Below are 55,878 nucleotides of genomic sequence, written 5' to 3'. Positions count from 1 at the left end.
TGCATCCCCGGCGGACACCCCCGTCGACGCGGACGCGCCAGACAGCACGGTCGCTGCGCCAGACAGTCCTGTCCGGCACTCGACCCCGACTTCAACCTCGAACCAGAATAGCCGCCCTGCCGTGAAGCCCGATCCCAAACTCGCCTCTGCCTGGAAGACCAAGCCTGGTGCCGAACTCACCGATGCCGAAGTGCTGGCCATGCCGGACGGCGAGTACATGAATGACAAGCAAGTGGAGTTCTTCCGCGCCAAGCTGACGCAGCTCAAGGAAGACATCCTGTCCAACGCGGGCGAGACCACCGAACATCTGCGCGAGGACACGTCCATCGTCCCCGATCCGGCCGACCGCGCCACGATCGAGGAAGAACACGCGCTGGAGCTGCGCACCCGCGACCGCGAGCGCAAGCTGCTGAAGAAGATCATGCAGTCGCTGTCCCGCCTGGACAACGGCGAGTACGGTTACTGCGACGAGACCGGCGAGCCGATCGGCCTGGGTCGCCTGATCGCCCGTCCGACCGCCACGCTGTCGCTGGAAGCCCAGCAGCGTCGCGAGTTGAAACAGAAGATGTTCGGCGACTGAGTCGCCGTTCCTTCTTTCGCGTCCTTCCGCGATGAGCGAGGTGCCCGCAAGCATGTCCGACCCCAAAGACGTCAGCAAAGACGGCGAGAGCTTCTTCCGGAAGGTGGCGCGTTTCGTCGCCAATCCGACGACCGACTGGGCAGAGATCAATTCGCGCCAGGACGACCCCGAGGCTGATGCCGCCAAGGCGGAGTTGCGGGCGATGGTGGAGCGCAAGCGGCGCAACGACTTCGTGCGCAAGCGCGAGCTCGACATGCTGCGCAAGATCCGCCGCGAGGGCCTGACGCCCGAGCAGCTCGCCGCGCTGGGTGGCCACGCCACGTCGGGCATCGACGAACTGGGCCGCATCAGCGAGATCCAGGGCGCCCGCCGCGACGACGTCAGCGTCAAATCCAAGATCGACCAGATCGAACAGCAGATGGTCGGCGAGGGGTTCGCGCCGACGCAGGTGCAGGGCCAGCACCCGCCCGGTTTCTTCGAGACCAGCACACGGCCGGTCAATTTCGCGATGACGCAGCCGGCCGACCAGGTCGGCGCGCGGGTCTCCGACTACGCGCCGCCAGGCGAGATGGAACGGCTGGACCTGTCCCCCGCGCCCGCCGCGGCGACGATGGGCGGCGGCATGTCGCCGTTGTCGTCGGCCGCCGCCGCGCCGATCCCCGAGCTCAAGCACGCGATCCCGACGCTGAGCTTCCGTGTCGCCGACCCGCAGGTCGAGGTCAGCGAGGTCGTGCACGATGCCGAGCTGGACGAGGCCGTCATCGCCTTCGCCAACGCCGACTACGAACACTGCGAACGCAGCCTGGCCGACCTGACCCGTGCCGGCGCCGCGCGCCACGAGCACGCGGACACCTGGCTGGTGCTGTTCGACCTGTACCGGGCGACCGGCCAGCAGGGCAAGTTCGAACACCTGGCCAACGACTACGCGCAGCAGTTCGGCCTGTCCTCGCCGCAATGGTTCTCGCTGCCCAAGCTGGTGGCCGAGGCGGTGCAGCAGGAGCGCACGCCGCGCGGTCGCGCCAGCAGCGTGTCGTGGACCAGCCCGGAGTATCTGGATGTCGAGGCGGTCAGCCAGATGCGCGCCCGCTGCGAGAACATGCCCATGCCATGGGTGCTGGACTGGGCGCCGCTCAAGCAGATCGACGCCGAGGCCTGCGCGCGGCTGCGCGAGCTGTTCCGCGCCTGGGCGCAGCAGGCGCTGGACCTGCGCTGGCTGTCCGGCGACCATTTCTTCCAGGTGCTGAAGGACCAGGCGCCGGTGGGCAGCCGCGACGCGGATCCGGTCATCTGGATGCTGCGGCTGGAAGCGCTGCGGCTGGCGAATCGCCCCGACCAGTTCGACGAGGTCGCGATCGACTATTGCGTCACCTACGAGGTGTCGCCGCCGAGCTGGGAAAAGGCGCAGTGCCACCTGCGCATCAGCGGCAACGCGCTGTCGACCAGCTCGCCGCAATCAACGGTGCAACCCTCGACGCTGGACACCGGCATCGCGTTCCTCGAATCGACGATGACCGACGCGCTCAATACCGCCGCGTTGATGGAGTTGTCCGGCCAGTTGAGCGGCGACATCAGCGAGACCCTGCAGCTGATGACGGATCAGCTCGGCGGCGCGTCGCTGGTAACGATCGCCTGCCCGAAGCTGATCCGGCTGGACTTCATGGCCGCCGGCGACCTGCTCAACTGGGTGCTGGCGCGTCGCAGCGAGAACCGGGCGGTGGTGTTCACGGACGCGCATCGGCTGGTGGCGCTGTTCTTCGGTGCGATGGGCATCAACGAACACGCGCGGGTCAAGGTGCGGCACGTCTGAGAACAGCCTCACAACCATCGCGTCGACGGGGCCTCGGGCCCCGTTGGTCTTTCAAATGCCGGATCATGACGGACCGGGCCGGGCCGGGCATGGCCGCGGAAGCCGGGCCCCCTCCTCCCAGGTCCCAGGGCCGTCAGGGTGCCCCCGGCTTCCGCGGCCCGCCAACGCTCGCTGACAGGCGCTTTCGGTCGTGGCGGCGATGGGCCGGGGCGGCTCGTCAATCGGGATTCGCACACTCGGCGTGCCAGGCTTTTTCTCACCTTGTGAATCCCTCGTCGGGACCCACGTGGTGACTTCATGACGTTCAGGACGACCATGTCTCAAGATCATTCCTCCCCGCTTCCGCCGTATCACGGCACCACCATCGTCAGCGTGCGCCGCGGCAATCAGGTCGCCATCGGCGGCGACGGCCAGGTGACGCTGGGGACCATCGTGGTCAAGTCGACCGCGCGCAAGGTGCGCAAGCTTTACAAGAACCAGGTGCTGGCCGGCTTCGCGGGCGCGACGGCCGATGCCTTCACGCTGTTCGAGCGCTTCGAGTCCAAGCTGGAGAAGCACCAGGGCCACCTGGTGCGCGCCGCCGTCGACCTGACGCGGGACTGGCGTACCGACCGCGTGCTGCGGCGCCTGGAGGCGATGCTGGCGGTGGCGGACCGCACCGCCTCGTTGATCATCACCGGCAACGGCGACGTGCTGGAGCCCGAGCAGGGCATCGTCGCCATCGGCAGCGGCGGCGCATACGCGCAGGCGGCCGCGAAGGCGCTGCTGAACCACAGCGAGCTGGGCGCGGTGGACATCGTGAAGCAGTCGCTGGTCATCGCCGGCGAGATCTGCATCTACACCAACGGCAATCACACGATCGAGACGCTGGACTGACCGGCGCACGGAGCACACGAATGAGCAGCAGCATGACCCCGCAGGAAATCGTCTCCGAACTCGACCGCCACATCGTCGGCCAGGCCGACGCCAAGCGCGCCGTCGCGATCGCGTTGCGCAACCGCTGGCGCCGCCAGCAGGTGGACGAGAAGATGCGCGGCGAGATCACGCCGAAGAACATCCTCATGATCGGCCCGACCGGCGTCGGCAAGACCGAGATCGCGCGCCGCCTGGCCAAGCTGGCCGACGCGCCCTTCATCAAGGTCGAGGCCACCAAGTTCACCGAGGTCGGTTACGTGGGCAAGGACGTCGACAGCATCGTGCGCGATCTGGTCGACATCGCCGTCAAGCAGGAGCGCGAGCGCCAGGTCCGCCTGCAGCGCGCCCGCGCCGAGGACGCCGCCGAGGATCGCATCCTGGACGCGTTGGTCCCGCCGCCCCGCGCCGCGGCCGGTTTCACGCCCGCCGCCGACGCCGCGCCCGCCGCCGACAACACCGCGCGGCAGGTGATGCGCAAGCGCCTGCGCGAGGGTTCGATGGACGACAAGGAGATCGAGATCGAGCTGGCCGAGGCCAAGACGTCGATGGAGATCCTCGGCCCGCAGGGCATGGAAGAGATGGCGGAGCAGCTCAAGGGCCTGTTCTCGCAGATGGGCCAGAGCCGCAAGAAGGCGCGCAAGGTCAAGATCGGCGAGGCGATGAAGCTGCTGATCGAGGAAGAGGCCGAGAAGCTCGTCAACGAGGACGAGATCAAGGCCGCCGCGCTGGCGCACGCGCAGGAGAACGGCATCGTCTTCATCGACGAGATCGACAAGGTCGCCACCCGCTCCGAGCACTCGGGCGGCGCCGACGTGTCGCGCCAGGGCGTGCAGCGCGACCTGCTGCCGCTGGTGGAGGGCACGACGGTCAACACCAAGTACGGCATGGTGAAGACGGACCACATCCTCTTCATCGCCTCCGGCGCGTTCCACCTGAGCAAGCCCAGCGACCTGATCCCCGAGCTGCAGGGCCGCTTCCCGATCCGCGTCGAGTTGAAGTCGCTGTCCGTCGAGGACTTCGAGGCCATCCTGTCGAGCACGCACGCCAGCCTGGTCAAGCAGTACCAGGCGCTGCTGGCGACGGAAGGCCTGGCGCTGGAGCTCGGCGCCGACGGCATCCGCCGACTGGCGCAGATCGCCTTCGAGGTCAACGAGCGGACCGAGAACATCGGCGCCCGGCGCCTGTCGACGGTGCTGGAGCGCCTGCTCGACGACATCAGCTTCGACGCCCACAAGTACGCCGGCCAGACCGTCACCATCGACGGCCCGCAGGTCGACGAGAAGCTGGGCGCGCTGGCCCAGAACGAGGACCTGAGCCGCTTCATCCTCTGACGATGGAGACCGCGCGGGCGTGGGACGGGACGGCCCCGCCCTCGCCGCTCACTTCAGCTTGTGATCCTCGCGCTTGGCTTCCCGCATCGCCTCGGGCTCCAGTTCCTCGGCGTAGCGGTTCAGGCGGATGAAGACACCCCAGCCGGCGAGCAGCACGCCCACCGCCAGCACCATCGCCGCCGCGTGCAGCAGCTCGGTCGAATCGTCGTGAGCGGCGCGGAAAGTCGCCACCAGCGCCTCGATCGCCAGCGCCACGACGATCACCACCATGAAGCGTGACAGGAAACGCCGCACGCGCGTCGGCGCGCTGATGTGGGCGCTGCGGATGACTTCCTCCTCGGTGATGGTCTGCGCGATCTGCAGCGCCACCACCGCGGCGGCCAGCACGCCGACGGCCTCGATGACCAGTTGAGCCGCTTCGCGACCCAACTGCATGCCCACCACCTGCCAGGCCTCGCGCGCGGCGATCGCCATCAGCACCAGTGCCATGCAGGCGAAGAGCAACGCCAGCGCCCCGTGCACGACGGCGAAGCCGCGCAGCAGCAGCGGCGTCGCGTCGCGCGGCGATGCGTCGGCGTCGGGCACATCGGCCTCGGCGGGCCGACGCGAGGGGGACGGAGAGGGGCTCATGGTGCCCAAGCGTAGCCACGCGCCGCCGCGCGCCCTGTAGGACCGGACCGCGTCGCGGGCCCGGACGCGGCCGACGCGAGCGCGGATCAGCGCCGCGTCAGCGCGGGCGTCACAACGCCAGCCGATGCGCCTGCACGGCCAGCAGCCCGTCGAAGATCAGCGAGTCGATCAGCTCGTGCGGAATGTCCAGTGACGGCGACACCTTCCAGCCCGCGCCGCCGGTCATCAGCGTGACGGGCTCCTGGCCGCAGCGCTTGACGATGTGGCGATGCATGCGCTCGATGGCGCCGGTGATGGCGAAGTTGCCGCCGCTGGTCAATGCGTCCGAGGTGTTGGTGGGGAACTCGCGCACCTCGCCGGTCGGCACGCGCAGGCCGGCGGTGCCGCCCTCCAGCGCGCGCAGCATGATGCCGTGGCCCGGCAGGATCAGGCCGCCGAGGAAACGGCCGTCGGCGTCCAGCGCGTCCACCGTCACCGCCGTGCCGACCATCACCACCAGCGCCGGTTTCGGCGCCTGGCCGCGCCCGCGCGACAGCACGTGATGGCGGGCGCCGATCAGCGCGACGAAACGATCCGCGCCCAGCCGGCTGGGGTGGTCATACCCGTTGACGATGCCGCCGGCCTGGGCCGACGAGGCCACCCAGCGCGGCTCCAGGTCCCAGCGTTCGAGCTGTTCCAGCTGCTCCTCGACGCGGCGCCGCATGCCGTCCCCGGCCACGTTGCAGCCCAACAGGCTGGTGGGCACGGGCAGCGCGGCCCAGTCGTGCTCGGCGAGCTTCTCGACGTTCTCGAGGAATTGCGCGCCGTGGGCGAGCATCGGGCTGCCCGGTTGGGGGCCGGCATAAAGCGCCCACTTCAAGCGGGTGTTGCCGATGTCGATCGCCAAAAAGCTCATGATTCAAGCGGGCTGCGCTGGGACAGGGCGGCAGGTTAGCAGTGTTTGTCCTCAAGGCGGTGCGCCCAGTTGCCGATTTAGGATGGGAGAAGGCTCGCCGCACCATCCCGGGGCGGCGCCTTCGCGCAGGAAGGCCACGGCCCCCGATGAAGTTCTCGATCGCCACACGTCTCTGGATCCCCGTCGCCGTCATGGCGGTCATGACGCTCGTGATGTCGCTGGGCGCGGCATCCCGCACCAGCGCGCTGCTGGCCGTCGCGCAGGTGACGCAGGAGAAGCAGCAGCAGCGCTTCGAGCTGGCGCTGCGCTGGCGCGGGCTCACCGAGGCCAACGCCAGCCGCGTGCAGGCCGGGCTGGCCGCCAACGACAACGCGGTCGCGGACGCGATGAAGGCCGACATCGGCCGCACCACCGACACGATCAACGAGATCCAGAAGCAGCTGGAAGCCCTGGCCGACGGCGACGACGACAAGGCCGCCATGGCCCGGATCGCCGAGCGCCGCCAGGCCTACATCGCCGCGCGCAACGACGCCAACAAGCTCAAGGCCGGCGGCGACGTCGACGGCGCGCATCGGGCGCTGACCTCGAAGGTGGTGCCCGCGATCGAGCAGTACCTGACGGCGCAGCAGGACTTCGTCACGCTGCAGCAGAAGCGTTCCGCCGCGCTGCGCGAGGCCGCCGGCGCCGAGCGCATGCGCACCGTGTGGGGCGTGGCGGCGCTGATGGCGGCCATCGTCGGCCTGCTGGCGCTGGCGACGGCCTATTTCGTGCGGACCATCTCGGCGCCGCTGAAATCGCTGATGGCCGAGGCCGAGCGCATCGGCGAGGGCGACCTGTTCCACGTCGAGCGCGACTACCGCGCCGACGAGATCGGCGACGTGCAGCGGGCGCTGGCCGCGATGAAGAGCTCGCTGCGCAAGGTCATCCGCGAGGTGCGGGCCAGCGCCGACGGCATGCAGACCGCCAGCCAGGAGATCGCCAGCGGCAACCAGGACCTGAGCCAGCGCACCGAGCAGACGGCGTCCAACCTGCAGCAGGCGGCCTCGTCGCTGTCGCAGCTGACTGGCACCGTGCAGCAGAGCGCCGACAGCGCGCGCACCGCCAACCAGCTGGCCGGCAGCGCGGCGGAAGTCGCCCAGCGCGGCGGCACGGCGGTGGGCGACGTGGTGGGCACGATGGCGCAGATCGACGCCTCGGCCAAGAAGATCAACGACATCATCGGCACCATCGACGGCATCGCGTTCCAGACCAACATCCTGGCGCTGAACGCGGCGGTCGAGGCCGCGCGTGCCGGCGAGCACGGCAAGGGCTTCGCGGTGGTGGCCTCCGAGGTGCGCGCGCTGGCGCAGCGCAGCGCCGCGGCCGCGCGCGAGATCAAGGCGCTGATCGGCGACAGCGTGACCAAGGTGGAGGCCGGCTCGCAGCAGGTGCGGGACGCCGGCGCCACGATGACCGAGATCGTGGCGAGCGTGCAGCGCGTGTCGGACATCATCGGCGAGATCAGCGCCAGCACGGTGGAGCAGAGCGAGGGCATCGGCAGCGTCAACGGCTCGGTCGCGCAACTGGACCAGATGACGCAACAGAACGCCGCGCTGGTGGAGGAATCCGCCGCCGCCGCCGAATCGCTCAGCGAGCAGGCCCGCCGGCTGACCGCGCTGGTGGGGCACTTCAAGGTCAGCGACGCCACGCAGAAGCCGGGCGATGCGCCGGCCGGCGCGCCGTCGATCGCGCCGCGCGCGCCGGCCCCGGTGGCCAAACCAGCCGCCGCGTCCCGGCCCGCCGCGAAGCCGGCCAGCGCCAAGCTGGGCGGCGCCAAGCCACCCGTGTCGAAAGGTCCCGCGCCGAAGGCGGCCCCGAAACCCGTCGCCAAGGCCCCCGCGGTGGTGAGGTCCGCTCCCGCCGTGGCGAAGCCTTCCCCCCCACCCGCGCCGAAGGCTTCCGCCCCGGCACCGGCGGGCCCCAGCGCCACATCCGCCCCTGGCGACGATTGGGAGACTTTTTGATCTCGCGCAAGGCGCCCGCGATCGGGCGCTGATTCGTGGCCCGGCTCAGACAGGTGTCAAATGACCCGGGCTTAGGCTGATCGCCCTCTTCACTTCGAGGGCCAGGTCATGCCATACAGCCATCACTCCTCCATCCATGCGTCGCGACCGGGCGATGCCGAGCCGCTTTCGATGCCATTCGAGACCATCCTGTTCACGGACGAACAGATCGCCGATCTGTCGGCGATGGCGCGACAGGATGGTTTCGATTCGACCGCCGACTTGATCGTCGAACTGATCGCCTACGAGCGTGATCGCATCGAGTTTCGCGACCGCATCATGGAAGGATTTCGATCCACGGAGTTCGCCGACGTCGACGAGCGTTTCTTCTCGGATCTGGACGAATACATCTCGCGCAAATGCGGCGTTCCGTCGGATGAGGAGCATCAACGATGAATGCGAAGGCTCTCCGGTACAACACCCGCGCGAAAAACGACGTACGAGAAGTCCTCGACTACTACATCGAGACCACCGGCGAGCTCGCGCTGGTCAGGAAGCTCCTCGGCGAAATGAGCAAGGCTTTCCGGCACATTGCCATGGCGCCGGGTACCGGGTCTCCCCGACATCAGGAGGGGTTGGGAGCTCCGGGGGTCAGGTTCTGGAAGCTCACACGCTTTCCCCATTTGATCTTCTATGTCGAACTCGCCCAGAGCATTCGCGTGCTGCGGATCATGCACGGCAAGCAGGACATTTCGCGTCGATTCCACACGCCCTGATCGAGGCGAGGAAAGAGTGATCTCATGACACCCATCACCATCCAATACTCCGCGAACCTTGCGGCGTTCGTCGATGAACGTACGTTCATGGAGGACTTCCCCGATCGATCGGCCTATCTCTTGCACCTCGTCGATCGGTTGCTGGTCATGCACAAGAAGAGCACCACATCCGCCAGACACGGCGACATGACTCCGGAGCCGCCGCCGGATGAGGCCTACCTGTCCCGGATGCGCGAGCAACTGCTGTCCGAAGACGCCAAGCGCGCAGCGTACGTGCGCATGAAGCAGCAGCAAGACAGGTGAGCCGACATGGAGGAGCCCCGCATCAACGTCACGCCGTCGTCCTCCGCATCGCAGAAGCGTCTCCTCCACCCCTGGCAAGTCTCCGCCGGCGGCATCGCCGGCCTGATCCTGAGCATCGGCCTGGCGCGTTTCGCCTACACGCCGTTGCTGCCGTTGATGCAGCAGCAGGCGGGTCTCGGCGACGCAATGGGCGGGACGCTGGCCGCCGTGAACTACGCCGGCTACATGAGCGGCGCCTTGCTCGCCGCCTGGATCGACGATCCGCGTTGGCGTGCCCGGCTCTACTTCTGGGGAATGCTGCTCGGCCTCGTCGCGACCGCGCTGATGCCGCTCGCGCCCAACCTCGCGTTGTGGGCGCTGTCGCGTTACCTCGGCGGCCTGAGCGGTGCCGCGGGCATGCTGCTCGGCTCCGGGCTGGTGCTCGGCTTCCTGATGCGATCGGGCAAGCGGCCTGAACTGGGCGTGCATTTCATGGGGCTGGGCCTGGGCATCGTCGTGTCCGCCGTCGGCGCGATGGCGATGGACCGGATGGGGTTGGACTGGGCCTGCCATTGGTGGGGATTCGTCGCCGTCGGCGTGCCGCTGCTGGCCATCACCTGGTGGTGGCGGCCGCCCGCGCCGCCGCCCGCCACGACCGCCCTCGGCGCCGGTGCCCCCAGCGCGACGTGGATGCGCTGGATGCTGGCCTGCTATTTCTGCGCCGGCTGGGGTTTCGTCATCAGCGCCACCTTCACCGTCGCGATCGTCGAGCGCCAGCCGCTGCTCAAGGGGCAAGGGCCGTGGGCCTGGCTGCTGGTCGGGCTGGCCGCCACGCCGGCCGTGTTCCTGTGGGACCGCGTCGCACGCCGCATCGGCGATCTGAACGCGCTGCTGGCGGCCTTCGCGCTGCAGATCGCGTCGGTGGTGCTGCCGGCGCTGTCGGGCAGCCTGGCCGCCGCGCTGACGGGCGCCCTGCTCTACGGCGCGACCTTCATCGGGCTGGTCAGCCTCACGCTCGCCCTGGTCGGGCGGCGCTCGCCGGGCAACCCGGGCAAGGCGATGGCGCGCCTCACGCTGAGCTACGGCGTCGCACAGATCAGCGCGCCCGCCCTGGCGGGCGCGATGGCCCAGGCCAGCGGCAACTACCAGGCGGCGTTGTGGATCACCGCCCTCGTGCTGACCGTGGGCATGGGCATCCTGTTGCGTCTACGCGGCCTGGAACGTCGCGGCGAGGCGTGACGGCGCCGTCGCGTCGGGCGCCTCCATGCGATCGGCTTGATCGGCTTGATCGGCTTGATCGGCGCGGTCGGCGCGGTCGGCGTGACCCGCATGATCGACGCGGCCACCACGATCGCCCCGACGCCCAAGCTCGCACCGGTCCTCGGCCAGCACCGACAGCCCGACGTCCTCGCGCCAGCGGGGCGACAACGCCACCACCTCGCCGATCACCAGCAACGCCGGACTCGGCAACGCATCGCGCCCGATGGTCGCGGCCAGATCGGCCAGCGTCGTGAAGCTCTCGCGCTGACGCGGCGTGTGGGCGGCGCTGACGACGACCGCCGGCGTCGCCCCGATCAAGCCGCCGGCCCGCAACGCCCGCGCGATCGATGCCGCGCGCGCGAGCCCCATGTAGACGACCAGCGTCAGCCGGCTCCGCGCCAGCGCCGCCCAGTCGGGCGCGATGCCGTGCTCGCCGTTGTGTCCTGTCACGAAGGCCACGCCCGGCGTGCAGCGCCGGTCCGTCACGGGCACGCCGACCGCCGCGGGCGCCGCCAGCCCGGCGGACAGGCCGTTGATCACCTCGACCTCGATGCCGGCCTCGCGCAACGCGTCGACCTCCTCGCCGCCGCGGCCGAAGACGAACGGGTCGCCGCCCTTCAGGCGCACCACGCGCGCGCCGGCCCGCGCCTCGCGGATCATGAGGTCGTGAATGAATCGCTGCTCCGTCGACACGCAGCCGCCGCGTTTGCCGACGCGCAGCACGCGCGCCGACCTCGGCAGGCACGCCAGCAGGCGCGCGTCGACGAGGTCGTCGGTCAACACGACCTCCGCCTGTTGAAGGCGCTTCAGCGCCTTGACCGTGAGCAACTCCGGATCGCCCGGACCTGCCCCGACCAGGGACACCGTCGGCGCGGCCCTGTCCGACGGCACGTCGCCATGGCCACTGCCGTGGTCGTTGTCGTTGTCGTTGCTGTGGCCGCGACTCGCGCCAGTGCTGCCGGTGACGCAGCCGCAGCCGCGGGCGCCGCCACGGATACCTGCGATGCCGGTGCCGGTGCCAACGTCGATGCTGTTCATGTCGCTTCCTTCACTTCGTTCTGGACCAGGCGCCGCAACGCGGGCAGGCAGGAGCCGCACTGCGTCCCGCAGCGCAACGCCTCCTGCAGGGCTCCCAGACGCGCTTCGCTCCCCCCGTCCGGCACGCGCCGCAGGCAGGCCACGATCGCGTCCTCCCGGACGTTGAAGCAGTTGCAAACCTGCGGGCTGGGCGCCGGGGCGGGTTGCTCGGCGTCGGGCGCCAGCAGGCGCCGGCCGAAGGGCATCACCGGCGCGCGCTCGCGCCACAGCGCGTCCAGCCACTCGCCCTCGTTGCCTTCGCCGACGCGCAACAGCGCCTGCAACCGCGCCTGCGCGCCTTCGCCGGCCAACCGCAGGGACCGGCTGCGGCCCCGTCGCCCGTCGGCATACCGCAGCACGCCGACACCGCCCAGGCCCAGCACCATCGCCAGGGCCTGCACCACCGGCGCGGGCGGTGGCGCGGCGAAGGCGAGTTCCAGGCACCAGCCCTCCAGCTCGTCCTGCGCCGGTCCGGGCAGGCAGCAGGCGTATTCGGCCTGATCCATCAGCGCCCGCAGTTGGCCGCGCAGCGCCGCGCCCTCCCCCGGCGCCACCCACGCCGCCCCGACGACCCGCCACGGCAGGTCGACGGCCTCCACCGCGACCGCCGCGAACTTCAGTTCCGGCTGCCGCGCGTCGGGACAGAACGCCGACTGCGTCAACGCATTGATGCCGCACTGACCGCGCCCGCCGAGGAACTCGCTGCCCCAATGCATCGGCAGCCAGGCGCGTTGCGGCCCGACGCTGTCGTCGGCGCGCAGTGGCACGATCAGCGGCCCGCGCCGCGACTGCACACGCACCAGCGATCCCGGCGTCAACAGGCGCCGCGCGATGTCCGCCGGATGCATGGACAAGGCCGGCGCCGGCTCGCCGGCAAAGAGGCGCGCCACGGTACCGCTGCGGCTCATGCCGTGCCACTGGTCGCGCAGGCGACCGGTGCTCAGCGCCAGCGGGAAGGCCGCGTCCTGCACCTCCGCCGTCGGCGCGAACGGCTTGGCGATGAAACGCGCCCGGCCGTCCGCATGCGCGTAGCGGCCGTCCTCGTAGAGCCGCTCCTTCGCGGCGCTCGCCCCTTCCGGCCACGGCCACTGGCGCGGCGCCGCCTCCAGCATCGCGTAGCTCAGGCCGCCGATGTCCAGGTCGCGTCCACGCGTCGACTCGCGGTGCTCGATCCACGGCTGCTCCACGCGATCCCACGCGAAGAGACTCGGTCGCCCCGGCCGCAGCACCGTCTCCATGCGTCGCGCGACGTCGCGCACGATGCGCCAGTCGGCGCGCGCCTCGCCCGCCGGCGGCAAGGCCGCGCGGACGCGACTGATGCGCCGCTCGCTGTTGGTGACGGTGCCCTCCTTCTCCGCCCAGGTCGTCGCGGGCAGCACGACATCGGCGAAGTCCGCCGTCGCCGTGCCCGCGAAAGCCTCCTGCAGGATCACCAGCTCGCACCGCGCCAGCGCGGCGCGGACCAGTGCCTGATCGGGCATCGACTGCGCCGGGTTCGTGCAGGCGATCCACAGCGCCTTGATCTCCCCGTCGGCCGCGGCCTGGAACAGCTCCACCGCCGTCTTGCCCGGTGCCGCCGGCAGCGCGTCCACGCCCCACAACGCCGCCACCTCGGCCCGATGCGCCGCGTTGCCCGGATCGCGGTGACCGGGCAGCAGCGAGGCCATACCGCCCGTCTCGCGGCCCCCCATCGCGTTGGGCTGGCCGGTCAGCGAAAACGGCCCCGCGCCCGCGCGCCCGATCTGCCCGGTGGCCAGGTGCAGGTTGATCAGCGCGGTGTTCTTCGCCGCGCCGCTGCTGCTCTGGTTCAGGCCCATGCAGTACAGCGACAGCGTCGACGGCGATTGCGCGAACCACTGCGCCGCCTGCAGGATCTGCGTCTCCCCGAGACCCGTCAGCCGGGCCGCTTCCGTCGGCGTCATCGTCCGCACCAACGCCTTCAGCGCGGCGAAGCCGGCGGTGTGCCGCTCGATGAAGTCCGGAGCGATCCAGCCTTCCCAGATGCACGCGTTCAGCATGCCGTGGAACAGCGCCACGTCGCTGCCCGGCTTGAGCGCCAGGTGCAGATCGGCGAACTCGGCCGTCTCGGTGCGGCGCGGGTCGACGACGATGATCTTCATGTCCGGCCGCGCCGCGTGCGCCGCCTCGATGCGGCGGAACAGGATGGGATGTGCCCACGCGGTGTTGGAGCCGGCGATGAACAGGCAGTCGGTGCGCTCCAGGTCCTCGTAGCAGGCCGGCGGCGCGTCGGCGCCGAGCGACTGCTTGTAGCCCACCACCGCAGCGCTCATGCACAGCCGCGAGTTGCTGTCGATGTTGTTGGTCCCGACCAGCCCGCGGGCCAGCTTGTTGAACGCGTGATAGTCCTCGGTCAGCAACTGCCCGGAGACATAGAAGCCGATCGCGTCCGGCCCGTGCCGCGCGCGGATCGCCAGCAGTTGCCCGGCGATGTGGCGCTCCGTCGCCTCCCAGTCCCGCGGCTGCAGCGGCGCGCCGCGCGTCGGTCGCCACGCGGGCCGCAGCAAGCGCTGCTGCCGGCGCACCAGCGGCGTCGCGGTGAGGTGCAGCGTCGCGCCCTTCGTGCACAGCCGGCCGTGGTTGGCGGGATGGTCCGGATCGCCGCGCACGCCGACGATACGGGGACCGACCTCACCAGCACCAGCACCAGCACCAGCATCGCCGTCGCCGACGCTGTCGATCAGCACCCCGCAGCCGACGCCACAGTACGGGCACGTCGAGCGCGTGGTGCGGACCGCGGCGCCAGCGCCGCTCGCGGCGACGACATCGGACTCGGGCGAGCGCGCGTTCATCGCGTCGCGCTCAGCAGGCGACCCGTGTGCAGGGACCGGCCTGCGCCAACGGCAGATCGGTGCCGAGGGTCGCCAGCTCGTCGCCGTCCAGCTGCACCTGGCCGTCCACGATCCTGACGCGAAACACCGGCGTCCGTCCCTCGTCAGGCTCACGCGCGCAGCCGCTGTCCAGCGCGATGGTCCAGTTGTGCAGCGGGCAGGCGACCGCGTTGCCGAAGACGATGCCCTGGCTCAACGGCCCGGCCTTGTGGGGGCAACGATCGAGCAGCGCATGCACCTGGTCGTCGGCGGTGCGGAAGAGCGCGACCTGCGGCCCCTGCCGACGCGCCACGCGGCGCGATCCCAGCACGGGGATGTCCTCGACGGCGCAGATGGAAATCCAGTTCGACATGGCGGGCCTCCGCAGGTCAGAAGGTGTCGCCGACGGGGGCGGCGGGAATGCTTCGCGCGTCGGCGCCGGCGGCCGTGGCGGCGAGCGTCGACGCGACGGCCGCGGTGGCGGTCGTGGCGGCGCTCGCGGTCATGCCGGCGACCGGCTCGAACTGGCGCAGGTCGACCTGCGCCTTCGCGAACTCGAACCACGGATCGGGCTCGCCGTCGAGCGCGTGCTGCAGCTCGGCCCACAGCGCCTGGCGACCCGCGGCGTCGTCGAGGATGCGCCGCTTCACATGGTCCAGGCCCACGCGCGACACGTAGTGCACGGTCCGCTCCAGGTACCAGCCCTCCTTGCGGTAGAGCTGCATGAAGGCACCGGTGTACTCCAGCACCTCCCGCGCGGTCTTGAGCTTGACGAGGAAATGCGCGACCTCGGTCTTGATGCCCCCGTTGCCGGCGACGTACATCTCCCAGCCCGAGTCCACGCCGATGATGCCGACGTCCTTGATGCCGGCCTCGGCGCAGTTGCGCGGGCAGCCGCTGACGGCGAACTTGACCTTGTGCGGCGCATACATGCGCCACATCGCGCGCTCCAGGTCCTTGCCCATCTGCGTGCTGTCCTGCGTGCCCATGCGGCACCACTCGGACCCGACGCAGGTCTTCACCGTGCGCAGCGCCTTGGCGTAGGCATGGCCGCTGGGCATGCCGATGTCCTTCCAGACGTGGACCAGGTCTTCCTTCCTCACCCCGAGCAGGTCGATGCGCTGCCCGCCGGTGACCTTGACCGTGGGGATCTTGTATTTGTCGACGGCGTCGGCGATGCGGCGCAACTCGTCGGCGGTCGTTTCGCCGCCCCACATGCGCGGGATCACCGAGTAGGTGCCGTCCTTCTGGATGTTGGCGTGGCTGCGCTCGTTGATGAAGCGGGACTGCGGATCGTCCACCGCCTCCTTGGGCCACGACGAGATCAGGTAGTAGTTCAGCGCCGGCCGGCAGGTCGCGCAGCCGTCGGGCGTCCGCCAGTCCAGCCGCTTGAAGACGTCGGCCATGCGGACCAGGCGCTGCGCGACGATGGCGTCGCGCACGTCCTGATGGCTGTGCTCGGTGCAGGCGCAGATCGCCTTCTTCTTCGGCGTCGACGAGTAGTCGCCGCCCGCGGTGAACATCAGCAACTGCTCGACCAGCCCGGTGCAGGAGCCGCAGCTGGCGCTGGCCTTGGTGTGCTTGCGGACTTCCTCCAGCGTGAACAGGCCTTTGTCCTTGATGGCCTTGCAGATGGCGCCCTTGGTCACGCCGTTGCAGCCACAGACCTCGTCGCCGTCGGCCATCGCCGCGGCCCGGCTCTGGCCCTGATGGCCGACGTCGCCGATGTTGCTCTCGCCGAACATCAACTTGTCGCGGATGTCGGCGATGCGGCGGCCCTCGCGCAGCAGCTTGAAGTACCACCCGCCGTCGACGGTGTCGCCGTACAGGCAGGCGCCGACAAGCCGGTCGTCCTGGATCACGAGCTTCTTGTAGACCCCGGCGAAGGGGTCGCTCATGACGATCTCCTCGGTGCCGTCGCCGCCCATGAAGTCGCCGGCCGAGAACAGGTCGATGCCGGTCACCTTCAGCTTGGTGCTGGTCTGGCTGCCGAGGTAACGGCCGATGCCGAACTGCGCCAGGTGATTGGCGCAGACCTTGCCCTGCTCGAACAGCGGCGCCACCAGGCCGTAGGCGATGCCGCGATGCGCGGCGCACTCGCCGACGGCGTAGACGCGGGGATCGGTGACGGTCTGCAGCGTGTCGGTGACGACGATGCCGCGCTGGCAATGCAGGCCGGCGCTTTCCGCCAGCGCGGTGGCGGGCCGAATGCCGGCGGCCATGACGACGAGGTCGGCGGGGATCTCCTCGCCGCCCTTGAAGCGCACGGCCATGACGCGGCCGTCGCGGTCGCCGATCAGCGCCTCGGTCTGCGCGCCCATGCGGAAGCGCAGGCCGCGGTCCTGCAGCGACTTGCGCAGCAGGTCGCCGGCCTGGTCGTCGAGCTGGCGCTCCATCAGCCAGTCGCCGATGTGGACGACGGTCACCCGCATGCCGCGCAGCATCAGGCCGTTGGCGGCCTCCAGGCCCAGCAGGCCGCCGCCGATGACGACGGCATGGCGGTACCGCGTCGCCGCCTCGATCATGGTGTTGGTATCGGTGATGTCGCGGTAGCCGATCACGCCGTCCAGGTCCTTGCCCGGCACCGGCAGGATGAAGGGCGTGGAGCCGGTGGCGATCAGCAGCCGGTCGTAGCCGGCCTCGGTGCCGTCCGCGGCGACCACCACGCGCCGGACGCGGTCGATGCGCGTGACCGCGTTGCCCAGGTGCAGGCGGATGCCGTGTCCCTCGTACCAGGACAGCGGATTGAGGACGATCTCGTCCAGGGTCTGCTCGCCGGCCAGCACCGGGCTGAGCAGGATGCGGTTGTAGTTGGGGTGCGGCTCGGCACCGAACACGGTGATGTCGTAGAGGTCCGGGGCGATCTTCAACAGCTCTTCCAGCGTGCGGACGCCGGCCATGCCGTTGCCCACCATCACCAGCTTCATTCTTGTCGGGCTCATGGGGTCGTCTCCTTGAGGCAGCGCTCCGCCGCGCCGTCGCGCGTTGCGTCGGCGTCATGGGGGCGGTGGGGATCAGGCGGCCTGCGCGTCCGCGTGCCGATGGCGGGTGTAGAGGAAGTCGATCACCGCCTTGCGGGCGTGAACGTAACCGGCGTCCTCGGCCAGCGCGACGCGATCGCGCGGGCGCGGCAGGTCGACGGCCAGGACCTCGCCGATCGTCGCGGCCGGTCCGTTGGTCATCATGACGATGCGGTCGGACAGCAGCACCGCCTCGTCGACATCGTGCGTGACCATCACCACGGTGCTGTGCGTGGCGGCGACGATCCGGATCAGCTCGTCCTGCAGGTAAGCGCGGGTCAGCGCGTCCAGCGCGCCGAAGGGCTCGTCCATCAGCAGCACCTTGGGTTCCATCGCCAGGGCGCGGGCGATGCCCACGCGCTGCTTCATGCCGCCGGAGATCTCGTGCGGTCGCTTGAACAGCGCATGGTTCATGCCGACCAGGCGCAGGGCCTCCTCGGCACGCGCCATCAGGCGCGGGCGCGGCTCGCGGCCGCCGAAGACGGACTCGACCGCCAGCAGCACGTTGTCGAGGCAGGTCAGCCAGGGCAGCAGCGAGTGGTTCTGGAACACCACCGCGCGTTCCGGCCCGGGGCCGGCGATCTCGCGACCGTCGCACAGCAGCCCGCCGCCGGTGGGCCGCAACAGGCCGGCGACCAGGTTCAGCAGCGTGGACTTGCCGCAGCCCGAATGGCCGATCAGCGTCACGAACTCGCCCTTGGCGATGTCCAGGTCGATGTCGCGCAGCGCGTGGAAGCGGCCCTTGCGGGAGGTGAAGACCATCTCGGCCTGCTGCACGCGGATGAAGGGAGTGCTCATCGGGATCTCCTCGATGTCCGTGATCTCGTTGGATCGGTGAATCGGCGGACGATCGGACGCGCGGTCGATCGCCGGATCGATGGTGGGTTCAGTCGTCGAAGGAGAAGCGCCGGGCCAGGGCCATCAGCGCCCACTCCAGCAGCAGGCCCACGATCCCGATCACGAAGATCGCGATGATGATGTGCTGCACGTTGAGGTTGTTCCACTCGTCCCAGACCCAGAAGCCGATGCCCACGCCGCCGGTCAGCATCTCCGCCGCGACGATCACCAGCCACGCGGTGCCCACCGAGAGCCGCACGCCGGTCAGCATGTAAGGCAGCACCGCCGGCAGCAGGATGCGCGTCATGAGCTTCCACTCGGACAGGCGCAGCACGCGGGCGACGTTGAGGTAGTCCCCCGGCACGCGCTGCACGCCGACCGCGGTGTTGACGACCATCGGCCAGATCGAGCAGATGAAGATCGTCCAGATCGCCGCCGGATTGGCGCTCTTGAAGACCAGCAGGCCGATCGGCAGCCACGCCAGCGGCGACACCGGCTTGAGCAGGCTGATCAGCGGCGACAGCATGCGGCTCGCGAATTCGAAGCGGCCGATGATGAACCCCAGCGGGATGCCCACCGCCGCGGCAAGACCGAACCCCACGCCCACGCGCTGCAGCGAATACAGCACGTTCCAGCCGATGCCCTGGTCATTGGGGCCGTTGCGATAGAACGGGTCGGCGAAGAGCTTGGCCGCGGCGTCCCAGGTGGCCGCGGGCGTGGGGAAGGCGCCGCCCTTGAACGTGGCGAGCTGCCACACCAGCCACAGCAGGCCCAGGCCCGCCAGCGGCGGCAGCACGCGCATCCAGAAGGCGCGTCCATCGATGCCGGGGCGCCGCCCGGCGGCCGGCGCGGGCACGGGCTTGACGGGCTCGTTGGCCGCGTCGCGGGACAGCGGCAACGGCGTGGCGACCGAGACGGTCACCGGCTCCGCGGAGGCGTCACCGGGGGAATGGAAGACGGCACTGACCATGGCGAGACTCCTGCGCTGATCGGGATCGGACGGGTCGGGGCGATCGAGGGATCGACGGACTCAAGAAGGGGGACGGAGCGCCGCTCAGGCGCGGACCTTGAAGCTGTCGGCGTACCTGGCGGGGTCCTTGCCGTCCCAGACGACGCCGTCGAAGAGCTTGCTCGATCGCATCACGTCCTTGGGCACGGCGACGCCGAGGGCGCCCGCCGCCTGCTTGTAGAGCTCGACCTGGTTGATCTGCCGCGCGGTGCCCAGGTAGTCCGGATGCTCCTTGATCAGGCCCCAGCGCTTGTGCTGGGTCAGGAACCACATGCCGTCGGACAGCCAGGGGAAGTTGACCTGGCCGTCGTTGAAGAACTTCATGTGGTTGGGGTCGTCCCAGGTCTTGCCCAGGCCGTTCTGGTAGCGGCCCAGGATGCGCTGGTTGATGGCGTCGACGCTGGTGTTGACGTAGGCCTTGTCGGCGATGGTCTCGGCCATCTTCTGCTTGTTGGACAGGCTGGCGTCGATCCAGCGGCCCGCCTCCAGCACCGCCATGATCACGGCGCGCGCGGTGTTGGGATACTTCTTGACGAAGTCGCCGGTGGTGCCGAGCACCTTCTCCGGATGGTCCTTCCAGATGTCCTGCGTGGTGGCGGCGGTGATGCCGATGCCGTCGATGATGGCGCGGTGGTTCCAGGGCTCGCCGACACAGAAGCCGTCCATGTTGCCGACCCGCATGTTGGCCACCATCTGCGGCGGCGGCACGGTGATGACCTTGGCCCCCTTCATCGGATCGACGCCCGCGGCGGCCAGCCAGTAGTAGAGCCACATCGCATGCGTGCCGGTGGGGAAGGTCTGCGCGAAGGTGTACTCGCGCCTGTCCTTGCGCATCGCCTTCGCCAGCGACGCACCGTCCACGGCGCCCGCCTCGGCCAGCTTCTTCGACAGCGTGATCGCCTGACCGTTGTTGTTGAGGGTCATCAGCACCGCCATGTCCTTCTTCGGACCGGCCACGCCCAGATGCACGCCGTAGATCAGGCCGTACAGCACGTGCGCCATGTCGAGCTCGCCGTTGACGAGCTTGTCGCGCACGCCGGCCCAGGAGGCTTCCTTGGTCGGCACGATCTTGATGCCGTGCTTCCTGTCGAAGCCCAGCGCCGCGGCCATCACGACCGACGCGCAGTCGGTCAGCGGGATGAAGCCGATGCGGACCTCCTCCTTCTCCGGCTTGTCCGACCCCGCCGCGAAGGCGCCGCCGCCGGGCAAGGCCGACAGGCCGCCCAGCGCCGCGCCCGCGGCCAGCAATTTGCGACGCTCCGCGCTCATCAGACCCTCCGTGGAACCGTATTGCATTCAAGACTCCCAGCAGAAAAACGAAAAGGCGTCTCGACCGCCCCGCGCTGAGCGCGAGACCGATCGGACGCCTTTGTCCCAACCATCCAGGTGACCCTCGCGCCGTTGCGAGGGCTTGAACGTAGCTTTGCAGGAAGCGTGCCAATGCGGCCCGTGGTCCCGCGCCCGGGAAGCGTCGGCGCCCGTCGCCCGGCATACGGCCTTCATGCACTGCCTCGCGGCGTCGATGCGCCGTTGCGGTGCGTTCAGCCTCGCAACAGGTCTTGTGCGTCGATGACCCGCTGCGCGATCTGCGCGAGCGGCTCGCCACGGTCCATCGCCAGCTTGCGCAGGCGTTGATAGGCCTGGTCCTCGTCCAGGCCCTGCTCGCGCATGAGGATGCCCTTGGCCCGGTCGACGACCTTGCGCGAGGCAAGTTGCGCCTGCGCCTTGCCCAGCTCCTCGCGCAGCGCGAGGTCCTGCTCGAAACGCGCGATGGCGACATGCAGCACCGGCGCCAGCCGCTGCGCCTGCAGGCCCGCCACGACATACGCGCTGACGCCGGCCTGGATCGCACGGCGCATCGGGCCGCGGTCCTCGTCCTCCGCGAAGATGACGACCGGCCGCGGCATCCGGGCGGACAGCGTGGCGAGGTTCTCCAGCGTGTCGCGCGTCGGCGACTCGGCGTCGACGATCACGACGTCCGGCTGCAATCGCAGCACGCAGTCGTGGATCAGCGTGGCCTGCTCGATCACGCCGACGACTTCGCAGCCCTGCCGCACCAGCTCGTCGCGCAGCAGATCCACCCGATGCGCCCCGTCGTCGATCACGAGCACCCGCAGCCCCGCGGTGGCGGGTGACTCGGGGCGGGCGACGGAAGCGGGCGGGCGATTCACCCGGGGCCAGGCGCAAGTTCCGTGCCGCGCCCCGCGCCGACGCGGCGGAGCAAACCCCGCTCCCGCCCGCGCGCAATCACCGTGCCCGCGGTCCTCGTTTGAGGGGGCCGCGATGGATTTCACTTCCTCTTAACGTGCGCAGCGAGCGGCGCTCACGCCGCCAGGGAGACCACCATGTCGCTGCCTCGCTTCCCCCTCCTCCTCGCCCTGTTGCTGTCGGCGGGCGCTGGCTCCGCCCATGCCGCGGAGTTCGCGGTCAACACCCGCATCCAGGCCAACACCAACACACAGGTCGAGTACGTCACGCCGGACTGGAAAGGCGGCTACGCGCCGCTCTACGGGTCCTCCACGTCCTCGCTGGAGGACTGGGGCGCCGGCTCGCACCAGACCACCGACGGCTTCGCCGCGGCCTGGGCCGGTTATGGGCGACTGGACTTCTCGTCCCGCGCGACGGCGTACCAGCAGGCCGGCTCGCCGCAGTCGGACGTCTTCGTGCAGTCCTCCGCCAGCGCCACGCTGGTCGACAGCTTCATCATCCGCTGCGGCACCTGCGTCGACGGCACGCGCGGCAGGATGAGCTTCCGCATCCTGGTGGACGGCACCTACGGCCAGGACCAGTACGCCGTCGGCGCGGCCGGCGGGTTCAACGACGCCGTCGGCACCCGCACCACCACGTACAGCTGGATGACCACGCTGCAAATGCGCGCCGACGGCGTCGCGATGGACTTCCCTGGCCCGGGATGGACCTCGCTGACCGCCTGGAACAGCCGCACCATGGTCAACGACAGCATCGTGGTCGACAGCAGCCGCAACGGTGTCGGCTTCTACGACCTCACCCTGGACTTCCAGTTCGGCAGCCCCATCAACATGTTCTGGACCGGCGACGTGTTCACCGAGGTCGGCCTGCGCAGCAGCGACGCGACCGCGGCGGGCGCGATGCGCGGCCATGCCTTCGCCGACTTCTCCCACACCTTCGCCTGGGACGGCATCACGGCCGTCGTGGACGCCGCCGGCAACCGGATCACCTCGTTCACCGCGCTCAACAGCGACAACATCGAGTACGCCGTCTCCATGGCGGCCGTACCCGAGCCCGGCACCTGGGCGCTGATGGCCGGCGGGCTGGCCCTGCTGGGCGCGATCGCGCGGCGCCGTCGCGCGGCCTGAGCCGCCCCCACGGGCGCCGTCCCGTCGGTGTTTACCCCAAGCCTGGAGCGCGCGCATCGCGGCGCGCCCGGGAAGGACGCGGCCCGCGTCGCCTGATATCCCCTCGCGTCACATCTCTCACGTTTACGTAAACGTCAACCGACACCTAGAATCGGCGGGCACACTTGAACCGCAAGAACGACAGGTGCCGCGGCGGGCCGCCATCCCGATCGGCCGCAGGCATCCGCGCAGCCCGCCGGAGACAACGTCATGACCGAGATGTCCGCCGAGTACAAGGCCCTGGCCGAGTACCGCCCCACCCACAAGGTCCGCTTCGTGACCGCCGCCAGCCTGTTCGACGGGCACGACGCGGCGATCAACATCATGCGGCGCATCCTGCAGGGCATGGGCGCCGAGGTGATCCATCTGGGCCACAACCGCTCGGTCGACGAGGTCGTCACCGCCGCGCTGCAGGAAGACGCGCAGGGCATCGCGGTCAGCTCGTACCAGGGCGGGCATGTCGAGTACTTCAAGTACATGGTCGAGCTGCTGCGCCAGCGCGGCGGCGAGGCGATCCAGGTCTTCGGCGGCGGTGGCGGCGTGATCGTGCCGGCCGAGATCCGCGACCTGGCCGACCAGGGCGTGCGCATCTTCAGTCCCGAGGACGGCCAGCGCATGGGCCTGCAAGGCATGATCGGCGAGATGGTCATGCGCTGCGACCAGGACCTGAGCGCCGCGGCGCCCAAGACCGTCGACGCGCTGCGCGGCCATTCGGAACCGGCCTGGCGCGCGCTCGCGCAAGCCATCACGGCGCTGGAGAACGGCAGCGCCGATGCCGCCTTCACCCAGTCGCTGCGCGACGCCGCGGCGGCGGTGCGCGTGCCGGTGCTGGGCATCACCGGCACCGGTGGCGCCGGTAAGTCCAGCCTCACCGACGAGTTGATCCGCCGCCTGCGCCTGGACCAGGACGACGCGCCGCGCATCGCCGTGATCTCCATCGATCCGTCACGGCGCAAGAGTGGCGGCGCGCTGCTCGGCGACCGCATCCGCATGAACGCGATCGCGCCATGGGCCGCCGGCCAACGCGTGTACATGCGCTCGCTGGCCACGCGCGATTTCGGCTCCGAGATCTCGCAGGCGCTGCCCGACGTGATCGCCGCGGCCAAGGTCGCCGGCTTCGACCTGATCATCGTCGAGACCTCCGGCATCGGCCAGGGCGACGCCGCCATCGTGCCGCACGTCGACGTGCCGATGTACGTGATGACGCCGGAGTTCGGCGCCGCCAGCCAGCTCGAGAAGATCGACATGCTGGACTTCGCCGAGTTCGTCGCCATCAACAAGTTCGACCGCAAGGGCGCGGCCGACGCCTGGCGCGATGTCGCCAAGCAGGTGCAGCGCAACAGGGAAGCCTGGGGCAAGCGGGCCGAGGATCTGCCGGTGTTCGGCACCATGGCCAGCCGCTTCAACGACGACGGCGTCACCGCGCTCTATCAGGCGCTGAAGCCGCGGCTGGCGGGACTGGGGCTGTCGCTGCGCGACGGTCGTCTGCCGCTGACGTCGACGCGCTTCAGCACCCATCAGACACCGATCGTGCCGCCGGCCCGGGCGCGTTATCTGGCCGAGATCTCGGACACGGTCCGCGCCTACAAGAAGCGCGCCCGCGCGCAGGCCCGCCTGGCGCGCGAGATCCAGCAGCTGCAGGCCAGCGCCGCCATGCTGACCGACGCGCGGGCCGACGCCGACATCGCCGCGCTGACGACGCTGGCCTCCGCGCGCCAGGCCCGGCTGGACGCCGACGCGCGCCACCTCTTGGCCCAATGGCCGGACATGCGGCAGGCCTACGCCGGCGACGAATACGTCGTGAAGATCCGCGACAAGGAGATCCGCACCGCGCTGGTCTCGACCTCGCTGTCCGGCACCAAGATCCGGAAGGTCGTGCTGCCGTCGTATGAGGACCAGGGCGAGCTGCTGAAGTGGCTGATGCTGGAGAACGTGCCGGGCAGCTTCCCGTACACCGCCGGCGTGTTCGCGTTCAAGCGCGAGGGCGAGGACCCGACGCGCATGTTCGCCGGCGAGGGCGATGCCTTCCGCACCAACCGTCGTTTCAAGCTGGTTTCCGAGGGTCTACCCGCCAAGCGGCTGTCCACCGCGTTCGACTCGGTCACGCTGTACGGCGCCGATCCCGCGCCGCGGCCGGACATCTACGGCAAGGTCGGCAACTCCGGCGTCAGCATCGCGACGCTGGACGACATGAAGGTCCTGTACGACGGCTTCGACCTGTGCAACCCGACGACGTCGGTGTCGATGACCATCAACGGCCCGGCGCCGACCCTCCTGGCGATGTTCATGAACACCGCCATCGACCAGCAACTCGCGAAGTTCAGGTCCGACAACGGCCGCGACCCCACCGCCGACGAAGCCGCCAAGATCCGCGCCTGGGTACTGGCCAACGTGCGCGGCACGGTGCAGGCGGACATCCTCAAGGAGGACCAGGGCCAGAACACCTGCATCTTCTCGACCGAGTTCTCGCTCAAGGTGATGGGCGACATCGCGCAGTACTTCGTGCACCACAACGTGCGCAACTTCTACTCGGTGTCGATCAGCGGCTATCACATCGCCGAGGCGGGCGCGAACCCCATCTCGCAACTCGCGTTCACACTGTCCAACGGCTTCACCTTCGTGGAGGCCTACCTGGCGCGCGGCATGCACATCGACGACTTCGCGCCCAACCTGAGCTTCTTCTTCAGCAACGGCATGGACCCGGAGTACACCGTGCTGGGCCGCGTGGCGCGCCGCATCTGGGCCGTGGCGATGCGCGACAAGTACGGCGCCAACGAGCGCAGCCAGAAGCTGAAGTACCACATCCAGACCTCGGGCCGCAGCCTGCACGCGCAGGAGATCGCGTTCAACGACATCCGCACCACGCTGCAGGCGCTGATCGCGATCTACGACAACTGCAACTCGCTGCACACCAACGCCTACGACGAGGCGATCACCACGCCGACCGAAGAGTCGGTGCGCCGCGCGATGGCGATCCAGCTGATCATCAACCGCGAATGGGGCCTGGCCAAGAACGAGAACCCGAGCCAGGGCGCGTTCATCATCGACGAGCTGACCGAGCTGGTCGAGGAAGCGGTGCTGGGCGAGTTCGAGCGCATCGCCGAGCGCGGCGGCGTGCTGGGCGCGATGGAGACCGGCTACCAGCGCAGCAAGATCCAGGAAGAGTCGATGCATTACGAGATGCTCAAGCACACCGGCGAGTACCCCATCATCGGCGTCAACACCTTCCGCAATCCGCATGGCGAGCCGGTGCCGGAGCACATCGAGCTGGCCCGCTCGACCGAGGACGAGAAGCAGAGCCAGCTGTCGCGGCTCACGGCCTTCCACGGCGACCACGTCGGCGACGCGCCCGCGATGCTCAAGCGGCTGCAGCAGGCGGTCATCGACAACGGCAACGTGTTCGAGGTGCTGATGGACGCGGTGCGCGTGTGCTCGCTGGGGCAGATCACGGCGGCGCTGTTCGAGGTGGGTGGGCAGTACCGGCGCAGCATGTGAGGCCCGGCGCGCGGCCCGGACGCGGTGTCGGATGAGGCGAGCGGGCGAGGCCACTACGGCGGCCTCCACCACCCTGTCGCCCTTCCGCCATGAGCTTCCCCGCGCCCTCGTGCAGCACGGCTCGGCCGTTGCCGCCCTTTCGCCCGGTCGGCGATTCCTCGAGCCTCGGCTCGCAAGAGCCTTTCATCAATCGCCTGATCCGGCTGCTGACCGACACGACCACGCCCCATGCGGATCTGCGTGACCTGCCGCGCGGCGACTTGGACGCGATGCCCGACGGTCTCATCTCCGGCGTGCTCAAGACCGGCAAGCCGGACGTGCCGACACCATCGCGGCTGGCCCTGCCCACCTGCTCCGCGGCCACGATCAACCGCTTCCTTCGCGAACTGCCGGACCTCGAGATCTGCAGCGTGGAGGCCATCGCGCCGGACGACGGCATGGTCGATCTGACCCTCGGACCGCGCCTGCGCCTCTTCGAGACGCCCCAGCCGTCGCCCCGCCTCCTGAACGCGCCGCATGTCCCCGTGCTGCGCCGGCCGTCCTGCTCGCCGCCGACCTTCCTGCCGCGCGTGGCCTCGCCGCTGGCCGGCACGCCGGCGGGCTGCGTCGAAGGACTGCGCCTGGCGCTCGCGCGGGAGGACCACCAGCTGGAACTGGCGCAGGCCCGCGATTTCTTTCTTCCGACGCGCGACTGCCGCAACATCCTCGACCGGGCCAGGAGGCGGCTCAACGCGGGCTTGCCCGCCTTGACCGTGCCGGAGGCCTCCTACCTGGCCGCGCTGCTGCGACGCGTTCCTCGGGAACTCCTGCCGGCCCATGCGGCGGTCCTCGTCGAACGCATGGAAAAACGGCTGACGAGCGCATGCGACCTTCCGACGTTGCGCGAACGCCATGTCGAGCGGTTGAGCAGACTCTTCGACGATCTTCGCGACGTCGCTTGTCCGCGCGTGCACGGCGGCTTGAGATCGCGATCGTCCGAGGACCTGACGACGCTGGCGCAGATGTGGCTGTGGGCCTGGCCGGACAGCAAGGCGTACGCACGACCTGCCCCCCTCCCGGACGAACAGAAGCACCGCCATGCATCGGCGCGGTGCCTGAAGAATTGCTGGGAGAAAGGCACCGGGATGGCGGAGCTGCGCGACAAGTTCCTTGAACTCGGCGTCCCATTGCCGAATGCCGACCTGCTGCGCCGCATGCGCCTGCCATCGGGGCCGCGACCGGTCGCCCACCCGCTGCGATGGCGACCGTGATGGGGTGAACGAATGCGGCGCGGCATTGAACGACGTCACGTCCTGGCCCACGCATTTGGTTATCCTCCCGCGCAGCCGGCGAAGCACGCGACAGGATCGTCGCGCCGACCGGCACATCCACACAGGGAGGAAACCTCATGCTCCGCTTCAACCAGAACGGCCGCGCCGGCCGTGCCCGTTCCATGCTCCGCGCGCTCGGCCTCGTCGCCGGGTTGATGGGCGCGCTCGTGCCCGCCAGCCGCTCGCAGACCGATCCCGGCTATGACTGGTCCGTCGTCGGCGCGCGGGTCACGTCCATGGAAGTCACCTACATGCCGGACCGAATCCTCTTCGCCATCGAGTCCAATGTCGGCAGTTGCGGCGCCGGGACCTGGCTGACCTACGAGGGGTCTCAAGGGGACACCGCGATGCGGCACGCCAACGTCAAGGCCGTCTACGCGGCGCTGGTGGCGGCGAAGGTCGGCGGCACGACGATTCGCGCCTACGGCCGCAATGCGGGCTGCAAGGCGATCTTCTTCTATCTGGGCTGAAGCGCCAGGTCTCCACCGGCCTCCCGCATCCCCGACGCGCGCGCAGGGCAGGGCTTACCCGCCGTGCCTTGCCCGCCCCGGGGGCGACTCCCATAATGGTCCGCACCCTTGTAGCCGGGAGATCGCCATGGTGCGGGCGTTGAGTCGGATGAAGATCACCACGCTGTTGCAGGTGGGCTTTGCGGCGGTGCTGGCGATGGCCGCGCTCATGACCGGCGAGGGCGTGCTGAAGCTGCGCGAGATGGTGCGGCTCAGCGACCAGCTCAACGTCCAGGAGCAGCGCCGCCTGATGGCCACGAACTGGCGCGCCGCCACCGAGCTCAACCTGACCCGTGTGATGGCGATGGCCAAGTCCGACGGCCACGAGGGCCTGGGGAGTTTCCTGGCCGCCGAGATGAAGCGGACCACCGACCGCATCAACCAGCTGCAGGCCGAGCTCGAGAAGACCATCGACGATCCCGAGCAGAAGGCGCAGTTGCCGGTCATCGCCGCGGAGCGGCAGCGCTACATCGACATCCGCAAGGGCGTGCTGGCGACGATCAAGTCCGATCCGGCCGCCGGCGCGCGGCAAGTGGACCAGACGCTGGCGCCCGCGGCGGCCAGCTACCTGGCCTCCGTCGAGAAGCTGGTCTCGCTGATCTCCGACGACACCGAAAGCTTCGCGGCCCGCCAGCGCGGCCAGGCGCAGCAGGCCGTGGTGACGATGCTGGCGTTGACCGGCCTGGCGATCGCGCTGGGCATCGTCATCGCGTGGCGCGTCACGCACTCGGTGCGGACGCCGATGGTGCAGGCCGGCGAGGTGGCGCAGACCATCGCCAGCGGCGACCTCAGCCAGGACATCCGCGTCGACCGCACCGACGAGATCGGCGTGCTGCTGCGCCAGCTCAGCGCCATGCAGGACGCGTTGCGCCGCATGGTGCGGCAGGTGCGCGACGGCACCGAGACCATCAACGTCGCCACGCGCGAGATCGCCACCGGCAATCAGGACCTGTCCGCCCGCACCGAGGCCACCGCGTCCAACCTGCAGGAGACGGCGTCGTCGATGGAGGAGCTCACCGGCACGGTGGCCCATACCGCCAGCTCGGCGCAGCAGGCCAACGAGCTGGTCAGCGCGACCCGCGTCTCCGCGTCCAAGGGCGGCGAGGTGGTGGGCGAGGTGGTGGCGGTGATGCATCAGATCGAGGCCAGCTCGAAGCGGATCGGCGACATCACCGGCGTCATCGACGGCATCGCGTTCCAGACCAACATCCTGGCCCTGAACGCGGCGGTGGAAGCGGCGCGCGCGGGCGAGCAGGGCCGCGGCTTCGCGGTCGTCGCCAGCGAGGTGCGGGCGCTGGCCCAGCGCAGCGCGGCGGCGGCCAAGGAGATCAAGAGCCTGATCGGTGAAAGCGTCGCGCGCGTCGAGTCCGGCACGCGACTGGTGCAGGACGCGGGCCATGCGATGGGCGAGATCGTCCAGGGCGTGCGCCGCGTGGCCGACATCGTCGGCGAGATCGCGACGGCCGCCGTGGAGCAGAAGGACGGCATCGGCCAGGTCAATGTCGCCGTGCAGCGGCTCGACGAAATGACGCAGCAGAACGCCGCGCTGGTCGAGGAATCCGCCGCCGCGGCGGGCAGCCTGCGCACGCAGGCGGAGCAGCTCAACGCGCTGGTGAGCGCGTTCCGGCTCGCGGCCTGAGGAGCCCGCCGATGCGACCGTCCACAGCCTCCGCCCGCAACGCCCGCCGCGTCATCGTCCCGCTGCTGGCCCTCGTCGCGACCGCATGGCTCGCGGCCTGCAGCGGGTCGGCTCGTTCGTCCTCGGCGTCTTCCATGCCCTCGGCGCCGCCGCTGCCCGTCTCCATGTCGTCGAGCCCGTCATCGCCGCCGGCCTCCCGGACGGCGAGCGGACTCGACGGCGCGGAGGCGACGATCCGCGCGGCGATCACGGCCGGCGACATCAAGGGCCTGGCGCTCGCCTACATCGAGGACGGCGAGGTCCGGGCCGTGCGCGGTTACGGCCACCGCAACGCCAGCGGGCAGGCGCTGCAGACCGGCACGGTGATGTACGGCGCGTCGTTGACCAAAACCGTCTTCGCCTACACGGTGATGCAACTGGCGGACGAGGGCGTCATCGATCTCGACGCGTCGATCTCGCGATACCTGGACCGCCCCCTGCCCGACTATCGCCGCAGCGGCCGCTGGCAGGACCTGCGCGACGACCCGCGCTGGCGCGACATCACGCCGCGCATGCTGCTGTCGCATCGCGCCGGCTTCGCCAACTTCGCTTTCCTGGAACCCGACGGCAAGCTGCGTCTGCACTTCGATCCGGGCAGCCGCTACGCCTACTCGGGCGAGGGAATGATCCTGCTGCAGCTCGTGCTGGAGCAAGGCCGGCCCGGGCTCGACCTGGGCCGGGAGATGCAGCGCCGCGTGTTCGATCGATTCGGCATGGCCACCACCAGCATGACGTGGCGCGCCGACTTCGCCGCCAACCTGGCGGACGGCGTGACGAAGGACAGACGCTGGGTGCCGCATGACGAGCGCAGCCGCGTCCGCGCGGCGGGGTCGATGGACACAACGATCGAGGACTTCGCCCGGTTCGCCGCCGGCCTGATGCGCGGCGACGGCCTGTCGCCGCGCAGCCGCGCGGAGATGACACGGCCGCAAGCGCCGATCACCACGGCGTCCCAATTCCCGACGCTGCAGCCGGAGCTGCCCGTCGCGCGGCGCCGCCCGGACCTGGCCGCGGGGCTGGGCGTGGTCGTCTTCGACGGTCCGCAGGGCCACGCCTTCTTCAAGGGCGGCCACGACGACCAGACCGGCAACACGATGGTCTGCGTCGAGCGCCGCCGCGCCTGCGTCGTGCTGCTATCCAACGACGTGATGGCGGAAACGCTCTATCCGACGATCGTGCGGCAGCTGCTCGGCGAGGCGGGGGTGCCGTGGGAATGGGAGTACGGCGCCACGACGCGTTGAGCCGGCCGCGCCGCTCAAGCCGTCAAGGCACCACCGCCAGGAACAGGAACACCACGAACACCACCATGTGCACCGCGCCCTGCAGCACCGTGGCGCGGCCGCCGGCCAGCGTCAGGCCGCCGACGATGAAGGTCAGGAACAGCAGCACCATGCTCAGCGGCGTCAGGCCCAGCACCAGCGAGTGCGGGAACAGCGGCGACAGCACCGCCACCGTCGGGATCGTCAGGCCGATGCTCGCCAGGCCCGAGCCCAGCGCGAGGTTCAGGCTGGTCTGAAGCCGGTTGTGCAGCGCCGCGCGCACCGCCGCCACCGTCTCCGGCAGCAGCACCATCATCGCGACGATCACGCCCACCAGCGATGGCGGCGCGCCGATCGCATGCACGCCGCGCTCGATCGTCGGCGCCAGCAGCTTGGCCAGCCCCACCACGCCCACCAGGCACACCAGCAGCAGCACCACGCTCGTGCCCGCAACGCGCCAGCTCGGCGGCTCGGCGTGCGCGTCCTGGTCGTCCACGCCCGTCACCGGCAGGAAGTAGTCGCGATGCCGTACCGCCTGCACGAACACGAAGGCGCCGTACAGCACCAGCGACACGGCGCCCGCGAACAGCAGCTGCGAGCGGGAGAACGTCGGCCCCGGCGAACTGGTCGTGAACGCGGGCAGCACCAGCGTCAACACCGACAGCGCGGCCAGCACCGCCAGCGTGGGGCTGGTGCCTTCGACGCGGAAGGCCAGCACCTTGTGGCGCCAGCCACCCACCAGGATGCACAGGCCCAACACGCCGTTGCACACGATCATGATCGCGGAGAACACCGTGTCCCGCGCCAGCGCGTTGGTGGACTCGCCGCCGGCCAGCATCAGCGACACGATCAGCGCCACCTCGATGACGGTCACCGCCACCGCCAGAACCAGCGATCCATACGGCTCGCCCACGCGGTGCGCGACGACCTCGGCGTGATGCACCGCGGCGAGCACCGCCGCGATCAGCAAGGCGCTGACCACCGACAGCACCACGGACGAACTGCTGCCATCCGACAAGGCGATCAACGCGCCGATCGCCGCGATCGGCGACAGCAGCGTCCAGACCGGAAGGGCCGCCGGCAGGCGGGAGAAAAGCGAGGAGGAAGACTTGGCGCTCATGGGGAGTGAGCATAGACCACGATGGCGAAACGATCGCCGAATCGCTACGCTGCGCGCCATGCCGACCCTCGATCCCCGCGTCGACGCCTACATCGATCGCGCCGCCCCGTTTGCCCAGGACGTGCTGCGCCACTGGCGCGCCACCGTCCATGCCCAGTGCCCCGACGTCGTGGAGACGATCAAGTGGGGCTTCCCCAACTTCACCTACCGCGACAAGATCCTGACCGGGATGGCGGCCTTCAAGGCCCATTGCTCGATTGGCTTTTGGCACGGTGACGCGGCCGTCGGCGCCGACCATGCCAAGGAAGGCGCGATGGGCCAATTCGGCCGCATCACCGCCTTGAAGGACCTGCCGCCGAAGAAGGAGCAGCACGCCATCCTGCGCCGCGCGATGAAGCTCATCGAGGACGGCGTCAAGGCGCGCGCCCCCCGACCCGCCGCGCCCAAGCCGCCGGCCGAGGTGCCCGACGACCTGGCCGCCGCGCTGAAGAAGAACGCCGCCGCGCGCAAGACCTTCGAGGCCTTTCCGCCGGGACAGCGGCGCGAGTACATCGACTGGATCGTCGAGGCCAAGAAGCCCGAGACCCGCGAGCGCCGCCTCGCCCAGTCCGTCGAGTGGATGGCCGAGGGCAAGCGGCGCAACTGGAAGTACGAGAACTGCTAGGGAAGGTCTGCGTGACTCGCCGGCTCAGGCCGCGGAGCTCTCGATGCCGCCGACGTCCGACTCCCGGGGCCAGGCGCTGTCGTGCACCTGCACGCGGTTGCGACCGCCGTCCTTGGCCCGGTACAGCGCACGATCGGCGCGCATGAAGATCTGATCGCCGTTGAGGCTGGCGCCCCGCTGCGCCACGGCGATGCCGGCGGACACGGTCAGGCTGAAGGGCCGCCCCTCGCCGTCGCACAGCTTCAGCGTCGCCACCGCCTCGCGGATCTGGTCCACGAGCCGCGTCGCGCCCGGCTCGTCGGTGGCCGGCAGGACCAGGCCGAACTCCTCGCCGCCCCAGCGGCCGACCACGTCCGACGCGCGCAGCCGCAGTCGTACCTCGGCCGCGAAGGCACGCAGCGCGGCATCGCCGGCGTGGTGCCCGTGGCAGTCGTTGATGTCCTTGAAGTGGTCCAGGTCCAGCAGCACGAAGGCGAGCGGCGTGCCCTCGCGGCGGCAGCGCTCGAGCTCATGCCGCAGCAGCGCGTCGGCGGTCATGCGGTTGAGGCAACCGGTCAGGCCGTCGGTGGTGGCCATGTCCTCCATGCGACGCGCCACCCGCTCGAAATTCGCCAGCACGAAACCGAAACCGGCGCCGATCAGGCTGATGAAGCTGAACAGGAAGGTCAGGCCCTGGCCCAGGCTGCTCTGCATCAGGTCCTGGTACTCCTCGGGATTGGTGATCGCGTGGATGCTGCGCAGCAGCAAGCTGGCCGCGGCGGCCAGCAGCGTCAGGGCCACCGCGCGCAGCGACGACTCGCCGCGCCAGCCCGGGCCCATCAGCACGACGATCGCCGGGCACAGCAGCGCCGCGAAGACCAGCGAGATCGCACTGGTGCGTGCCGCCAGCGGCCAGCTCAGCATCCACGCGGTCAGCGCCCAGGCCGTCGCCGGCGCGCCCCACCACATCCAGCGTGGCAGCGAGCGGTCGAGCACGTGACGGTGGATGGCCTCGTTGTAGAACACGATGCCCAGGGCGATCAGGCCGTTGCCGGCCAGCGCGGACAGCCACACCGGCAGCACCGGGCGCGCCGACAGCATCGCGAAGCCGCCCAGCAGGATCCACGAGCCCCAGGTCCACACGCCCAGATCCAGATAGCGCAGGCGGCTGCGCTGCGCCATCCACAGCTGCACCCCGAGCATGGCGAAGCCGCTCAGCAGCGCCAGCATCAGCGTCGGGATGTGAATCATCAAGGCCGGCATGATGGGACAGTGTAGTGATCGGCGCCCCGCCGACCACCCCAAGCATGACAGTGCCCCCTTGGCCGCGGCGCCGACTCGGGACTCAGGCCAGGCGCTCGATCAGCGCCATCGCGGCGGCGGGCGCGCGCTCCTTGGCGCCGCTGATGAAGAAGACGAAGACGTCGCGTCGCTGCCGGGCCGGCGCGCGATCCGCCTCGACCAGCGGCAGGCGGTCCGGCTGACCGCCCGACTCCCACCGCGAGGCGCAGGCGGCGAGGCTGTCCAGTTCCTCGTCGGTGACGCCTGTCACCAGCTCGGAGCGCGTGCGCATCACGCGGGTGTAGACAAAGTCGGTCGTCAGGTCGGGAATGGCCGGATAGTCGTCGGACTCGGTGAACACGACGCCCGCGCCGTGATCGCGCGCCATCGCGAGGAAAGCCGGATCGCGGAAGCTCTCGTGCCGCACGTCGAGCGCATGCCGCATCGGCACGCCGTCCAGTTGCGACGGCAGCAGCTTCAGGAACGCGCCGAAGTCGGCGGGATCGAAGCGCTTGGTCGGCGCGAACTGCCAGACGATGGGCCCCAGCTTGGGCCCGAGCTCCGAGACGCCGCTGTGCAGGAACAGCCGCACCGAGTCGCCGGCCTCGGCCAGCACGCGCCGGTTGGTGGCGAAGCGGTTGGCCTTCAGCGAGAACACGAAGCCCTCCGGCGCCGTGTCGCGCCACTTGGCGAAGGTGGCCGGCTTCATCGTGCTGTAGTAGGTGCCGTTGACCTCGATGGCGGTCAATTGGCGGCTGGCGTATTCCAGCTCCCGGGCGGCGGGCCAGCCCTTCGGATAGAAGGTTTCGCGCCATGGCTCGAAGTTCCAGCCACCGATGCCCACGCGGATCGCAGTGCTCATGTCGTCGTGTCCTCCAGCAATCGTTCGAGTCGGGTCTGTCCGCGCCGCGTGACGCGCAGCGCGCGGCTGTCCAGGTCGGGGTCCAGCCAGCCCTGCGCCAGCATCGCCTGCAGCCAGGCCGCGCCGATCGCGCCGCCCAGGTGCGGGCGGCGCTCGCTCCAGTCCATGCAGGCGCAGGCCAGCCGGCGACGTCGCGCGGCGGTGGCGGCCGCCACGTCCACGCCGAGCTCCCGCAGCGCGTCCGCGCCCGCGTCGCTCAAGCGGTAGCCGCGCGGCTCGTCGTCGTCCGGAAGTATCCAGGCCCGCCGCAGCGCGTGATCATGCAGCCGCACGCCCCAATGGCCGGCCAGATGGTCGTAGCAGCGGCGCGCCTGGCGCAGCGCCGGCGGCGTGCTCGGCTCGAAGCGCGGCTTCGGCTGCCCGGCCAGCACCAGCATCGCCTCCAGCGCCTGGCCCACCTCGGCGCCGGCCAGCCGGTAATAGCGGTGCTTGCCCTGCGCCATGCACGCGACCAGCCCCTGCGCCAGCAGCTTGGCCAGGTGCGCGCTGGCGGTCGACGCGGCCACGTCGCCGACGGCGGCCAGCTCCGTGGCCGTGCGCGCGTGCCCGTCCATCAGGCAGCACAGCATGCGGGCGCGGACCGGCTCGGCCATGCTGGCGGCGATGTGGGCGAGCGCCTCGTCGGCGGTCGGAACGTCAATCATGCTTCGATGCTAAGCGAAGCGTTCCTGGCGGCGTACCGCGAAGATTCCCGCATCGACCCGCATTCGAGGCTCATTCGATGACTGCCTGCCCGTTCCAAGGCGCCGCCGCCGCGCCGCCCGCCCTTTCCCCGCTGCAGGATCCGGACTTGCGGATGCGCCCGCCCGGCGAGCCGCTTCCGGCCCCGCTTCGCGCGCATGGCGGCGCCCTGGCCGACGTCTTCGCGCGCTGGCTGAGGCAGCGCGACGACGACGCCCACGCGGCCGAGAAGTGCTTCCTCACGCGTGCGCTGCAGGCGCTTTCCGACGACGACATCCGCTCGCACGCGCGCCGGCAAGCCGCCATCGCGTGGGCAGGCGACTGGCCGCACTGGAGCTGGGCGGTGCCGGCGGCGACCGTCGCCAGCCTGCTCGGCCTGCCGATCGACGACCTCGCCGCGCAGCAGCGGCTGCATGCGGCCCTGCGCACGATGGCGGGTGGGCTGAGCGCCGCGGCGGACGGCGATGCGGTGCGGGCGGCCGGCACGGCGGTCGAGCACCTGCTGCAGGCCCTCGACGAGGCTGAACGGCGCTCGCCGGACGCGCCGCTGCAATGGACGCTGCTGCGCCACGCACCACCGGCGCGCTGGTCCGACCGCGCCACCTTCGCGGCCAACCGGCTGGCGCTGATCTGGCAGAGCCATGAGGCCGGCGCTTCGCTGCTCGGCCACGCGCTGCTGGCGATGAAAACCGGCGGCGGCGCGCCGACACGCGAGGCGCTGTGGCACATCGCCCGCGACGGTGGGGCGGTCCGCGACACGCGGCGCTTCGATCGGCGCGAGCCGGTCGGCGCGCCGGTCGTGGTGCCGTTGGCGGGCACCGATCACCCGTTCGGCGACGGCGCGCACCGCTGCCCCGGGCAAGGCCTGACCCTCGCCACCCTGCACGCGGCGCTGGGCTGGCTCGCCCAGCAACCCGGCCTGCGGCTGCCGGACGTGGACACGCCGCTGTCGCTGCCCAACATGGACATCCCGCGGTTCCATCCGGCCCGCGTCATCGACCAGGAGACCCAGCCATGATCGCCGTCATCTTCGAAGTCACGCCCAGCGCCGACGGGCGCGATCGTTATCTGGAACTGGCCGCGGAACTCAAGCCGCTGCTGCAGGAGATCGACGGCTTCCTCAGCATCGAGCGCTTCCAGAGCCTGACCGACCCGACCAAGCTGCTGTCGCTGTCGTTCTGGCGGGACGAGGCAGCGGTGCGCGCCTGGCGCCGCCTGGAGACGCATCGCGAAGCACAGGCCGAGGGCCGCGCCGGCGTCTTCGCCGACTATCGGCTGCGTGTCGCCGCCGTGCTGCGCGACTACGGCATGACGGCGCGCGAGCAGGCGCCGGCAGACAGCCGGGAGCGCCACCACGCGTGATCGCGGAGGATCGCGAGTGATCACGGCGATGGCCGCCGCGGCGCTCGCGGGACCGTTGAAATCCTTCGCGATTCGTTGACGGCGCGCGTGCTACAACGACGGACCCAAGGAGTCCTCAGCATGCGCAGCCCTCGTCTTCTCCGCCTTCGCCGTGTCAGCCGCGCGGCGATCCTGTCCACCGCCGCCGCGCTGGCGCTGGCCGCCTCGGCCGGCATGGCCGCCAGCGCCGAGGAAATCGGCGACGTGAGCACGGTGTTCAAGTTCATCGGCCCGAACCACAAGATCGTCGTCGACGCCTACGACGATCCCGCCGTCAACGGCGTGACCTGCTACGTGTCGCGCGCCAAGACCGGCGGCATCAAGGGCGGACTGGGCCTGGCGGAGGACAAGTCCGAGGCGTCGATCGCCTGCCGCGCCGTCGGCCCCATCAGCTTCCCGAAGCCGCTGCCCCGGCAGGAGGAGGTCTTCTCCGAGCGCGCCTCGCTGGTCTTCAAGCGGCTGCGCGTCGTGCGCATGGTCGACGCCAAGCGCAACACGCTGGTCTACCTGACCTACAGCGACCGCGTCATCGAAGGATCGCCGCAGAACAGCGTGACAGCGGTGCCGGTCGATCGGGCGACGGTCATTCCGGTGAAGTGACGGCCGCGGCCGGCTGAGCCACCGCCACCTCGAACCCCTCGTCCACCCACCCGGTCAGCCCGCCGATCATCAGCTTCACCGGCCGGCCCAGCCGCGCGAGCCGTGCCGCCCCGCGATGCGCGCCGTTGCAGTGCGGCCCGGCGCAGTAGACGACGAACAGCGTGTCCATCGGGTACGCGGCCATCTTGCCCGCGGTGATCTTGGCGTGCGGCAGGCTCGACGCGCCGGGCACGTGGCCGCGCGCGTACAGCTCGTGGCTGCGCACGTCGAGCAGCACGAAGTCCGGCTGTCCGCGCGAGAAGGCGTCGTGGACATCCCAGCAGTCGGTCTCGAAGGCGAAGGCGCCCTCGAAGTGGGCGAGCGCCGCGGCGCTGGGCGCGGCGGGAACGGTGGAGACATGCGAGGCCATCGGCGGTCCTTTCGTTCGGCATGAACGCTGTATCGATGGCGCCAGTGTCGCGACACGGCGCGTCGTCGGCGAGTGGCTGGAATGACGCCGACCGGTAACATCACGCCATGCCACGCCGACCTCAAGCCGCGCCAACGTCAGCGACCCCGGCTTCCGCGGCTTCTGCCGCCTCGGCGCCTCCGCGCGCTGCGCGTGCGTCGCGGCGCCCGCCCGCGTCGGCGCCCTCTCCCGGCACGCCGCACCTCGTCGCGATCCTCGCCTACGACCGGCTGTGCATGTTCGAGTTCGGCTGCGCCGTCGAGCTCTTCGCGCTGGAGCGGCCGGAGCTCGGCATCGCCTGGTACCGCCATGCGGTGTGCGCCGTCGAACCCGGTCCGCTGCGCGGCACCGGTGGCGTGCGCATCGAGGCGCCGCACGGCCTGGCGACGCTGCGGCGCGCGGACACCGTCGTCATCCCCGGCTGGCGCGATGCCGCCGAGCGCCCGCCCGAGGCGCTGCTGCGGGCCGTGCGATCCGCCCACGCCCGGGGTGCCCGGCTGTGCACGATCTGCTCCGGCGTGTTCGTGCTGGCGCATGCGGGGTTGCTCGACGGTCGCCGCGCGACGACGCACTGGCGTTATGCCGAGCGGCTCGCGCGCGAGTTCCCCAGGATCGATGTCGACCCGTCGGCGCTCTATGTCGACGAGGGCCGACTCGTCACCTCCGCCGGGTCGGCCGCCGGGTTGGACATGCTGATGCACCTGGTCCGCCGCGATCACGGACCGCGCGTGGCCAACGCGGTGGCGCAGCGGCTGGTGATGTCGCCGCATCGCGAGGGCGGTCAGGCGCAGTTCGTGCCCAGGCCGATGCCGTCGGACGAGGCCAGCCCCATCGCCGTGTTGCAGGATTGGCTGCGCGCGCATCCGCGCGAGGCGCACACCGTCGAGTCCATGGCCCGCCGCATCGCGATGAGCGCGCGCACGCTGCAGCGCCGCTTCAAGGACAGCACCGGCCTGGCGCCGCTCGAATGGCTGACGCGCGAGCGCGTCGGCATCGCGAAGGAGTTGCTGGAAACACGGGCGGCGCTGGATATCGAGGCCATCGCCGACCTTGCCGGGTTGGGCTCGCCGGAATCGATGCGGCGGCACTTCCGACGGATGGGGCTGCCGGCGCCGTCGAGGTATCGGCGTCAATTCGGATAGGGGTCGGGCGGCATCCATGCGGCCCGGTCGGTCGCGGCGTGGCGTGGCGTGGCGTGGCGTGGCGTGGCGCCTCGGCGATGTCGATGTCGATGTCGATGTCGATGTCGATGTCGATGTCGATGGTGTCAGCGTTGGCGAAAGACGAGGCTCGCCGCGCCCGGCATGTCGATGAAGCGGCCCGAGAAGCGAGGCAGCCCGGTGCCATCGCAGGCGTCATCCAACTCGAACACGCAGATCTGGTGGCTGCGCTGCAGGCAGACCCAGAGTTCACGACCATCCGGACTGAACGTCGCACTGCGCGGATAACTGCCCTGCGCCCACACCTCGCCGGTCCAGGCGGGGCGGCCTTGCGCGTCGAGATCGAAGACCGCGATCCCGTCATGCAGCCGGTTGAGCGCGAACAGCCGCCGGCCGTCCGGCGCGGCCAGCAGGTCCGAGGCATGGCTGAGGCCCTCGAAGCCGGCGGGCAGGCTGCTCAGCCGGGCGCGAGGCGTCAGCCGACCGTGCGCGTCCAGGCCCAGCCAGTCAAGCGCGTTCGCCTGCTCGTTCAGCAGATAGAGCTGGCCATCGTCGCGCGGGTGAAAAACGAAGTGCCGCGGGCCGCTGCCTGACGGCAGGGCGAGACCGTCGAGCTCCACCGGGCGCGGGCCTGCGTCCATGCGCCATGCGCGGAGCAGGTCCTGTCCCAGGTCGCTCGCCAGCATCAGCGGCCAGCGCGGATGGCGGCGGACCATGTGGGCATGCGGCTCACCCCCGGCGCGCGGCGTGAGCGTCATGTCAGGCGCGCCGAGCGCGCCGTCCGCGCCCACCGGGGCCCGGCGCAGCGTGCCGTCGCCGTAATGCGCGATCCAGGCATGGGCGCCGTCGAGCTGGAGGTGCACCGGCAGCACCCCGCCCGTCGGATGGCGGGCGATCAAGGTCAGCGCGCCATCGGCCGCGGCCACGTCGAAGCTGACCAGCTCATGCGACTCCTCCAGCAGCGCATGCAGGCGCCGGCCGTCATCGGCGAGGTGGAGCCAGGTCGGGCTGCCGGCCAGCTCGGCGGCGAGCACCGCCCGCACGCGGCCGTCCCCGTCTCGATGGAGCGCATGGATGCCGGCGCATCGCGGCGCATAACCGCCGGCGAAGGCGAAGGGCGGCGCGGCGGCTCTCGCGGCTCCGACGGTCCCGAACGCGCCGCTCGTCGCGGTGGGGACCGGTCCCGGTTCGAGGACGGATGGCGTGGCGGGCGTGGCGGAGGTGAAGGGACTCATCGGCGGCTACTTTACGGGTCCCCCTCGCAAGCCCCAAGCCGGGGTGCCCCGGACACGGCCACAATGCCCGATCAAGCCTTGCCCACGCCGGCCTCGCCGCCGGCCCGCACGTATGCGCTTCGATGTCCCGACGCTGTTCAGCCTGATGTTGATCCAGTCCCTGTCGCTGGCGGTGCTGCTGCCGTTGCTGCTGGGGTGGTGCGACAGCCTCGCCGCGCGCCGCGCGCAGCTCAGCGCCTTCGCGCAGGCCGCCGGCTGGGCGCTGCTGCTGTTGCCGCCGGACGGCACGCGGCCGACGTCGATCCTGGCGCTGGGCCTGCTCAGCGTCAGCGTGTCGCTGCTGTGGATGGCGGCGGACCAATGGCTGCCGGGCCGCACCGGGCGGTGGATCCAGCGCGCCATGCCGGTGCTGGTGATGGTCGGCTACGGGGCGGGCTGGGACAACTACGCGCTGCGGCTGGCCTGGTCCAACGGCTGCATCGGGCTGCAGATGCTGGCGCTGTGCGTCAGCCTGATGCAGCCGGTCAAGCGCGGCCCCGTGGGCAACCTGCGCTGGCGGCTGCTGCTCTCGGCCAGCATGGGCCTGCTGGCGCTGCTGAACCTGGCCCGCGCCTACCTGGCCGGCTTCGACACCGCGCACCTGCCCAGCTTCGACGCCGATCACCCGCTCAACATGGGCTTCGCGGTGATGGCCAACATCTGCGTGCTGGCCGCGGCGATCGCGATCCTGGTCGCCTGGCGCGGCGAGAGCGAGGCCGAGTTGCGCCGCCTCTCGCAGGTCGACGCCGCCACGGGGCTCTCGAACCGGCGCGCGTTCCAGCAACGCTCGGTGGACATGATCTCGATGGCGCGGCGCTACAACGAGCCGCTGATGCTGCTGGTCATGGACCTGGACGGCTGCAAGGCGATCAACGCCACGCACGGCGAGGCCAAGGGTGATCAGGCGATCGCGCTGTTCGCCCGCTGCCTGGACGAGCAGAAGCGGCTGGGCGACGTCGTCGCCCGCATCGACGGCCAGCGCTTCGCGGTGCTGATGGCGCGGTCGGACCTGGTCGGACCGCCGGCGCTGGACCGCCGCCAGCGCGACGCGCTGCTGGAGCAGGCGCCGCGCGAGCTCGGCTTCACGCTGGGTTACTCCGCCGGCTGGGCCAAGCTGCGCGGCGGCGATCGCAACATCGACGACCTGCTGCGCCGTGCCGAGGCGGCGTTGTATGCCGCCAAGGGCCAGGGCAAGGGGCGCCTGTGCGCCGAACCGGGGCTGGAGGCTGAGCTCAGCGTCGCGGTCCCGGCCTGACGCCACCCGCTCGCGCCCGCCGCCAGGGGTCGTGCCGCCGGGCGTGCGTCGGCCCAATCGTGACGTGGATCACGCAGGTCCGCTTCGCCGCCACCGCGATCGCGCGGCAATCGCCCAATCGCGAGCGGGGGCCCGTGGGCTGGCACGACGTTTGCGTCAGGGTTTTCCAGGTCCCGACCTTCGCAGATCCAAAAGATCGACCACCGGGACAGTCGTACCCGAGACCTGGAGTTCACCGCCCATGTATGTCGCCCTCAGCCCCACCGCCGTCCATGCCCGCGCCCCGCGAGCCCTCAATGCGCTGGCCGCCGACGCGGCCGCGTCCCCTTCCCTGCAACGCGCCTCGATCGAGGTCGTCAAGCTGAGCTCCCGCGATCTGCAGTGGCTGCCGGCCCTGACGGACCTGTTGATCGACAACGTGCACCACGGCGCGACGCTGGGCTTCCTGGCGCCGATGTCGCGCTATCAGGCGCTGGACTACTGGCACGGCGTCTTCGCCCGGCTGGGGCAGCACCACGCGCTGTGGATCGCCTGCGAGGCCGAGGGACCCGGCCGGCTGCTGGGCGCGGTCCAGATGTCGCTGTGCCCGCTGGCCAACGCGCACCATCGTGGGGAGGTCCAACGGCTGATGGTGCACAGCCAGGAGCGCAGCCGCGGCGTCGCCGGCCAGCTGATGAGCCGCCTGGAGTGCGCCGCCGCCACGCAGGGCCGCTACCTGCTGCAGTTGGAGACCTGCGCCGACTCGCAGGCCGAGGCGGTCTTCGCGCACCTGGGCTGGCAACGCGCCGGCCAGATCCCCGACCACTGCCACGGCGCCGAAGGCCAGTTGCAGGCCGCCGCGATGTACTACAAGCGCCTGCCGCATCTGGTCTGATGCGGGCATGACCACGCCCCTCCTGGACCTCATCGAATTGCGCGGCGCCGACCGCGACTGGATGCCCGCCCTCGGCGAGCTGTTCTTCGACACCATCGACGGCGGTGGCTCGCTTGGCTTCCTGGAGGACGTCGACGAGGCGCAGATGCGCGAGTACTGGGAAGGCGTCTTCGATCAGCTCGGTCCGCGCCAGCGCCTCTGGATCGCCCGCGAGGGCGACCGCGTGCTCGGCACGGTGCAGCTCTCGATCTGTGGCAAGCCCAACGGGCGGCATCGCGCCGAGGTGCAGAAGCTGATGGTCCATCGCGACGCGCGGCGGCGCGGTGTGGCGGTCCGGTTGATGGCGGCGCTGGAGCAGGCCGCGCGCCAGGAGCGTCTCACGCTGCTGGTGCTGGACACCGAGGCGCAGTCGGGCGCCGAGGCGTTCTACCAGTCTCTGGGCTGGCAGCGCACCGGCGAGATCCCATGCTTCGCCACCAGCCCGAATGGCGAGTTGCGCGCGACGGCCCTGTACTGGAAACGCCTGGCCCCGGACGCCACGGCTTGATCGCGAGACGGCGCGACGCGCGCGCCGGGACGGCTCAGCGCGCCAGGCGCAGCAGCTTGCCGCCGTCGGTGACCATCAGCAGCGAGCCGTCGCGCGCCTGGATGACGTCGCGGAAGCGCTCGCCCAGGTCGCCGAACATCTTCTCCTTGCCGGTCACGGTGTCGCCGTCCAGCGCGATGCGCCACAGCGCCGTGCCCGCCAGCGAGCCGGAGATCAGTTGACCGCGCCACTCCGGGAACATGTCGCCGGTGTAGAAGGTCAGCCCGGCGGGGGCGATGGAGATCGGCGTCCAGGTCGTCAGCGGCTCCACGTAGGTCGGCGCGTGGGTGCCGCCGCCGATGCGGCAGGCGTCGTCGACCGGCGAGCCGTAGGGGCAGCCGTAGCTCTTCACCGGCCAGCCGTAGTTCTGGCCGGCGCGGGCGATGTTGACCTCGTCGCCGCCTTGCGGGCCGTGCTCGGTGATCCAGAGCTCGCCGGTGCGGGGATTCAGCGCCGCGCCCTGGATGTTGCGGTGGCCGTAGCTCCAGATGCCCGGCCTGGCCGGCGAGGCGAACGTCGGATTGCCGGCTGGGATGCTGCCGTCGCGATTGACGCGGATCACCTTGCCCAGCGTCTGCTGCAGGTCCTGAGACGGCGCGCCCTTCATGCGCTCCCCGGTGGTGATGTAGAGCGTCTTGTCGCGCGCGAAGACCAGCCGGGAGCCGTAGTGCCCGGGGCTGTCGACCTTCGGCGACTGGCGGAAGATCACCTGCACGTCGGTCAGCGCGTCGCCGGCGAGGCGTCCCCGCGCGACGGACGTGCCGGCCAGGCCGGTCTCGCCGCCGGTGCCGGGCTCCGAGTAGGAGACGTAGACCCAGTTGCCGCCGGCGGTCGCGAAGTCGGGATCGATCGCGATGCCGAGCAGGCCGCCCTGGCCGCTGTCGAGCACCTTGGGCACGCCCGTGACGGTCGCCTGCGTCTTGCCGGTGGCGGACAGGCGCACCACCGTGCCGCCCTTCTGCGTGACCAGCAATTGCCCGTCAGGCAGTTGCGCAATGCCCCAGGGGCGGTCCAGGCCCGTGTTCAGCGTCTGCATCGTCGGGGCCGCCGCGCCACCGCCGGGCTGCGTGGGCAGGGCCGTGTCGTCGCCACCGCCCCCACCGCCGCCGCCGCCGCAGGCGGTCGCCGCCACCGCGACCGCCAACGTCGAGATCCATTCCGCCACGCTCATGTCCGTTCTCCTTGAAGTTGTGTCGACCCTGTCGATCCGGCGAGTCTAGGCGCCGCTCGCGCCGGCTCCGCGAGCGGCGACGAGCGACCGCGCCTGTCGGCCGGCGGTGGCCGGCGCTGGCGGTCGGTGCGTCGGCGCCATGGGCGGTCATCGATGCCCCTCGCTTGTGCATGCCGGGCGCTTCCTCTACGCTGGCTGCAATTCCGGCTCCTGACCACGTCCAACTCTTGCCTGAGAGGATCGAGCCATGTGCCCCAGCCCCACCCCCGACCTGGAAGGCGCCCCCGCCGGCAGCCCAGGCATCGCCGCGTTGCCTCGGCATCCCGGCATCGCGGCGATCCGTACCCTGGCACTGACCGGCCCGGCCGGCGCCGGCAAGACCGCGCTGGCCGAGGCGCTGCTGCTGAAAGCGGGCGCGATCAAGAGCGCCGGCAGCGTCGAGAAAGGCAATACCGTCAGCGACCACGACCCGCTGGAGCGGCGGATGCAGCATTCCCTGCAGACCTCGTTGATGCACATCGCGCACGATGGGCTGCGGATCCACCTGCTGGACACGCCCGGCGCGCCCGATTTCATCGGCCAGGCGCTGCCGGTGCTGGAGGCGGTCGAGACCGTCGCCGTCGTCATCAACGCGCAGACCGGCCTGGAGCTGATGGCGCAGCGGATGATGGACGCCGCCGCCGGGCGCGACCTGACGCGGCTGATCATCGTCAACAAGATCGACGCGCCCGGCGTCGACGCGCAGGCGTTGCTGGGGCAACTGCAGACCGCCTTCGGCCGCGAATGCCTGCCGCTGAACCTGCCCGCCGCGCGTGGCGCCCGGGTGCAGGACTGCTTCTTCGGCTGCAGCGGCGAGAGCGACTTCGGCTCGGTCGAGGCCGCGCACCGCGCGCTGGTGGAGCAGGTGGTGGAGGTCGATCCGGACTTCGTCGACCGCTATCTCAACGACGGCGACGTGCCCGCCACCGAGCTGCACGCACCGCTGGAGCAGGCCTTTCGCGAAGGCCACCTGATCCCCGTCTGCTTCGTGTCGGCGCGCACCGGCGCCGGGGTGGCCGAACTGCTGGACATCATCGAGAAGCTGCTGCCCAACCCCTACGAGGCCAACCCGCCGCAGTTCCTGCGCCGCGAGGGCGACGAGGCCGAGCCGCTGTTCATCGAGATGGACCCCACGCGGCATGTCGTCGCGCATGTCTTCAAGGTCCAGTCCGATCCTTACCTGGGCAAGCTGGCGATGCTGCGTGTCCACCAGGGCACGCTGAGGAAGAACGCGCAGTTGTTCGTCGGACATGCGCGCAAGCCGGTGCGGGTCGCGCATCTGTTCATGCTGCAGGGCAAGGAGCACATCGAGATCGAGCAGGCGCTGCCCGGCGACCTGTGCGCGCTGGCCAAGCTGGAGGAGATCCATTACGACGCGGTGCTGCACGATGCACAGGAGGACGAGCACCTGCATCTGGCGCCGGTGTCGCTGCCAACGCCGGTGCACGGCATCGCCATCCAGCCCAGCCGGCATGGCGACGAGCAGCGGCTGTGGGAGGTGCTGACGCGGCTGGTGGAAGAAGACCCCTGCCTGCGCCTGGAGCGCGGCGGCGATCAGGAGGGGCTGGGCCCGCAAGGCGGCGAGACGCTGGTCCACGGCCTGGGCGAGCTGCACCTGCGCGTGCTGCTCGACCGGCTGAAGGAGGTCTACAAATTCGACGTCCAGACCCAGCCGCCGAAGATCGCCTACCGGGAGACCATCTCCGCGAAGGCCGAGGGGCACAGTCGCCACAAGAAGCAGACCGGCGGCGCCGGCCAGTTCGGCGAGGTCTGGCTGTGGGTCGAGCCGCTGGAGCGCGGCGCCGGCTTCGAGTTCCGCGACGCCGTCAAGGGAGGCACGGTGCCGGGCCAGTTCATGCCGGCCGTCGAGAAGGGCGTCCGGCAGGCGCTGGAGCGCGGCGTCGTGGCCGGTTATCCGGTCGTGGACCTGCGGGTGACGGTCTTCGACGGCAAGCACCACTCGGTGGACTCCAAGGAGGTCGCCTTCATCGCCGCCGGCCGCAAGGCGGTCATCGCCGCCGTGCGCGAGGCCCGGCCCATCGTGCTGGAGCCGATCGTGGAGATCGAGATCAACGCGCCCGAGGCGTCCACCGGCGACGTCACCGGCGACCTGGCGGCGCGGCGCGGTCAGGTGCTGGGGACGCGAAGCATCGTGCCGGGGCAGATCAGCGTCGAGGGGCTGGCACCGCTGGCGGAGCTGAGCGCCTATCAGAACCGCCTCAACGCGATGACCAGCGGGCAGGGTCGCTACTCGATGGTGCTGTCCCATTACGAGGCGGTGCCGCCCAACACGCAGGCGCAGCTTTCGGCCGGCTATCACCTGAAAGACGACGAGTAGCGGCCGGCGTGGGCCGCCCGACGCCGGCAGCGACGGCGACATGGCACCGGCCCTTCCCGCAACGGCGCCGGCACGAAGCCGGGCCGCCGGGCGGGCGCTGGTGAACGAAGCTTTATCATTGGGGGATGTGCTCCGCCTCCCGCGATGTCGCGCAGATCCGCCTGGACAACGCGATGCGCCTGTTCGACGAGTTTGTCGCCGCGACGATCAAGAACCCCGACGTCGCTGCCCTGCGCGGCCTGGAACGGCGCTTCGCCGAGCGTCTGCAGATCCAGCCCAGCTACTGGAGCCAGATCAAGAGCCGGTCCCGCCAGATCGGTGAGCGGCTGGCCCGCCAGTTCGAACAGCTCAGCCACAAGCCCAACGGCTGGATGGATGTGGAGCACGGCGCGACCAGCCTCCAGGGCAACGGACCTTTATCAGGCCGCGCCTCGCCGGCCGGCGCGCCGGGCGCGCCCGAGCCTTCCCCCAGCCTGCCGCAGGACGACGACGAGCGCTTCATCGTCGGCCTGGTCCTGACCTACTACCGGCGCCATCCGCAACGGGCACGTACCCGTCTGCTGGACCTGCTGGGCGAAGTGCTGACGCCCTCCACCGCCGCTGTTGCTCCGGCGCCGGCCCCGAAGCCCGCCGCATCGCCGACCACGCAGGTCGACGAATGGCGCAAGCTGCAGCAAAGCATCGCGCCGCTGAAGCCGAAGAAGCGCTGATCGCGCGTGAGCGCGCTGGCAGCGCGGGCCATTCGCCCCCGCCCCGTTCCACATCGATGCCCCTGACCGGCAGGCGCCGCGGCCTGTCGCCGGGTGATCGCGCCTGCGCCATCCGCGTCCCGTCGGCTGGGGACAACGTCAGATAAAAAGCACTTGCGCAAGATAATCGAATGTTTATCATCTGCGCAACTTTTGAGCCCCCGCCGTGGTGGACAGCCTCTTGCAGCTGACCGCTCCGAGCCCGCGGCGCTCCGCTCCGACCCTTCCCATCCGTCACCACAAGGAGGCTGCCATGGCCCAGTTCATCACACCCCGTCCGCGCCAGACCCTGACGCTGCGCAAGCCGCGCAATCCCTTCGTGGCAGCCAGCCACGGCCGTTCAGCGGGCCGCCACGGCCCGACCGCGGGCGCACGCCGCCAGCAGGAACACCAGGCGCTGAAGCGCGAGCTCCAGCGACACGACGACTTCAGCCCTTGAAGGGCGAGCCTCCGACGGACCGGGACGTCTTCCCGGCCCGGCGAAGGCCGTCCAGGGAGACAAGCAATGCAAGAAATCATCTTGATGCCGGGCCGCATGCATGGCCTGGCCCGCCAGCAAAGCCTCAGGGGCTGGTTGGCGATCATGCTGCTGGGCGCCGGCGGGCGCCTGATCAGCTGGGCGTGGCGGGTCGCGCCCGCGGCGCGGCAGGGATCGGACTCGCATGAGTTCGAGTTCAGCCCCGCGGCGGACGCCGAAGGCGGCCGGATCTACGCGGACGGTCAACTGCTGGGCACCCTCGCGGGTGTGCAACGGCTGTGATCGCGGTCTGGTTCGCGGTCGCCTTGGCCGCGGTGGGGATCAAGCTGGCGGACGGCGCGCCGATATACGATGAACGACCACCGTGTATCGCCGCCACCGCGGCGACCTCGCTTCATGACCATGAGCGTTCCGCCCGCTGCTTCTGCGCCCTCCGCGAGCGGCGCGCCGTTCCAGCCGCTGACACGGCCCTTGCCGGACCTGTCGGCCTGGACGGCGCACTTCCGCGACCTGGAGCTTCCGGTGCTGGCCAGCACGGCCGAGCAACTGGAGCTTTGGCGTGCGAATGAGGACGCGGTCGACGCGCGCCTGCTCGGCGACATCCTGAACAAGGATCCGCTGATGACGCTCAAGCTGCTGGCGTATGCCACGTCGCAGCGCTCCAGCCGGCTGCTGACCGACACCGAGACGGTCACGGCCGCGTTGGTGCTGATGGGCATCACTCCCTTCTTCCGGGCCTTCGGCGAGCAGCCGACGGTCGAGCAGCGGCTGGCCGCGCGTCCCGACGCGCTTGCCGGCCTGCAGCGCGTGCTGCACCGCGCCGAGCGGGCGGCACGCTTCGCGCTGGGTTTCGCCGCGCATCGTGCCGACCCCGACGCCGAGGTCATCCACGGCGCGGCGCTGCTGCACGATTTCTCCGAGATGCTGCTGTGGTGCGAGGCGCCGGACCTGGCGCTGGAGATCCAGCGCCGCCAGACGGCCGACTCGACGCTGCGCAGCGTGGCGGCGCAACGCGCGGTGCTCAACATCGAGCTGGGCGATCTGGAGCAGGCGTTGATGCGCGCGTGGCATCTGCCGGAGCTGCTGGCCCACATCGTCGACGACAAGAAGGGCCTCGATCCACAGGTCCGCTGCGTGACGCTGGCGGTGCGCCTCGCGCGGCACACCGCGCAAAGCTGGGAGAACCCCGCCGTGCCCGACGACCTGATCGAGATCGGCGAGCTGATGAGCCTCTCCCCCGCTCACACGCTGAAGCTGGTGCACGAGGTCGACGGCGTCATCTGAGGTCTTGCGCGGCGCCAGCGCCACTCGCGGTAGGCTGCGGTTTTCGAGCAGCGCATCAGACGCGAGGAGACAAGCCATGGCGGGACCTGACCGCGAGTTCTGGCAACAGCGTTTCGAGACCGGGCAGACCGCCTGGGACCGTGGCGGACCGCATCCCCAACTGAGCGCCTGGCTGGACGCGGGCCTGCTGCGCCCGGGCGAACGCATCGCGGTACCCGGCTGCGGACGTGGACACGAGCTCGCGGTGCTGGCTCGCGCGGGGCTGGAGGTGACCGGCCTGGACTACACGCCCGCGGCCGTCGACATCGCCCGCGCCAAGCTGGCCCAGGAGCGGTTGCCGGGGCGTGTCGAGCAGGCCGACGTGCTGGCCTGGCGGCCCGACCATGCGCTGGACGTCGTCTACGAGCAGACCTGCCTCTGCGCGTTGCACCCCGACCACTGGACCACCTACGCCGAGCAGCTGCAGCGCTGGTTGAAGCCGGGTGGGCGCTTGCTGGCGCTGTTCATGCAGGCTCGCCGCGAGGAATCCGAGCACGGCCAGGTCATCGGCCCGCCGTACCACTGCGACATCAACGCGATGCGCGCACTGTTCCCTCAAGCCCTCTGGAAGTGGCCCGCGCCCCCCTACGCCCAGCAGGCGCACGAACGCGGCTGGTTCGAACTCGCGCTGGTCCTCGAACGCCGCTAGACACGCGCACCCGCCACCCCAACCTTCCCCAAAGAACCGTGGAGAACCTCGGTCCGCGGCCGTGGGGGACCTCGGTGATGGGGGACGGGGGAGCACGGGGTTTCAGTGAAGGCCGGCCCCGTGCTTCCGCGGCCAACGCGCCGCATGTGGCACGTCCCGCGTCGCGGGCAGGCGGGCTGGTGGGCAGCCCCGCCACCGCGCGTCACCTCACACCGGCAACGCCGTCGTATCTTTCAGCCGGTCCAGCACGAAACTCGTCTTGCAGTCCTGCACGCTCGGATGCCTGAGCAGCGTGTCGCTGATGAAGCGCGCATAGTGGCTCATGTCCCGGACCAGTACCCGCAGCAGGTAGTCCATCTCCCCGGTCAGCGCGGCGCACTCGATCACCTCGGGCCAAGTCAGCACCGCCGCGCGGAACAGGTCCATCGGCGTGCGCTTGTGGCTGTCGGTGTGTTTCTCCAGCCTGACGTTGATGTAGGCCGTCAGCCCGAGTCCGACCCGTTCCGGATTGACCAGGGCGACGTAGGCGGTGATGACGCCGTCCTCCTCCAATCGGCGCACCCGTCGCAGCACGGCCGACGAGGACAGGTTCACCTGCGCCGCCAGCGCGTCGTAGGTCATCCGGCCATCGGCCTGGAGGGCGTGGAGGATGCGTCTGTCGATCGCATCAAGCTCGATCTGCTTGTCCATCCCTGGATTCTTGCAGGATTCTTGCGCCACCCCTCGTTGTCGCGCCTTGTATCGCAGGAATCCTGCGGACCCTTCCCCCTACAGTGGCGGAAGCAATCGCTGATCAAACCCCCTTGACCGGGGTACCGGAGACAAGACATGGCATTCACTCCTTGGGACAACCCCATGGGCACCGACGGCTTCGAATTCATCGAGTTCGCCGCCCCCGATCCTGCCGCGCTGGGCGCGCTGTTCACCTCGATGGGCTTCGTCGCCGTCGCCCGCCATCGCCACAAGAACGTGACGCTGTATCGCCAGGGCGATGTGAACTTCATCATCAACGCCGAGCAGGATGCCTTCGCGCAGCGCTTCGCGCGCCTGCATGGACCGTCGATCTGCGCGATCGCGTTCCGGGTCAAGGATGCCGCCTTCGCCTATCAGCGCGCGCTGGAGCTGGGCGCCTGGGGCTTCGACAACAAGGCCGGTCCGATGGAGCTGAACATCCCGGCGATCAAGGGCATCGGCGACTCGCTGATCTACTTCGTCGACCGCTGGCAAGGCAAGAACGGCGCGGCCGCCGGCGAGATCGGCAACATCAGCATCTACGACGTGGACTTCGTCCCGCTGCTGGATGCCGACGGCAAGCCGGTCGAGTCGAAGCCGGTCGGCCATGGCCTGACCTACATCGATCACCTGACCCACAACGTGTTCCGCGGCCGGATGAAGGAATGGGCGGAGTTCTACGAGCGCCTGTTCAACTTCCGCGAGGTCCGTTACTTCGACATCGAGGGCAAGCTCACCGGCCTGAAGTCCAAGGCCATGACCAGCCCCTGCGGCAAGATCCGCATCCCGATCAACGAGAGCAGCGACGACAAGAGCCAGATCGCCGAGTACCTGGACCTGTACCACGGCGAGGGCATCCAGCACGTGGCGCTGGGCACCGACGACATCTACAAGAGCGTCGAAGGCATGCGGGATACCGGCGTGTCCTTCCAGGACACCATCGACACCTATTACGACCTGGTGAGCAAGCGCCTGCCCGAGCACAACGAGAGCCTGGACGAGCTGCGCCGGCTGCGCATCCTGATCGACGGCGCCGCGCACCAGGGCGCGCCGCACGAGCTGCTGCTGCAGATCTTCACCAAGGAAGTGATCGGGCCGATCTTCTTCGAGATCATCCAGCGCAAGGGCAACGAAGGCTTCGGCGAGGGCAACTTCAAGGCGCTGTTCGAGAGCATCGAGCTCGATCAGATCCGCCGCGGCGTGCTGAAGGCTGACGCCTGATCGCCCACTGATCGACAGCTGACGGTCGCACCACCGCCGAGCAAGGCGGTCACCCGCAAGAGGGGCCTGAAACGCGAGTTCCAGGCCCTTTTCGCTTTCAGGCGGCGCGGGACAGGGCAGGCTCTTCGAGCAACGTCAGCGCGCGCTCGAACGCCTGGGGCTCGAAGACCAGCTGCAGGTGTCCCCGCGCGCGCAGGTGCAGCACGCGGGCACCGGGCAGCACGGCGGTCTCGGCCGGAAAGACGATCTGGTCGCAATGCCCGTAGAGGCAGTCGAAGTGGTCGGCCCACCGCCCCGCTTCGTCACGGGCCAGTTGGTTCAACCATTCACCGTCGCCCCGCATCTGCTTGGCGTTCTCGGTTGTCCCCAGTCGGGCCAGCAAGGTGCCATGGTGCGGCGTGCCCAGCGTCAGGATGCGATGAACGCGGTCCTGCGGGTGTCCCACGCTGCGCCACCAGGCCCGCGCACTCAGGCCGCCCATGCTGTGCGCGACGATCAGCGGCGGCAGACCGGTATGGTCCTGCAGCGTGCGCATCGCGCGATCGACGACCGGCGCGTACCGATCGATGGAGCCGAAGGCGGGCTCCTGCGTCACCGCGATGAACGGAATGCCACGCCGGCGAAGCTCCCGCATCCAGCCGTTCCACAACCCGCGATTGCAGCTGTAGCCATGCAGCAGCACGACGCCGCGACGCCCCCGCGCCTGCTCGGGCGGGGGGAGGTAGTCAGGCTCCTGATGCTCGGCCCACGGTTGCTGCCAACTGAAGACCCTCGTCACCACGACGACCTCGCGCCACCAGGCCTGCAGCAGATCCCCCATCGGAGCGACCGGCAACCCGGGAGCGGGGGGAATGAAGCGCAGGATCAGAAAACCCGGCAGCATCGCCAGCGCCGGCCCCACCACGAAAAGCAGGAGCACGCCGACGAAGCCCCACGGCCCCCAATGCCACCCGGCCAGCACCGCGAGCAGCGGGCCGGCGATCCAACGAAACAGCGAGCTGAGGCGCTGCAACCTGCCGTTCATCAAGGCTCCCGATCAGACAATCGCGCGAGTGTAGGGGCCTGCGCGAAGGACTCGCCCTGCCAGGGGCGCGCATCGGTTGGCCCGCGCCTGGTCTTCGGAAAATGCTTCGCGGGTCGACTCGACGAGCAACGGTCGCCCTCGTTGTCCCGGACGCGACGAGGCGGCCTAGGGCAACTCCCCTACGCCAGGCAAGCGGCTCCGGCCAGCATCGAAGGCTCCAGCGGCGCGACGCCCCTTCCCCATCAAGAACGAGACGAGGAGACATGACCACCTACGCCGACAAACCTTGGTTGAAGAGCTATCCGCCGGGCGTCCCCGCCGAGATTTCGGTTGATGTCTATCCCTCGCTGGTGGCCCTGTTGGAGGAGGCCTTCCGCAAGCATGCGCGGCGCGATGCCGCGGTCTGCATGGATCAGCGGCTCACCTTCGGCCAGGTCGATGAGTTGTCATCGGCACTTGGCGCCTGGTTGCAGCAGCGAGGACTGGCACGCGGCGCCCGCGTGGCGATCATGATGCCCAACGTCCTGCAGTACATGGTGACGATCGCGGCCATCCTGCGCGCCGGTTATGTCGTCGTGAACGTGAACCCGCTGTACACGCCACGCGAGCTCGAGCACCAGTTGAAGGACTCTGGCGCCGAGGTCATCATCGTCCTGGAGAACTTCGCGAAGACTTTGTCGGAGGTCATCGAGCGGACGCAGGTCAGGCACGTGGTGCTGACCTCACTGGGCGACATGCTGGGATGGTGGCGCGGCCCGCTGATCAACTTCGCGGTCCGGCATCTGAAGAAGATGGTGCCGGAGTTCCGCCTCCCCTTGACCGACGGCCGCACGGTCACGCGTTTCAACCAGGCGCTGTCCGAAGGCGCGCGGATGTCGTTGAAGCCGGTCCAGCTCGGCGCCGATGATCCGGCTTTCCTGCAGTACACCGGTGGCACGACCGGCCTGTCCAAGGGCGCGACGCTGCTGCATCGCAATGTCATCGCCAACATTCTGCAAAGCGAAGCGTGGTTCGCGCCGATGCTGCAGAAGATCGGCGACAAGCCGCTCACCATCGTCTGCGCATTGCCGCTGTATCACATCTTCGCCCTGACGGCCTGCTACATGCTCGGCGCCCGGATGGGGATGATGAACCTGCTGATTCCGAATCCGCGGGATATCCCCGGCCTCATCGCGACGCTGCGCAATTACCGCGTCAACATGTTCCCGGCAGTGAACACGCTGTTCAATGCACTGGCCAACGATCCTGGTTTCGCGAAGCTGGATTTCAGCGAACTCGTCATTTCGAACGGCGGCGGCATGGCCGTGCAGCAAGCGACAGCCGAGAAGTGGTCGCGCATCACGGGCTGTCCGGTGGTCGAGGGATATGGGCTCTCCGAGACGTCACCGGTCGCGACGATCAACCGCCTGGACCTCGACAAGTTCAATGGATCGATCGGCCTGCCAGTGCCCAACACCGAGCTCGCCATTCGCGACGATGCAGGGAACGACGTGCCCCTGGGCGAGCGCGGCGAGATCTGCATCCGCGGCCCGCAAGTCATGGCCGGCTATTGGAATCGTCCAGAGGACACCGCCGAATCGATCGGTCCGGACGGCTTCTTCAAGACTGGTGATATCGGAGTGATGGATGCCGACGGCTTCACGCGCATCGTCGATCGCAAGAAGGACATGATCCTGGTCAGCGGTTTCAACGTCTATCCGACGGAGATCGAGCAAGTCGTGAACATGCATCCCGGCGTCCTGGAATGCGCCGCTGTCGGCGTGCCTGATCCGCATTCAGGCGAGGCCGTGAAGCTCTTCGTCATCAAGAGGGATCCAGCATTGGCGGAGGAAGACCTCAGCAGCTTCTGCCATTCCCAGCTGACGGGCTATAAGCGGCCGAAGTACATCGAGTTCCGGGATGAACTGCCGAAGACGAATGTCGGCAAGATTCTGCGTCGCGAGCTTCGGCAATAGCGGATACGAATGCGGCCCACCCGATGAGCGACTCGCTGCTGCCAGCCGGCGTCACGGTGCTGGAGCGCGGGTGGCTGTCGTCCAACAACATCCTGCTGCATGGGACGTCGGCGGATGAAGGGGCCGTGCTTATCGACAGCGGATACGCGAGTCACGCTCAACAGACGTTGGCGCTGATTGGTGATGCCCTACACGAGGGCGAATCTCTTCGCCTCATCGCCAATACGCACCTTCACTCCGACCATTGCGGTGGGAATGCGGCCTTGGTCGCGCGGCATGGGTGCCCGATCGTGATTCCTCCAGGGGACTTCGAGGCAGTGCAGGCGTGGGACGAGAGGCGCCTGAGCTATCGGGCAACGGGGCAGCGTTGTGAGCGCTTCAGCGCCGCCGGCAAGCTGCTGCCAGGGGATCGGCTTCGGCAAGGACGGTTGATCTGGGAGGTTCACGCGGCGCCGGGCCATGACCCACATTCGGTCATCCTCTTTGAACGATCCCTTCGAACGCTCATTTCCGCCGACGCGCTGTGGGAGCGCGGCTTCGGGATCGTGTTTCCTGAGCTCGACGGGGATTCGGCATTCGATGAGGTGGAGGACACCCTGAACATCATCGAAGCACTTCGTCCGGAGGTCGTGATACCGGGGCATGGCGCAGTGTTCATCGATGTCCCCGGTGCACTCTCGACCGCTCGTCAAAAGCTGGCTTACTTCCGTAAGGAGCCGGCCCGGCATGCACTGCATGCCGTGAAGGCGCTGATCGTCTTCCACATGCTGGAGGTTCAAGAGAGTCGACTCCAGGCGCTGATCGACTGGCTGACTCAGACGCCAGTATTGCTCGACATTTGGCAGCGGTTCTATTCAGCTGAGCCACTTCAAATATGGGCTGAGCGCGTGATCGGTGACCTCGTTCGAAATAAAGCGCTGAATGCAAGCTCGGCGGGAGCCGACGCGGTAATCAGTATTCGCTGAATATCGAGGCCCCAGAATTCAGCCCCGAAAAGGCGAAACCCCTCGATCATTGCTGACCGAGGGGTTTGGCGGGAAATTAGCCTGACGATGACCTACTTTCACACGGGAGTCCGCACTATCATCGGCGCTGAGTCG

At 69.7% G+C, this 55,878-nt stretch carries 50 protein-coding genes and 1 pseudogene (1 of these 51 only partly in view); 32 read left to right on the top strand and 19 right to left on the bottom strand.

Features of this window, described 5'->3' with window-relative positions:
* The 4 genes from dksA to hslU form a co-directional block, all read left to right on the top strand.
* Positions 1-580: the 3' portion of an RNA polymerase-binding protein DksA gene (gene dksA / locus CDN99_RS19175; protein WP_238139602.1), read on the top strand. The gene continues 68 nt to the left of window position 1, outside the view; only the last 580 of its 648 coding nucleotides appear in the window; its start codon lies off the left edge, out of view; the stop codon is at positions 578-580.
* A gap of 52 nt (positions 581-632) precedes the next feature.
* A complete protein-coding gene (locus CDN99_RS19170; protein WP_088386679.1) occupies positions 633-2,387 on the top strand; it encodes a hypothetical protein in 1,755 nt (584 codons plus the stop codon).
* Positions 2,388-2,702: 315 nt separating this feature from the next.
* Complete coding sequence (gene hslV / locus CDN99_RS19165; RefSeq protein ID WP_088386678.1) at positions 2,703-3,263, top strand: ATP-dependent protease subunit HslV; 561 nt, start codon at positions 2,703-2,705, stop codon at positions 3,261-3,263.
* A 20-nt stretch (positions 3,264-3,283) separates the two neighbouring features.
* The gene (gene hslU / locus CDN99_RS19160; protein WP_088386501.1) at positions 3,284-4,633 is read left to right on the top strand and encodes an ATP-dependent protease ATPase subunit HslU; all 1,350 of its coding nucleotides are present in this window, start codon (positions 3,284-3,286) and stop codon (positions 4,631-4,633) included.
* Between the two features lie 48 nt (positions 4,634-4,681).
* Here the strand turns inward: hslU and CDN99_RS19155 are convergent, their stop codons facing one another.
* Both CDN99_RS19155 and CDN99_RS19150 read right to left on the bottom strand, forming a co-directional pair.
* A complete protein-coding gene (locus CDN99_RS19155; RefSeq protein ID WP_238139618.1) occupies positions 4,682-5,122 on the bottom strand; it encodes a hypothetical protein in 441 nt (146 codons plus the stop codon).
* 250 nt (positions 5,123-5,372) lie between these two features.
* Positions 5,373-6,158, bottom strand: a complete 786-nt coding sequence (locus CDN99_RS19150) for a type III pantothenate kinase (RefSeq protein WP_088386500.1) — start codon at positions 6,156-6,158, stop codon at positions 5,373-5,375.
* Between the two features lie 146 nt (positions 6,159-6,304).
* Here CDN99_RS19150 and CDN99_RS19145 point away from each other — a divergent pair, with 146 nt between their 5' ends.
* The 5 genes from CDN99_RS19145 (at position 6,305) to CDN99_RS19125 (ending at position 10,437) form a co-directional block, all read left to right on the top strand.
* The gene (locus tag CDN99_RS19145) at positions 6,305-8,161 is read left to right on the top strand and encodes a methyl-accepting chemotaxis protein (RefSeq protein ID WP_088386499.1); all 1,857 of its coding nucleotides are present in this window, start codon (positions 6,305-6,307) and stop codon (positions 8,159-8,161) included.
* 108 nt (positions 8,162-8,269) lie between these two features.
* Positions 8,270-8,596 carry a hypothetical protein gene (locus CDN99_RS19140; RefSeq protein WP_088386498.1) on the top strand — a complete coding sequence of 109 codons (327 nt, stop codon included), beginning with the start codon at positions 8,270-8,272 and terminating at the stop codon, positions 8,594-8,596.
* Positions 8,593-8,916, top strand: a complete 324-nt coding sequence (locus CDN99_RS19135; protein WP_088386497.1) for a type II toxin-antitoxin system RelE/ParE family toxin — start codon at positions 8,593-8,595, stop codon at positions 8,914-8,916. Before CDN99_RS19140 ends, CDN99_RS19135 begins: the two co-directional genes overlap by 4 nt.
* A gap of 24 nt (positions 8,917-8,940) precedes the next feature.
* On the top strand, positions 8,941-9,219 hold the full coding sequence (locus tag CDN99_RS19130; RefSeq protein WP_088386496.1) for a hypothetical protein: 279 nt from the start codon (positions 8,941-8,943) through the stop codon (positions 9,217-9,219).
* A gap of 6 nt (positions 9,220-9,225) precedes the next feature.
* Positions 9,226-10,437 (top strand): YbfB/YjiJ family MFS transporter, encoded by a 1,212-nt coding sequence (locus tag CDN99_RS19125; RefSeq protein WP_088386495.1) that lies wholly within the window; start codon positions 9,226-9,228, stop codon positions 10,435-10,437.
* Here the strand turns inward: CDN99_RS19125 and cobA are convergent.
* The 8 genes from cobA to CDN99_RS19085 form a co-directional block, all read right to left on the bottom strand.
* Positions 10,405-11,496: a uroporphyrinogen-III C-methyltransferase gene (gene cobA / locus CDN99_RS19120; protein WP_088386494.1), complete on the bottom strand. Its 1,092-nt coding sequence runs from the start codon at positions 11,494-11,496 to the stop codon at positions 10,405-10,407. The two genes, CDN99_RS19125 and cobA, sit on opposite strands and share 33 nt — an antisense overlap.
* Positions 11,493-14,345, bottom strand: a complete 2,853-nt coding sequence (locus CDN99_RS19115) for a nitrate reductase (protein WP_088386493.1) — start codon at positions 14,343-14,345, stop codon at positions 11,493-11,495. The genes cobA and CDN99_RS19115 overlap by 4 nt, the downstream gene beginning before the upstream one ends.
* Before the next feature lie 10 nt (positions 14,346-14,355).
* The gene (gene nirD / locus CDN99_RS19110) at positions 14,356-14,736 is read right to left on the bottom strand and encodes a nitrite reductase small subunit NirD (protein ID WP_088386492.1); all 381 of its coding nucleotides are present in this window, start codon (positions 14,734-14,736) and stop codon (positions 14,356-14,358) included.
* A gap of 16 nt (positions 14,737-14,752) precedes the next feature.
* Positions 14,753-17,305, bottom strand: coding sequence for a nitrite reductase large subunit NirB (gene nirB / locus CDN99_RS19105; protein ID WP_088386491.1), 2,553 nt, complete (start codon positions 17,303-17,305; stop codon positions 14,753-14,755).
* A 72-nt stretch (positions 17,306-17,377) separates the two neighbouring features.
* Positions 17,378-18,181, bottom strand: coding sequence for an ABC transporter ATP-binding protein (locus CDN99_RS19100; RefSeq protein WP_088386490.1), 804 nt, complete (start codon positions 18,179-18,181; stop codon positions 17,378-17,380).
* Between the two features lie 88 nt (positions 18,182-18,269).
* Complete coding sequence (gene ntrB, locus CDN99_RS19095; protein ID WP_088386489.1) at positions 18,270-19,190, bottom strand: nitrate ABC transporter permease; 921 nt, start codon at positions 19,188-19,190, stop codon at positions 18,270-18,272.
* Positions 19,191-19,274: 84 nt separating this feature from the next.
* The gene (locus tag CDN99_RS19090; RefSeq protein ID WP_088386488.1) at positions 19,275-20,498 is read right to left on the bottom strand and encodes a CmpA/NrtA family ABC transporter substrate-binding protein; all 1,224 of its coding nucleotides are present in this window, start codon (positions 20,496-20,498) and stop codon (positions 19,275-19,277) included.
* Between the two features lie 272 nt (positions 20,499-20,770).
* Entirely contained in the window at positions 20,771-21,400 is a 630-nt protein-coding gene (locus CDN99_RS19085; protein ID WP_158218889.1) for an ANTAR domain-containing response regulator, read from the bottom strand.
* 174 nt (positions 21,401-21,574) lie between these two features.
* On the opposite strand from CDN99_RS19085, the gene CDN99_RS29380 reads away from it, so the two are divergent.
* From CDN99_RS29380 to CDN99_RS19055, 6 genes are all read left to right on the top strand, one after another.
* A complete protein-coding gene (locus CDN99_RS29380; protein WP_088386486.1) occupies positions 21,575-22,564 on the top strand; it encodes a PEP-CTERM sorting domain-containing protein in 990 nt (329 codons plus the stop codon).
* 249 nt (positions 22,565-22,813) lie between these two features.
* Positions 22,814-26,098 carry a fused isobutyryl-CoA mutase/GTPase IcmF gene (icmF, locus tag CDN99_RS19075; protein WP_088386485.1) on the top strand — a complete coding sequence of 1,095 codons (3,285 nt, stop codon included), beginning with the start codon at positions 22,814-22,816 and terminating at the stop codon, positions 26,096-26,098.
* Positions 26,099-26,226: 128 nt separating this feature from the next.
* Entirely contained in the window at positions 26,227-27,348 is a 1,122-nt protein-coding gene (locus tag CDN99_RS19070) for a hypothetical protein (protein WP_088386484.1), read from the top strand.
* 137 nt (positions 27,349-27,485) lie between these two features.
* Positions 27,486-27,878, top strand: a complete 393-nt coding sequence (locus tag CDN99_RS19065) for a hypothetical protein (RefSeq protein WP_088386483.1) — start codon at positions 27,486-27,488, stop codon at positions 27,876-27,878.
* A gap of 148 nt (positions 27,879-28,026) precedes the next feature.
* Positions 28,027-29,556, top strand: coding sequence for a methyl-accepting chemotaxis protein (locus CDN99_RS29650; protein WP_310732487.1), 1,530 nt, complete (start codon positions 28,027-28,029; stop codon positions 29,554-29,556).
* A gap of 11 nt (positions 29,557-29,567) precedes the next feature.
* Positions 29,568-30,836: a serine hydrolase domain-containing protein gene (locus CDN99_RS19055; protein ID WP_238139600.1), complete on the top strand. Its 1,269-nt coding sequence runs from the start codon at positions 29,568-29,570 to the stop codon at positions 30,834-30,836.
* Positions 30,837-30,858: 22 nt separating this feature from the next.
* On the opposite strand, the gene CDN99_RS19050 is transcribed toward CDN99_RS19055, so the two are convergent.
* Complete coding sequence (locus CDN99_RS19050; RefSeq protein ID WP_088386481.1) at positions 30,859-31,974, bottom strand: calcium:cation antiporter; 1,116 nt, start codon at positions 31,972-31,974, stop codon at positions 30,859-30,861.
* Positions 31,975-32,032: 58 nt separating this feature from the next.
* On the opposite strand from CDN99_RS19050, the gene CDN99_RS19045 reads away from it, so the two are divergent.
* A complete protein-coding gene (locus tag CDN99_RS19045; protein WP_088386480.1) occupies positions 32,033-32,638 on the top strand; it encodes a YdeI/OmpD-associated family protein in 606 nt (201 codons plus the stop codon).
* 24 nt (positions 32,639-32,662) lie between these two features.
* On the opposite strand, the gene CDN99_RS19040 is transcribed toward CDN99_RS19045, so the two are convergent.
* From CDN99_RS19040 to CDN99_RS19030, 3 genes are all read right to left on the bottom strand, one after another.
* A complete protein-coding gene (locus CDN99_RS19040) occupies positions 32,663-33,868 on the bottom strand; it encodes a GGDEF domain-containing protein (RefSeq protein WP_141100868.1) in 1,206 nt (401 codons plus the stop codon).
* 94 nt (positions 33,869-33,962) lie between these two features.
* Positions 33,963-34,760, bottom strand: coding sequence for a DUF72 domain-containing protein (locus tag CDN99_RS19035; RefSeq protein ID WP_088386478.1), 798 nt, complete (start codon positions 34,758-34,760; stop codon positions 33,963-33,965).
* On the bottom strand, positions 34,757-35,461 hold the full coding sequence (locus tag CDN99_RS19030; RefSeq protein WP_088386675.1) for an ArsR/SmtB family transcription factor: 705 nt from the start codon (positions 35,459-35,461) through the stop codon (positions 34,757-34,759). Before CDN99_RS19030 ends, CDN99_RS19035 begins: the two co-directional genes overlap by 4 nt.
* Positions 35,462-35,541: 80 nt before the next feature.
* Here CDN99_RS19030 and CDN99_RS19025 point away from each other — a divergent pair, with 80 nt between their 5' ends.
* The 3 genes from CDN99_RS19025 (at position 35,542) to CDN99_RS19015 (ending at position 37,502) form a co-directional block, all read left to right on the top strand.
* Positions 35,542-36,519: a hypothetical protein gene (locus tag CDN99_RS19025; protein WP_088386477.1), complete on the top strand. Its 978-nt coding sequence runs from the start codon at positions 35,542-35,544 to the stop codon at positions 36,517-36,519.
* Positions 36,516-36,863: an antibiotic biosynthesis monooxygenase family protein gene (locus CDN99_RS19020; protein ID WP_088386476.1), complete on the top strand. Its 348-nt coding sequence runs from the start codon at positions 36,516-36,518 to the stop codon at positions 36,861-36,863. The genes CDN99_RS19025 and CDN99_RS19020 overlap by 4 nt, the downstream gene beginning before the upstream one ends.
* A gap of 120 nt (positions 36,864-36,983) precedes the next feature.
* A complete protein-coding gene (locus CDN99_RS19015) occupies positions 36,984-37,502 on the top strand; it encodes a CreA family protein (RefSeq protein ID WP_088386475.1) in 519 nt (172 codons plus the stop codon).
* Here CDN99_RS19015 and CDN99_RS19010 read toward each other — a convergent pair.
* Positions 37,486-37,911, bottom strand: a complete 426-nt coding sequence (locus CDN99_RS19010; RefSeq protein WP_088386474.1) for a rhodanese-like domain-containing protein — start codon at positions 37,909-37,911, stop codon at positions 37,486-37,488. The two genes, CDN99_RS19015 and CDN99_RS19010, sit on opposite strands and share 17 nt — an antisense overlap.
* A 236-nt stretch (positions 37,912-38,147) precedes the next feature.
* On the opposite strand from CDN99_RS19010, the pseudogene ftrA reads away from it, so the two are divergent.
* Positions 38,148-39,092 (top strand): annotated as a pseudogene (gene ftrA, locus CDN99_RS19005) (transcriptional regulator FtrA); the annotation flags it as partial.
* A 125-nt stretch (positions 39,093-39,217) separates the two neighbouring features.
* Here ftrA and CDN99_RS19000 read toward each other — a convergent pair.
* The gene (locus CDN99_RS19000; RefSeq protein WP_088386472.1) at positions 39,218-40,345 is read right to left on the bottom strand and encodes a lactonase family protein; all 1,128 of its coding nucleotides are present in this window, start codon (positions 40,343-40,345) and stop codon (positions 39,218-39,220) included.
* Positions 40,346-40,457: 112 nt separating this feature from the next.
* Between CDN99_RS19000 and CDN99_RS18995 the strand changes: the two genes are divergently transcribed.
* From CDN99_RS18995 to CDN99_RS18985, 3 genes are all read left to right on the top strand, one after another.
* Positions 40,458-41,639: a sensor domain-containing diguanylate cyclase gene (locus tag CDN99_RS18995; protein WP_088386471.1), complete on the top strand. Its 1,182-nt coding sequence runs from the start codon at positions 40,458-40,460 to the stop codon at positions 41,637-41,639.
* A gap of 241 nt (positions 41,640-41,880) precedes the next feature.
* Complete coding sequence (locus CDN99_RS18990) at positions 41,881-42,513, top strand: GNAT family N-acetyltransferase (RefSeq protein WP_158218888.1); 633 nt, start codon at positions 41,881-41,883, stop codon at positions 42,511-42,513.
* A gap of 7 nt (positions 42,514-42,520) precedes the next feature.
* Positions 42,521-43,060: a GNAT family N-acetyltransferase gene (locus CDN99_RS18985; protein ID WP_088386469.1), complete on the top strand. Its 540-nt coding sequence runs from the start codon at positions 42,521-42,523 to the stop codon at positions 43,058-43,060.
* A gap of 34 nt (positions 43,061-43,094) precedes the next feature.
* Here CDN99_RS18985 and CDN99_RS18980 read toward each other — a convergent pair whose 3' ends face one another.
* Positions 43,095-44,270, bottom strand: a complete 1,176-nt coding sequence (locus CDN99_RS18980) for a PQQ-dependent sugar dehydrogenase (RefSeq protein WP_088386468.1) — start codon at positions 44,268-44,270, stop codon at positions 43,095-43,097.
* A gap of 247 nt (positions 44,271-44,517) precedes the next feature.
* On the opposite strand from CDN99_RS18980, the gene fusA reads away from it, so the two are divergent.
* The 6 genes from fusA (at position 44,518) to CDN99_RS18950 (ending at position 49,846) form a co-directional block, all read left to right on the top strand.
* A complete protein-coding gene (gene fusA / locus CDN99_RS18975) occupies positions 44,518-46,647 on the top strand; it encodes an elongation factor G (protein ID WP_088386467.1) in 2,130 nt (709 codons plus the stop codon).
* A 125-nt stretch (positions 46,648-46,772) separates the two neighbouring features.
* A complete protein-coding gene (locus CDN99_RS18970) occupies positions 46,773-47,357 on the top strand; it encodes a hypothetical protein (protein ID WP_088386466.1) in 585 nt (194 codons plus the stop codon).
* 292 nt (positions 47,358-47,649) lie between these two features.
* Entirely contained in the window at positions 47,650-47,835 is a 186-nt protein-coding gene (locus CDN99_RS18965; RefSeq protein ID WP_088386465.1) for a hypothetical protein, read from the top strand.
* 66 nt (positions 47,836-47,901) lie between these two features.
* A complete protein-coding gene (locus tag CDN99_RS18960; RefSeq protein ID WP_088386464.1) occupies positions 47,902-48,156 on the top strand; it encodes a hypothetical protein in 255 nt (84 codons plus the stop codon).
* Between the two features lie 120 nt (positions 48,157-48,276).
* Positions 48,277-49,158: an HDOD domain-containing protein gene (locus CDN99_RS18955; protein WP_088386463.1), complete on the top strand. Its 882-nt coding sequence runs from the start codon at positions 48,277-48,279 to the stop codon at positions 49,156-49,158.
* A 76-nt stretch (positions 49,159-49,234) separates the two neighbouring features.
* Positions 49,235-49,846 (top strand): methyltransferase domain-containing protein, encoded by a 612-nt coding sequence (locus CDN99_RS18950; RefSeq protein WP_088386462.1) that lies wholly within the window; start codon positions 49,235-49,237, stop codon positions 49,844-49,846.
* A gap of 207 nt (positions 49,847-50,053) precedes the next feature.
* On the opposite strand, the gene CDN99_RS18945 is transcribed toward CDN99_RS18950, so the two are convergent.
* Positions 50,054-50,536, bottom strand: coding sequence for an Lrp/AsnC family transcriptional regulator (locus tag CDN99_RS18945; RefSeq protein ID WP_088386461.1), 483 nt, complete (start codon positions 50,534-50,536; stop codon positions 50,054-50,056).
* 138 nt (positions 50,537-50,674) lie between these two features.
* Between CDN99_RS18945 and hppD the strand changes: the two genes are divergently transcribed.
* A complete protein-coding gene (gene hppD / locus CDN99_RS18940; RefSeq protein ID WP_088386460.1) occupies positions 50,675-51,799 on the top strand; it encodes a 4-hydroxyphenylpyruvate dioxygenase in 1,125 nt (374 codons plus the stop codon).
* Positions 51,800-51,896: 97 nt separating this feature from the next.
* On the opposite strand, the gene CDN99_RS18935 is transcribed toward hppD, so the two are convergent.
* Positions 51,897-52,823, bottom strand: coding sequence for an esterase/lipase family protein (locus tag CDN99_RS18935; protein WP_141100867.1), 927 nt, complete (start codon positions 52,821-52,823; stop codon positions 51,897-51,899).
* A gap of 263 nt (positions 52,824-53,086) precedes the next feature.
* On the opposite strand from CDN99_RS18935, the gene CDN99_RS18930 reads away from it, so the two are divergent.
* A complete protein-coding gene (locus CDN99_RS18930; protein WP_088386458.1) occupies positions 53,087-54,778 on the top strand; it encodes a long-chain-fatty-acid--CoA ligase in 1,692 nt (563 codons plus the stop codon).
* Between the two features lie 23 nt (positions 54,779-54,801).
* The gene (locus CDN99_RS18925; RefSeq protein WP_088386457.1) at positions 54,802-55,743 is read left to right on the top strand and encodes an MBL fold metallo-hydrolase; all 942 of its coding nucleotides are present in this window, start codon (positions 54,802-54,804) and stop codon (positions 55,741-55,743) included.
* The last annotated feature ends 135 nt before the right edge of the window (positions 55,744-55,878 follow it).

Source organism: Roseateles aquatilis, assembly GCF_002205645.1.
In the GTDB taxonomy this organism is placed as follows: Bacteria; Pseudomonadota; Gammaproteobacteria; order Burkholderiales; family Burkholderiaceae_C; genus Roseateles; species Roseateles aquatilis.
Note: the sequence above shows the minus strand (reverse complement) of the source record. Positions and strands in the feature narration are given on the sequence as shown.

Excerpts from the sequence above, each read along its gene's own strand:
- CDN99_RS19170 (WP_088386679.1), top strand. The coding sequence starts at position 633 with ATGTCCGACCCCAAAGACGTCAGCAAAGACGGCGAGAGCTTCTTCCGG.
- hslV (WP_088386678.1), top strand. The coding sequence starts at position 2,703 with ATGTCTCAAGATCATTCCTCCCCGCTTCCGCCGTATCACGGCACCACC.
- hslU (WP_088386501.1), top strand. The coding sequence starts at position 3,284 with ATGAGCAGCAGCATGACCCCGCAGGAAATCGTCTCCGAACTCGACCGC.
- CDN99_RS19155 (WP_238139618.1), bottom strand. The coding sequence starts at position 5,122 with ATGGCACTGGTGCTGATGGCGATCGCCGCGCGCGAGGCCTGGCAGGTG.
- CDN99_RS19150 (WP_088386500.1), bottom strand. The coding sequence starts at position 6,158 with ATGAGCTTTTTGGCGATCGACATCGGCAACACCCGCTTGAAGTGGGCG.
- CDN99_RS19145 (WP_088386499.1), top strand. The coding sequence starts at position 6,305 with ATGAAGTTCTCGATCGCCACACGTCTCTGGATCCCCGTCGCCGTCATG.
- CDN99_RS19140 (WP_088386498.1), top strand. The coding sequence starts at position 8,270 with ATGCCATACAGCCATCACTCCTCCATCCATGCGTCGCGACCGGGCGAT.
- CDN99_RS19135 (WP_088386497.1), top strand. The coding sequence starts at position 8,593 with ATGAATGCGAAGGCTCTCCGGTACAACACCCGCGCGAAAAACGACGTA.
- CDN99_RS19130 (WP_088386496.1), top strand. The coding sequence starts at position 8,941 with ATGACACCCATCACCATCCAATACTCCGCGAACCTTGCGGCGTTCGTC.
- CDN99_RS19125 (WP_088386495.1), top strand. The coding sequence starts at position 9,226 with ATGGAGGAGCCCCGCATCAACGTCACGCCGTCGTCCTCCGCATCGCAG.
- cobA (WP_088386494.1), bottom strand. The coding sequence starts at position 11,496 with ATGAACAGCATCGACGTTGGCACCGGCACCGGCATCGCAGGTATCCGT.
- CDN99_RS19115 (WP_088386493.1), bottom strand. The coding sequence starts at position 14,345 with ATGAACGCGCGCTCGCCCGAGTCCGATGTCGTCGCCGCGAGCGGCGCT.
- nirD (WP_088386492.1), bottom strand. The coding sequence starts at position 14,736 with ATGTCGAACTGGATTTCCATCTGCGCCGTCGAGGACATCCCCGTGCTG.
- nirB (WP_088386491.1), bottom strand. The coding sequence starts at position 17,305 with ATGAGCCCGACAAGAATGAAGCTGGTGATGGTGGGCAACGGCATGGCC.
- CDN99_RS19100 (WP_088386490.1), bottom strand. The coding sequence starts at position 18,181 with ATGAGCACTCCCTTCATCCGCGTGCAGCAGGCCGAGATGGTCTTCACC.
- ntrB (WP_088386489.1), bottom strand. The coding sequence starts at position 19,190 with ATGGTCAGTGCCGTCTTCCATTCCCCCGGTGACGCCTCCGCGGAGCCG.
- CDN99_RS19090 (WP_088386488.1), bottom strand. The coding sequence starts at position 20,498 with ATGAGCGCGGAGCGTCGCAAATTGCTGGCCGCGGGCGCGGCGCTGGGC.
- CDN99_RS29380 (WP_088386486.1), top strand. The coding sequence starts at position 21,575 with ATGTCGCTGCCTCGCTTCCCCCTCCTCCTCGCCCTGTTGCTGTCGGCG.
- icmF (WP_088386485.1), top strand. The coding sequence starts at position 22,814 with ATGACCGAGATGTCCGCCGAGTACAAGGCCCTGGCCGAGTACCGCCCC.
- CDN99_RS19065 (WP_088386483.1), top strand. The coding sequence starts at position 27,486 with ATGCTCCGCTTCAACCAGAACGGCCGCGCCGGCCGTGCCCGTTCCATG.
- CDN99_RS29650 (WP_310732487.1), top strand. The coding sequence starts at position 28,027 with ATGAAGATCACCACGCTGTTGCAGGTGGGCTTTGCGGCGGTGCTGGCG.
- CDN99_RS19055 (WP_238139600.1), top strand. The coding sequence starts at position 29,568 with ATGCGACCGTCCACAGCCTCCGCCCGCAACGCCCGCCGCGTCATCGTC.
- CDN99_RS19050 (WP_088386481.1), bottom strand. The coding sequence starts at position 31,974 with ATGAGCGCCAAGTCTTCCTCCTCGCTTTTCTCCCGCCTGCCGGCGGCC.
- CDN99_RS19045 (WP_088386480.1), top strand. The coding sequence starts at position 32,033 with ATGCCGACCCTCGATCCCCGCGTCGACGCCTACATCGATCGCGCCGCC.
- CDN99_RS19040 (WP_141100868.1), bottom strand. The coding sequence starts at position 33,868 with ATGATTCACATCCCGACGCTGATGCTGGCGCTGCTGAGCGGCTTCGCC.
- CDN99_RS19035 (WP_088386478.1), bottom strand. The coding sequence starts at position 34,760 with ATGAGCACTGCGATCCGCGTGGGCATCGGTGGCTGGAACTTCGAGCCA.
- CDN99_RS19025 (WP_088386477.1), top strand. The coding sequence starts at position 35,542 with ATGACTGCCTGCCCGTTCCAAGGCGCCGCCGCCGCGCCGCCCGCCCTT.
- CDN99_RS19020 (WP_088386476.1), top strand. The coding sequence starts at position 36,516 with ATGATCGCCGTCATCTTCGAAGTCACGCCCAGCGCCGACGGGCGCGAT.
- CDN99_RS19015 (WP_088386475.1), top strand. The coding sequence starts at position 36,984 with ATGCGCAGCCCTCGTCTTCTCCGCCTTCGCCGTGTCAGCCGCGCGGCG.
- CDN99_RS19010 (WP_088386474.1), bottom strand. The coding sequence starts at position 37,911 with ATGGCCTCGCATGTCTCCACCGTTCCCGCCGCGCCCAGCGCCGCGGCG.
- CDN99_RS19000 (WP_088386472.1), bottom strand. The coding sequence starts at position 40,345 with ATGAGTCCCTTCACCTCCGCCACGCCCGCCACGCCATCCGTCCTCGAA.
- CDN99_RS18995 (WP_088386471.1), top strand. The coding sequence starts at position 40,458 with ATGCGCTTCGATGTCCCGACGCTGTTCAGCCTGATGTTGATCCAGTCC.
- CDN99_RS18990 (WP_158218888.1), top strand. The coding sequence starts at position 41,881 with ATGTATGTCGCCCTCAGCCCCACCGCCGTCCATGCCCGCGCCCCGCGA.
- CDN99_RS18985 (WP_088386469.1), top strand. The coding sequence starts at position 42,521 with ATGACCACGCCCCTCCTGGACCTCATCGAATTGCGCGGCGCCGACCGC.
- CDN99_RS18980 (WP_088386468.1), bottom strand. The coding sequence starts at position 44,270 with ATGAGCGTGGCGGAATGGATCTCGACGTTGGCGGTCGCGGTGGCGGCG.
- fusA (WP_088386467.1), top strand. The coding sequence starts at position 44,518 with ATGTGCCCCAGCCCCACCCCCGACCTGGAAGGCGCCCCCGCCGGCAGC.
- CDN99_RS18970 (WP_088386466.1), top strand. The coding sequence starts at position 46,773 with ATGTGCTCCGCCTCCCGCGATGTCGCGCAGATCCGCCTGGACAACGCG.
- CDN99_RS18965 (WP_088386465.1), top strand. The coding sequence starts at position 47,650 with ATGGCCCAGTTCATCACACCCCGTCCGCGCCAGACCCTGACGCTGCGC.
- CDN99_RS18960 (WP_088386464.1), top strand. The coding sequence starts at position 47,902 with ATGCAAGAAATCATCTTGATGCCGGGCCGCATGCATGGCCTGGCCCGC.
- CDN99_RS18955 (WP_088386463.1), top strand. The coding sequence starts at position 48,277 with ATGAGCGTTCCGCCCGCTGCTTCTGCGCCCTCCGCGAGCGGCGCGCCG.
- CDN99_RS18950 (WP_088386462.1), top strand. The coding sequence starts at position 49,235 with ATGGCGGGACCTGACCGCGAGTTCTGGCAACAGCGTTTCGAGACCGGG.
- CDN99_RS18945 (WP_088386461.1), bottom strand. The coding sequence starts at position 50,536 with ATGGACAAGCAGATCGAGCTTGATGCGATCGACAGACGCATCCTCCAC.
- hppD (WP_088386460.1), top strand. The coding sequence starts at position 50,675 with ATGGCATTCACTCCTTGGGACAACCCCATGGGCACCGACGGCTTCGAA.
- CDN99_RS18935 (WP_141100867.1), bottom strand. The coding sequence starts at position 52,823 with ATGAACGGCAGGTTGCAGCGCCTCAGCTCGCTGTTTCGTTGGATCGCC.
- CDN99_RS18930 (WP_088386458.1), top strand. The coding sequence starts at position 53,087 with ATGACCACCTACGCCGACAAACCTTGGTTGAAGAGCTATCCGCCGGGC.
- CDN99_RS18925 (WP_088386457.1), top strand. The coding sequence starts at position 54,802 with ATGAGCGACTCGCTGCTGCCAGCCGGCGTCACGGTGCTGGAGCGCGGG.